This is a genomic window from Nonomuraea sp. NPDC050383 (assembly GCF_044459125.1).
In the GTDB taxonomy this organism is placed as follows: domain Bacteria; phylum Actinomycetota; class Actinomycetes; order Streptosporangiales; family Streptosporangiaceae; genus Nonomuraea.
This window is the reverse complement of record NZ_JBITIP010000001.1, coordinates 429,791-487,461: the sequence shown is the minus strand read 5'-3', so window position 1 is coordinate 487,461 and position 57,671 is coordinate 429,791. Positions and strand designations below refer to the sequence as shown.

Below are 57,671 nucleotides of genomic sequence, written 5' to 3'. Positions count from 1 at the left end.
GCGAGGCCGAAGCGTGCGGCGTACCAGGCGGCGAGCGCGTTCTGCGTCCACCCCTGGCGGCGGCAGACGGTCGCGGCCAGGGCGACGGTGGCGGCCAGCGTCCCGGCGGGCAGGTGCGGCCCGGCGCCCGACACCTCGCGCCGGGACAGCAGAGTGAGCAGGTAGGTGTGGGCGCCCACCGTCAGCGCGGCGGGCAGGGCCGCGGGGAGCGCTCTGTCCGCCCGCCCGCGGGGGGAGGCGCCGAGCAGCACGTCGAGCACCCGGCACAGGGCCATCGCCGCAGGGCCCGCCGGAGTGTCCTTGACCGTGATGTCATAGGCCCACACCGCCGCCGCCAGCGCCGCCGCGACCGCACCCGCTCGCGATCCCGCGATCAGCGCCGCCACCGACACGCCCCCGGCGGTGAGCCCGGCGGCGACGCCCAGCGCCGCGCCGGGGGAGACCCGGCCGGACGGGATGGGGCGCTCCGGGCGTTCGACGGCGTCCACGTGGCGGTCGGCCCAGTCGTTGGCGGCCATGCCCGCCCAGTACAGGCAGACCGACGCACAGGCCAGTCCGGCCGTACGGCGGTCGAGCACGCCGGCTGCCGCAGCACCGGCCACCACGTCGCCGGGCACCGACAGCGCCGCCGGCATCCGCACCAGCTCGACCAGATCGCGTACCGCGGGCCGCCCTGATCGCGGGGCCCGCCCGGCCTGGCGGATCACGGCGCTCACCGTGGCCCGCCGGCGACCGGCCCGGGTCCGGTGCGCAGGCCGTCGGCGAAGTCGCACAGCAGGCGCCACTGGCCGGCCAGGGCGTGGGGGACCGGTCCCAGCGGATCCTTGAAGAAGAACGCCAGCTCGGTCAGGGCGCCGGAGCGGCCGTGCTCGTGCGCGGCGGCGGTCAGCCGGGCCAGGTCGAGGACCAGCGGGGCGGCCAGCGCCGAGTCGCATCCGTGCCAGGTGAAGTCCATGCGCATGCGCCGCCCCAGGAAGCCCTCGAACGTCACCAGATCCCAGGCCGTCTTGAAATCGCCGACATCCTCCAGGTAGTCGATGCGGATCTCGCCCTCGGGGACATAACCGAGCGTCTCCCGCAGAACCTTGCTCTTGCTCGCGGCCTTGGCGGCGTTCGGGCCCGGCTGCGCCAAACTGGCGCCGTCACCGCCGCCGAGCAGGTTGGTGCCCGACCAGGTCCGCACCCGCAGGTTGCGCGTCGCGAACATGGGCGCCAGCACCGACTTCACCAGCGTCTCGCCGGTCTTGCCGTCGTGCCCGCCGTACGGCACGCCCTGCCGGAGCGCCAGCTGGTGGAGCGCGGGCAGCCGGGCGCCGGTGGAGGGGGTGAAGTCGACGAACGGGCAGCCCGCGCGGAACGCGGCGTACGCGGCGAGTGAGCTGGGCGGCAGCACCCCCCGGCCGCCGCCCGGCCGTGCCTCCCGCCCGGCCGTGGGGAGCGGCTCGCGCAGCGCCTCCTCCAGGGCGTCCAGGTCGGCGTGCGCGGGGTGCGGAGCGGGCGCCGGCTCGGTCGTCGCGACGTTGACGACGATGACCCGCCGGAGACGGTGACGCTCCCGGAAGGCCGTCAGGTCGGCCGCCAGCAGCTCCGCCGCCTCGGCCTGGTCGCGCGCCGGGGGCAGCGGCCGCACCTCCCGCTCGACCGCCGCCAGCTCCTCCTCCAGCGCCCGCACCGGTCCGGCCGGGAGCACACCCTCATCGGCCAGCGCCTGTGCCTTCTTCACCAGCGACAGCGAGGAGACGTCGTGCCCGCCGAAGGCCAGCTCGGCCAGAGCGGGCAGGGGCGCTCCGCTCAGCTGGGGAAGTTCGGTGACGCAGCCGGTCGGCTCGGCCAGCCCGGCCCGGATGGCGAGCGCCCCCACGACGCCGGTCACCGCGACCGAGCCGCGGCCTCCGACGAGCCATACTCCTGTGGTCATCCGAATTGAACTGCGATCAAGATCGACGCTGGTCACTACATCCGCTCTCTGCCGGGGACGATGGCGCTGGACCTTCAGCCGTGGGTCCAGCGTTGGTTGGTGCCGCCGTTGCAGGTCCAGATCTGGGCCTTGGTGCCGTTGGCGGTGCCGGCGCCGGCCACGTCCAGGCACTTGTTCGCCCCGACGGCCGTGATGGTGCCGTCCGAGTTGGTGCGCCATTTCTGGTTGTTCTGGCCGTTGCAGTCCCAGATGATCACGGCTGTGCCGTCCGCCGTACCTCCGCCGTTGACGTCCAGGCACTTGGTGCCGTACACGCGCAGCTCACCGGAGCTGGTGGTGGTCCACTGCTGGTTGGGCTGGCCGTTGCAGTCCCAGATCTGCGTCTGCGCGCCGTTGGCCTGGGAGGCGCCGCTGACGTCCAGGCACCGGCCCGAGCCCACGCCCTGGAGCGCCTGCGTCGCCGCTGGAGGGCCGGGGGGCAGGAGGGTGATGGTGAAGGCGTCGTCGGCGTTGAGGTGCGAGAGGTTGACCGTCGTGCCGTTGCCGGACAAGGTGACGTTGGAGTCCTGGACGGTGACCGGGCCGGAGACCGCGCCGCCGCCGTTGTAGGGGATGCGCTCGACGACCACCCGCACCTGGTTGTTCTGCACGACGCCGCTGGTGCTGTCCAGGCGCTGCAGGTCGACGGCGATGTTGCCCGTCGTGCTGCCGCCGCCGACCAGGATCTTGGCGTTCCCGTCGGCCTTGGTGGCGAACGCGTCGTAGGACCTGCTGGGGGTGCTGGAGGCGATCTGACCGGTCTGCGACCCGTAGAAGCGGTAGGCCCACCATTCGCCCCTGGGCTGGTACTGACCCGACGAGTCGCGGACGAGCAGATTGGCGAGATCGTTGTGCAGGTTCGCGCCGCCGGCCCAGTTGGCGCGCAGGCCGTCCGCACCGGCCCGCTCCAGACGCGCGATGTACCAGGATCCGTCACCCGGGTTCTGCTCGTTGGACGCGCCGTACTCGTTGATCTGGTACGGCCGCGGATGGGGGATCGCGCGCGAGCCGAGCGTGGTGTCGGCCGTGGCCGCGTTCGCCACCGGGTCACCGGGCAGGGAGTGCCAGCTGACGATGTCGGGGACCACGTCGCCGGCCTTGACGTAGTCGAGGTACTGGGTCCACCAGCCGCTCGTCGCCGGCACGCAGGCGCAGCTCGGCCCGACGATCAGGTGCGTCGGGAAGGCGGCCCGGATGCGCTGGTAGGCCCGCTTCCACATGGCGAAGTACTGCGACTGCGGACGGTTCCAGAACAGGGTGATGTTGGGCTCGTTCCAGAGGTCCCACTCCACCGGGGCGCCGGTCGCCCGCACGTCGTCGATGAGGCGGGTGAGGAAGGCGTCGTAGTCGGTCCAGTCCCCGTTGTCGCCCGGGAAGCGGGAGATCGGGTAGCCGTCGGCGCCCCACAGGTCGTGGACCAGCAGGACGAACTCGCCGCCCAGCGCCCTCGTGCGCAGCAGCTGGGCGCGGGTGGCGTTCCACCGGCGGTCGTACCTGCCCGACACCCAGCCGCCGGGGCTGTCGAGCTGCGCCCCGCCGGCCCGCATGTACCGGAACTTCACATCCGTGAAGAAGCGGTCCGGGGGACCGGACCCGTTCTCGGTCATCCCGTAGATCCAGCCGGAGGCCCGGTGGGTGGGAGAGCCGCCCGCGACGGAGAAGTTCACGCTGATCGACTCGTCCGCCGCCTGAGCCGGCCCGGCGGACGAGAGGACCGATGCGGCGACGAGCGCACCGATGGACAGCAGCGCTGCCAGACGGCGGCGGCGTCCGCGCCGCCTGCTACCCAGGACGTCCATGCGCATTCCTTCGGCAGGGGGGCGGGCGGCCCGGCTCCGTGGGGGAGCCGGGCGGCCGTGCGCCCCGGGGAGGGTGTCGTGGGTGACGGGGTCAGGTGCGGGTCCACTGCTGGTTGGCGCCGCCGTGGCAGGTCCACAGGACCGCCTTCGTGCCGTTGGCGGTCCCGGCCCCGGAGGCGTCCAGGCACAGCCCGGACTGCACGCCGGTGACGCTGCCGTCGGCGTTGACGCTCCACTGCTGGTTGGCCCCGCCGGTGCAGTCCCAGATGACGACCTGGGTGCCGTTGGCGGTGCCCTGGCCGTAGGCGTCCAGGCACTTGGAGCCGTAGACCCGGAGCTCCTTGGCGGGGGTCGGCGTCCACTGCTGGTTGGCGCCGCCGTTGCAGTCCCACAGCGCCACCTGGGTGCCGTTCGTCTGGGAGAGGGAAGGGACGTCCAGGCACCTGCCGGCGTTGACGTTGCGCAGGACGCCGCTCGCCCCGGGGATCGCCCTGATCGGCCCGTTGAAGGTCAGCTTCACCACGTAGGCCAGAGCGGAGTACGGCTGACTGGGCAGAGTGACGCGCAGGCCGTTGGAGTCCTGGGTGCGCGTCGGCAGGTCGATGTACGTGCCGGCGGTGTTGCCGATCATCTCGGCCCTGCCCAGGTTGGACAGGTCGACCCGGCCGCTCGCCAGGGACGCGAGGTTGAGGGTGGCGCCGTTGCCGGGCCAGCCGAGCACGGTCGCGTACAGGACGGTGTTGTCCTTGCTACGGGTGTACCTGATGTCCTGGGCCGTGCCGGCGCGGGGGGTGGTGAACGAGCCGCCGCCCATCTTGGTGGGGCCTTCGCCGTAGGTGGTCCAGGCGCGGGTGGAGTAGATCGACTCGCCGTTGCGCCTGAGGTAGGTCCCGATGGCGTTCAGGATGCCCTTCTGGTCCTGCGGGACGGTGCCGTCGATCATGGGGGAGACGTTGAGCAGCATGTTGCCGTTCTTGCTCACCCGGTCGATCAGCGAGTGGAGCATCGCGGGCGCGCTGTAGTAGCCGATCCCGTCGGTGTAGGACCAGCTGGAGCTGCTGATGGCGTCGTCGGTCAGCCAGTAGGGGTACTGGATGCCGGCGGGGCCGCCGCGCTCGTAGTCGAAGACCTCGCCCTTGTTGTTGAAGCCGTCCTTGTAGGTGGCCACGACCTCCTTGCCCCACGCGTTGGCCTGGTTGTAGTAGTACGACAGGAAGGCGAGCCGCTTGGCCTCGTCGACGCGGGTGAGGTTGAAGTCCTGCCAGAGGATGTCGGGCTGGGCCTTGTCGACGACCTCCTTCAGCTTGTCGTACCAGAGTTGGTTCTGCGCGGCCGGGCCGAGCTGTCCGTAGAGCTTCTTCAGCGACGTGGTGGGCTGCGCCGGCACGTGGTCGTAGTAGCCGGTGAAGTTGTACGCGTGGTGCATCGCGACCAGCAGCTTCATGTTCCTGCCGCGGATCGCGTCGGCGAACAGCCGCAGCAGGTCCAGCTTGGGTCCTCGGCCGGCCGAGTTCCACTCGTTGACCTGGCTGTCCCACATGGAGAAGCCGTCGTGGTGCTCGGCGACCGGGCCGGCGAACTTGGCCCCGGAGTCGGCGAACAGCTGCGCCCACTCGTTCGGGTCGAAGTTGCCGCCCGCGGACTTGAGCTTGGGCGCGAACTGGACCCAGTTGCCGGCCTTGTCGCGCGAGCCGTCGATGAAGTTGTGGTACGGCCATGCCGAGGGATCGCCGTAGACGCTCTTGTGGTGGTTGTTCTCCGCGGAGCCGCCGACGTACATGTTGCGCGGGTACCACTCGCTGCCGAAGGCGGGCGTGGCGAAGGCTCCCCAGTGGAAGTAGATGCCGAACTTCGCGTCCTGGAACCATTCCGGCGCGGCCGGATGCTGGTCCACGGACGCCCACGTGGGCTCGTAGACGGAGGGGGCGGCCGTGGCGGAGCCGGCGAGAGCGGGCGCCGTGAGGAGGGCTCCGGCGAGCAGGGTGGCGCCGGCGAGGGCGGTGCGCCTGCGGAGTGCCGACAGCTTGGTGGGGGGCACGCTGTCTCCTGGTGTTGACCATCGGATGGAGCGGGGAAGGTCTCGGGCACGCCGAGCTTGAGGGCGTCCGGCGGACGCCCTCGGCCGGCTCGGTCAGGCGCGGGTCCACTTCTGGTTGGTGCCGCCGTGGCAGGTCCAGATCTGGGCCTTGGTGCCGTTGGCGGTGCCGGCACTGGCCACGTCCAGGCACTTGTTCGCCCCGACCGCCGTGATGGTGCCGTCGGTGTTGAGGCGCCACTGCTGGTTGTTCTGGCCGTTGCAGTCCCAGATGATCACGGCTGTGCCGTCCGCCGTACCCGCGCCGTTGACGTCCAGGCACTTGCCGCCGTACACGCGCAGCTCACCCGCGCTCGTGGACGTCCACTGCTGGTTGGGCTGCCCGTTGCAGTCCCAGATCTGCGCCTGCGCGCCGTTCGCCTGGGAGGCGCCGCTGACGTCCAGGCACCGGCCCGACGCCGCACCGCGGATCGCGCTCGTGGGCGGAGGCGTGGGCGAGGTGGTGGGGGTCGGCGAGGGGGAGGGGTCGCTTCCGAACCGGGTGAAGAACGTCCACACCTCCGCGGAGGTCCAGGTCCTCCAGCCGCCACAGGTGCACCCGTCGATCGGGCCGGGATCGTGGCCTCCGTCGAACGCGGCCCAGACCACCGGATATCCGGCCCGGCACCCCGAGTAGGCGGTGACGACGTGCGTCATGCTGCCGGCCGCCGGCTCGGGAGGGTTCTGCGGGGTGCAGCCGTTATTCCTGACGAACGTGTCACGCAGCGAGCGCCCGGATGAGATGGGCAGCACGTTGTCCCTGAGGCCGTGGAGCCCCATGTAGGCGACGGGCTGTGTGCCGCCGCCGCACCCGCTGAGGTTCGCGCCGGAATAGACCGCGACCGCGCGGAAGACCGTCGGGCGGGCACAGGCGAGTGCGTACGTCATCGCCCCGCCGTAGCTGAATCCCGAAGAGAAGATCTGCGTCGTGTCGACGCACAGGCCCGCCTCGATCTGCCGGGTCATGTCGTCGACGAAGGTGACGTCCTGGCCGCCGGAGTTGGCCCAGCCGTTGTTGATGCCCTGGGGAGCGACGAAGATCGTGCTGTTGTTCGCGTTGTCCGCCAGTCGCCGCAGTCCGTAGTACGACCAGTTGTACCCATCGGTTCCGCCCGAGTCGACATCATTGGCGGTGCCGCCCACCCAGTGGAACCCGAAGATCAACCGGTAGGGGTGGTTGCTGTCGTAGTTGGCGGGGACGCGCAGGATGTAGCTGCGGTTCTGGCCGCCGCTCACCAGTGAGTGCGTACCGCTCACCAGCGCCGGGGCCTTGCCGCAGCCGGCGGTCGCCGCAGCCGCGACGGTGCCGCGCGCGGCCGGCGTGGCTCCGCCTAATGCCGTACCCGCGGCTCCCAGGACGATGAGCGCCGCCACGGCGATGGCGGTGACCAAGGATGTGTGCCTCACGTCACGCAGCTTCCTTCCGGGTTCGGCGAGCGTGCTTCTCCATGACATGCGCGGTATTCGCGGGCGGCGCCACGAGGGGCCGATGAGAAGGCCTCCAGAGGCGTGTCGCGGAGACTTTGAACACTCATTACGATCCCGTCATGCAGGACTGTCAAGTGTTAAGCGTGCCTATTCTTGGCCCGTCACATGAGACTTCGCATGCCGGTCGGCCTTGTCGCTCCATTTTCGAGGCCGTCACCTCGGGATTTGCCGGAAATCGCCCGGCTGGATCTCCTCATGCAGGGCCCGCTTGTGACTTCTCGAAGCGGGACGAGGGATGAAAATAAGTCTTACTCTTTCAGGCGATCATGGCCTCCGGAGCGCACCGGAGAGCTCTCGCTGCTAACGCCGCAGCCGCACCGGATCGGCCGGTCCGGTACGGCGGACCAGCCAGGCCTCGGTGATGTGATCGAACATCGCCCCGGCGGCGCCGTCGGGATCGTGGACGGCGATGCGTTCGTAGATGCGGCGGTGGCCCAGGTTCGACGCCACGCACAGAGCTCGCTCGGTCCGGCCCATGTACCGCGCGGTGTTGATGACCTGGCTTTCCAGTGCCCGTACGACGCCACGAGCGATGCGGTTTCCCGACGCCTGCATGATCGTGTCGTGGAAGGCCCGGTCGCTCTCGGCGTAGGTGGCGGGGTCGTCCACGAGCTCGTCCATCCGGTCCACCAGTGCGCGCAGCCGCTCCACGGTGTCCGGGCCGGCCAGGCGGGCGGCGACGTTGGCCATGTCGGACTCCAGCACGCGCCGGGTGACGACGAGGTCGTCGAGGATCGCCAGGCTCTCGTCCTCGGCGATCGTCGCGGCGAGGACGAGCTCGTCCAGCATGTCCCACATCGCCGGCGGGTTGACCATGGTGCCGGCGCCTTGACGGACCTGTACGAGCCCTTTCTCCTGCAGGACCTTCACGGCTTCGCGGACGACGGTGCGGCTCACGGAGAACGCTTCGCACAGCGCGGGCTCGGGGGGCAACGGCGTCCCCGGCGGGTGCACACCGTGGACGATGCGCTCCACCAGCTCGGCCGTCACTGCTCGGGCGAGGGTCGCCGGGCGTCGTACCCATGCCGGTGCCGCCGGGACACCGCCGGCCGTTTCCTGCGATGCCGTCATATCCCCCTCCGGTGGCCTGCGAGGACAGTGCCACCGCGCCAGTATACGTGCCGACTGTTGACGTAAGACGTCATACGAGTTACGTTTCGCCGGTGATGGCGGGTCCCTCGGTAGCTCTCGGAGGGTGAGCAGCTATGAAGCAGCGGATGTGGTGGTCGGTCGTGATGGCCGCCGGACTGGTCCTGGCCGGCTGCGGGAGCGCGGCACGGACGGGATCCCCGTCCGGGGACTCCCAGCAGAAGCAGCAGAAGCTCGTGGTCTGGGACTGGAAGTCCGGTGAAGCGGCGGCCACCACGTACGTCGAGAAGGCGAAGGCCGACTTCGCCAAGCGGCATCCCGGCGTCACCGTCGAGTTCGTCGCCCAGCCGTTCGACCAGTACTACACCTTGCTCGGCACGGCCGCCCAGTCCAGCAAGGGACCCGACGTCATGCTCTTCAACGGGGGCGGGCAGATCCGCGACCGGGCCGACGCGCTCCTTCCGCTGGACCAGTACGTGGCCCAGGACAGGAGCCGGTTGGCGGGCTGGGACGCGTTCACCAAGGACGGCAAGATCTACGCCGTGCCGGTGACCCTGCAGGGGCACCCGATCTACTACAACAAGACGCTCTACGAGAAGGCCGGTCTCGACCCGGCGACCCCGCCCAAGACCTGGGACGAGCTCGTCCGCACCTGCGCCGCCATCAAGAGGGCGACCGGGGCCTCGTGCTTCGCGCTCGGCAACAAGGAAGGCTTCGGCATCCAGTTCTTCATGTCGGGCCTCGGGTCCGGCATCCTGACCCCTCAGGAGTACGACGACTGGATCGCCGGCAGGCGCGACTGGACCTCCCCCCACGTGAAGCGGATCTTCGAGCTGTGGAAGGACGCCAACGACGCAGGGCTGAACAACGACGGTGCCAACTCCACCGCGATGTTCACGGACATCTTCAGAGTCTTCGAGAGCGGTAAGGCCGCTCACATCATCGGCCTGATGTCGGACATCGGGCACTGGAAGGACTTCGGCGAGTTCCTGCCGCCCGGCAAGATCGGCGTCATGCGGGCCCCGGTCGTCGCCGGCGGAGCCACCCCGAGCCTTCCGTACGACGGTGGCATCGGCTACGCGGTCGCCAGGTGGACCAAGGACCCGCTGCTGGCCGCGGATCTGGTGCGATCCCTGACCTCCACCGACGCCTTGACCGCGTTCTCCTCCGACGCCGGCGCGATCGCCTCCGACATGACGATCGACGTCTCGCGGGCCGGCCCGGCCGTCGCCGCGATCATGCCCGAGATCAAGACCGGCAAGCCCGCCCTGCACGTCGCGCTGTCCTCCAAGACCCTGGACCTCATGGGAAGGCTGTCCCAGCAGCTCCTGAGCGGGTCGACCAGCGTGGACAAGGCCGTGAAGCAGCTCGCCGCCTCCGACAGGGCGGGCTGATCGCGTGCCGCTCAGAGGTTCGTCGCCGTCGGTCCGCCCGGTCGGTTCCGGGCGGACCGGTGCCGCGACGGCGGAGCAGGGGGGACCTCGCAGGGACGCCCGTACGGCCACCCGTACGGCCTCCCGCGGGGCGCGCGCCGAACGCCTCGCCCCCTACGTCCTGGTGGCCCCGGCCGTACTGATCCTGGTGACGCTGCGGCTGTGGCCGCTCGTCCTGGGGGTCAACTACTCCTTCACGGGTGACGGCGCCTACAACGGGACCCCGGTCGGTCTGAGCAACTACCTGGAGCTGGCCGGCGACCCCCTGTTCCGCACCTCGCTGCGCAACGTCGGGCTGCTGGTGCTGCTGCTCCCCGTGGCTGTGGCGATCCCGGGCCTGCTCGCGACCTTCATCTACCTGCGCGTGCCGGGTCACCGGGTCTACCGCAGCGTCTACTTCTTCCCTGCCGTGCTCTCACCGGTGATCGTCGGCGCGATCGTCAACCTCATGCTCGGATACGACGGCCCGGTGAACGCCGTCCTCGCGATGGCCGGCGCCGGCCCGGTCGACTGGCTCGGCGATCCGGGCATCGCCATGTTCACGGTTGTCGGCGTGCATGTATGGGCGACGTTCGGGATGGCCCTGGTGGTGTTCCTCGCCGGATTCAGCACCCTGGACGCCTCGCTGCTGGACGCCGCCCGCGTGGACGGCGCGTCGCTGCGCCAGGTCATCCGGCACGTGATCATCCCGGGCCTGACGCGCACCATCCAGTTCGTCTTCGTGACCACGATGATAGGGATGCTGACCTCCATGTTCGGCCTGCTCTTCGTCATGACCAGCGGGGGTCCGGAGGGATCGACCTACCTTCCCGAGTACTACATCTGGCACCAACAGGGACAGATGAACCGGCCGGCGCTCGCCTCGGCCGCGTCGACGGTTCTCTTCGTCGTCATGCTCGTGGTGGGGCTCCTGCAGATCACCCTGCTCCGCCGCTCGGGGAGGCAGGACTGATGCCGGGCAGGCGCATGGCGGGGTGGGTGGCCGCCGTCCCCATGGCCGTTCTCGCGCTGGTGACGATCTATCCTCTCGTGTTCACCGCCAACGTCGCGATGAAGACCCGGCGCGACTACGTCCTCGACCGGTTCTCCCCGGCGGATTCCCTGCGCTGGGACAACCTGGGGCAGGCGTGGGCCGGCGCCGGAATGGCGCGATACTTCGCCAACTCGCTGGTCGTCGTGGCGTTCGCCGTGGTCCTGCTGCTGCTGATGGGCTCGATGGCGGGTTTCGCGCTGAGCCGGCTGCGGTTCCGCGGTTCTTCGGTCATCTTCCTGGGCTGTCTTGCGGGGCTGTTCGTCCCGTTCCAGGTGATCATGGTGCCGCTCACCCGGATCATGGCGGACAGCGGCCTCATCGACACCTACCCGGGACTGATCCTCGCCTACGTCGCGCAGTTCCTCCCGTTCACCGTCTTCCTGATGACGAGTCACTACCGCACCATTCCGTCGGAGATCGTCGACGCGGCCAGGATCGACGGGAACACGGTGTACGGGGTGTACCGGCGGATCATGCTGCCGCTGGGCGTGCCGGCGCTGCTGTCGGTGGGGATCCTCGACACCCTGTTCTGCTGGAACGACGTGCTCATCTCCCTGCTGATGATGCCGTCGCCCGAGCATCGCACCCTCATGATCGGGGTCAACTCGCTGCGCGGACAGTACTCCGACGACATCCCCACCTTCGCCTCGGGAGTCCTGATCGCCGCGATACCCGTGTTGACGATCTATCTTTTCCTCCAGCGCCAGATCGCCGCCGGCGTCACCGCCGGTTCCACAAAGGGCTGACATGCAGATCACGGGGTATCGGACCGCGACGACGGTTCAGCAATGGGGCCGCCCGGTCGGCGACGCCAACGGTGTCTTCCCCGACGGGGCCGTCCCGGTGCCGATCGTCATGGTGGACACCGACGAGGGGATCACCGGCGTCGGCCTCGGGCCGCACGTGGAGATCGACGCCGTGTTCGCCGCGATCGAGGGCGAGGACCCGCGCGGCGTGACGGCGCTCTACGACCGCATGCTGCGGCGGACCTTCAAGGCGGGGCACGCGGGCGCCGTGTTCGGTACGATCGGCGCACTCGACACCGCGCTGTGGGACATCAAGGCACAGGCGGCCGGCGAACCGCTCTGGCGCCTGCTGGGCGGACGCGACAGGAGGGTCCCCGCCTACGCCTCGGGCCTGGACATCGGCCTGACCGACGACGAGCTCGTCGCGGTCTACCAGCTCTACGCCCAGCACGGTCTGCGCGCGGCCAAGATCAAGGGCGGCCTGGACATCGAACGCGACCGGCGCCGCCTGACGCTGGTACGCGACGTCCTGACCGAGGCCGGGCACGGATCACGTCCGGGACTCATGCTCGACGTGAACGAGGCGTGGACGCGCAAGCAGGCGGTCCGGCACGTCTGCGAGCTGGAACGCACCCTGGATCTCACCTGGATCGAGGAGCCGGTCCGGCGGTGGGACGCCGAGGGCCTGGCCACCGTCGGCCGTGGCGTCCGCGCCTCGGTCGCCACCGGGGAGAACCTCACCGGGCTGGAGCAGTTCCGCCCGCTGCTGGCCGCGGGGGCCGTCGACATCGTGCAGACGGCCGTGGTCTGGGGGGTGTCCCACTTCCTCCGGGTCTCCGCACTGGCGCACGCCCATGACCTGCCGGTGAGCCCGATCGGCACCACGCCGGTCGCGCTGCTGCACGCCGCGCCGTCGGTGCCGAACCACTTGGCCAGCGAGCTGCAGGATCTGCACCCGCCACTCGGAATATCGCTCGACCTGCACGTGGAGGACGGCGCCTTCATCCTCGGTGACGCGCCGGGTCTCGGCATCACCCTCGACGAGCACGCGATCAACGAGTACGCCCGGCAGCCGGACGCCAGGGCCGCCGAGGGCCCCCACATCCGGCCGGAACACGCCGGACGACGGCTGCTGGCCGTTGCCGACGGCTTCCGGCCCGAGGCGGGGCGGAAGCTGGGACCGAGTCAGCGGTAGCCGGCGGCCGTGACGTTGGCCTGGACGGCGTTCTCCACGGCGTCGGTGGGGTAGCCGGCGACCATGGCCCCTTCGTAGAAGGTGCCGGCGCTGAGGTTGGCGCCGCCGTCGGGCTTGCAGCAGTCGCCGCCGCTGCCCAGGATGATGGCCCCCTGCTTCTTCATCGGGCTGTAGCCGTTGGGGAGCGAGCCGTCGTACAGGACGGACAGGCTGCCGGACTGGGCGTCGCCGCCCTTGATGGCGAACCGGGTCGTGCCGTTGTTCTTCAGCGTCGCGGTGACGAACTTGTGGGCGAGGCTCCGCTGGTTGGGGTTCCATGACTGGCTGCCGCCGGGGTAGAGCCCCCATTCGAGGTCGGCCTGGACCCAGGGGCCGCTTCCCTGGCAGCCGCCGAACCAGCATTGGGTGCTGAAGTTGATGGCGTCCATGGCGCCGGCGGCGTCGGCCTTCCTGGTGGTCTCGCTGTTGCCGTAGTCGAAGCAGCAGCCGCCGTTGACGTGGGTGCCGCTGGTCACCATGTACATGCCCTCCGGCGCGCTGCCCGTGGGGACGCCGGTCAGGTGGCCGTCCCGCCAGTAGCTGTTGCCGGGGTTGATGTAGAGGGAGTAGGCCTTGCCGCCGCCGACGGTGAGCGACTCGGTGGTCGCGGTCGCGGGCCTGCTCTGGGGGGAGCCGGGGACCACGCTGGAGCCCTGGTACCACAGGTCGTTGCCCCGCCCGGACTGGTCGTAGACGACCGTGATGACGCATGCGGTGCCGGCGCAGAAGGAGTCCTGCGCCGCGGTGTCCGCGATACCGCCCGCGGTCAGGACGCCGACGTTGCGGGTCGCGTTGTCGGAGGAGCGCCTGACCTGGTACAGGTTGCCGCTGTACGAGCCGTAGAGCGCCCGAGTCGTGCTGTGCGCGGCCACGCACGGCGTGCCGCCCGAGCCGTAGATGTCGCACGGGCGCGCGCCGGGCGGCGGTGGGGTCGGCGTCGGGCCGGGCCCGGTTCCGGTGTCCCACTTCTGGTTGGTGCCGCCGTGGCAGGTCCAGATCTGGGCCTTGGTGCCGTTGGCGGTGCCGGCGCCGGCCACGTCCAGGCACTTGTTCGCCCCGACGGCCGTGATGGTGCCGTCGGCGTTGGTGCGCCATTTCTGGTTGTTCTGGCCGTTGCAGTCCCAGATGATCACGGCTGTGCCGTCGGCGGTGCCGGCGCCGTTGACGTCCAGGCACTTGCCGCCGTACACCCGCAGCTCACCCGCGCTCGTGGACGTCCACTGCTGGTTGGGCTGCCCGTTGCAGTCCCAGATCTGCGTCTGCGCGCCGTTGGCCTGGGAGGCGCCGCTGACGTCCAGGCACCGGCCCGACCCCACGCCCACCAGTGGCGTGGTCGCCGCCGAGGCCGGCACCGACCAGGTCAGGGCGGTGGCCAGGAGCGCCGCGAGCACCGTCAGGACCGACGCGACGACGGCCGCCCGATGGCCCCGCCCACGCGGCGCACGGCGTGACAAAGGAACGGAGGGAGGTTGCATGGGCGTACTCCTCGGGAGAGACAGCCGCTGGGAAACGGGTCGACACCATCGATGCGAATCGATTCGACAACGTACGCGCGAAGCACATACGACGGACGGACCGCCTGTCAAGACTCCACCGTGCCCGCCGTCCGCCGGAGGTCCTCCCGGCGGTTCTCAGCGGCGCGGCTCGCACTCCGCCGAGCCGGACCCGATGAAACATTCATCCGTCCCACCCCGCGGACGCCCGCTCCGATCCGTTCGGATGACGGCCGGCGCCGGAGGGGCGGCCGAGGTCAGTGGGACGGGGAGAACAGGCGCTGCTTGATCTCCCGGCGGTAGTCGTCGAGGGTGTTGTCGATGTGCGTGGCGGCGGCCTGGGCGGCCGCTTCGGGGTCGCCGGCGCGGATGGCCTGGTAGATCGCCTCGTGCTCCTCGACGGCCTCGGCGGCGTGCCCGCCCACCGAGCCGCGCAGCCCGATGAGGCTGGACTGCGCCTGCAGCCGCCGGGCCTCCCGCACGGCGATCTGGAGGAACATGTTGTGCGCGGCCGTGGCGATGGCGGTGTGGAAAGTGTCGTCGCCCTCGTTGAACAGGTCCTCGCGTCCGGTCTCGAATCCCTGGCGGCACATGGCGGCCGCGTCCTCGATGGCCCTCAGCTCCGTGGGGGTGGCGCGGCGGGCGGCCAGCCGGCTGGTCTCCATCTCCTGCGCCCGGCGGAACTCGAACAGCATGTAGACGTGGTCCAGGTCGGTGGGGAGGAAGAAGGACGCCCAGCGCCCGGTGCCGAGCATCCCCTCGTCGTCGGCCACGTACAGGCCGCGGCCCTTCTGGGCGCGTACCCGGCCCAGCGCGGAGAGTATCTTGACCGCCTCGCGGACGACGGTGCGGCTGGTGCCCAGTTGCAGGGCCAGCTCGTTCTCGGTCGGCAGGCGGTCTCCCGGGCGCAGGCGCAGCCGGACGATCAACTCCAGCAGCTGCTCCGCGGCCACCTCGTAGCCCGGCCGGTATGCGCTTTCACGCGGGGTGTCGGTCACCGTGCCCCTCCTCGCCATTTCCCCTGCAAGAGTACGACTGATCGGGGTCGCCGGGTCGGGACATGAACGACACCCGATCAGTAGGACACATCTGAATAATTCATGCGGAAAAGCTCGAAGCGGCCCATCAGCGCCGTCCGTATCGTCGCTGTTCAGCGCGGACGGCAGGTTCACCATGGCCCAGATTTCGGTGTGCGGATGACGAAATAAGTAGGCTTAACGACTTGACGGACATCCGCCCCCAGATCGTAATAAGGAGCGAGTCATGACCTGAGCACCCCTCCACCCCCCAGAGGAACCACCGTGCAGTCATCTTCGCCTGTCCCGGCGCTGAGACCGGTCCTGACCGGCGTCATCGCCGCAGTGCTGGCCGCGGCGTCCGCCCTCGTCGCCCCGGTCACCTCGGCCCTCGCGGCCACCACGACCCTGTACGTGTCACCCTCCGGCACCGGCACCGCCTGCACCTCCGCCCAGCCGTGCTCTCTGTCCGCGGCGCAGACGACCGTGCGGTCGCTGAACGGCGCCATGTCCGACGACATCGTCGTCGAGCTGGCCGACGGGGTGTACCGGCTCTCCGCGCCGCTCCGGCTGACCGCGGCCGACTCCGGCAACAACGGCCACACCGTCACCTGGAAGGCCGCGGGGGGCGCACGTCCCGTCGTCAGCGGGGCCCGGGCGGTCACCGGATGGTCGCTGGCCGACTCCGGGAAGAACATCTGGCGCGCCAATGTCGGCGCCGGGATCGACACCCGGCAGCTGTACGTCAACGGCGCCGTCGCCACGCGTGCCCGCACCCAGGTGAACCGGGCCGACTTCACCGCGACCACCGCCGGTCTGAGATTCGGCAACAGCGCGCTGGGCTACCTGAACAACCTGGCCGACCAGAACCGGGTCGAGATGGAGAGCGTCGGCTCCTTCACCGACCGGTACGTGAGGGTGCAGAGCATCAGTGGCAACGTCATGACGATGCAGCAGCCCGGCTGGAACAACAACACCTTCGGGTACGACACCTTCACGCAGCCGCACCGGGCGGGTCCGCTCTACCTGGAGAACGCCTACGAGTTCCTGGACGCGCCGGGTGAGTGGCACATCAACCCCGGGACCGGCGTTCTGTCCTACATCCCGGCGGCCGGTCAGAACATGAGCGACATCAGCGTCGAGCTGCCCGTGCTGCAGTCCCTGGTGAACGTCGGGGGCACCTACGACGCGCCCGCGCACCACATCACCTTCAGCGGGATCACCTTCACCGGCACGAGCTGGCTCGGGCCCAGCAGCGCCCAGGGCTACGCGGACCAGCAGACCGGCGCCTACATCGCGGGCGACTGGAACTGGCCCGCCGACAGGCTGACCTCCTGCCAGGAGGGCTGCCAGCAGTTCGAGGCCGTGCGGCCGAACTGGTTCCAGATGCCCGCCGCCGTGCAGGTCTCCGCCGCCCACCACGTCACCTTCACCGACTCCAGGTTCGTCAACCTGGGGCAGACGGCCGTCGGCATCGGCAACGACGCCAACGCGCACGCCGGCGGGGTCGGGCTGGGCGCGAGCGACATCACGATCACCCGGTCCGAGGTCGCCCGCAGCTCGGCCGGCGGCATCCTGGTCGGCGGCGTGCGCGCCGACGCGCACCACCCCGGCGACCAGCGGATGGTCAACCGGAACATCACCGTCAGCGACAACCGGATCCATGATCTCGGTCTGGACTACCGGGGCGTCGTCTCGGTCCTCGCCACCTATGTCACCAACGCCGACGTGTCGCACAACGAGGTCTACAACATGCCGTACACCGGCATGGCGATCGGCTACGGCTGGGGCGCCAACGAGCCCGGCGGCAACAACCAGTACGCCAACCGCGGTCTGTACAACTACCAGCCGCGGTACACCACGGCCACCACCGCGTCCGGCAACCGGCTCGTCGGCAACTACGTCCACGACGTCATGCAGCAGATGACCGACGGCGGGTGCATCTACACGCTGTCCTGGAACCCGGGCGCCGTGATCAGCGACAACCACTGCCTGCGGACCAACGGCTGGTTCGGCGTCTACTTCGACGAGGGCTCCAAGTACTACACCGTCACCGGCAACGTGCTCTCGAACACCGGCACCTGGGCGACCGCCAACTACTGGGGTGGCGAGAACATGGGCAACTGGACCGTCACCGACAACTGGTCGACGAACGGCAGCACCAACGTGACCAACGGCGACCGGGGCAACGTCGTCCACGGCAACGTCACCGTCAGCAACGGCAACTGGCCGGCAGCCGCGCAGGCCGTGATGGCGTCCGCGGGGCCCCGGACCGGCACGTCACCCCCGCCCACCCCGGGAGGCGCGAGTGCGCTCAAGGGGGCGGGGTCGGGCCGGTGCCTGGACGTCAGCGGCGCCTCCCAGGCGAACGGCGCGCAGACGCAGATCTGGGACTGCAACGGGCAGCCCAACCAGCAGTGGACGTCCACGAGCGCGGGTGAGCTGCGCGTGTACGGCGGCAAGTGCCTGGACGTCAACGGCGCGGGTACGGCGGACGGCACAGCCGTGATCATCTGGGACTGCAACGGCCAGGCCAACCAGCAGTGGCGCCTCAACGCCGACGGCACCATCACGGCGGTCGGGGCGAACAAGTGCCTGGACGTGGCCGGTGCCGGCACCGCCAACGGCACCAAGGCCCAGATCTGGACCTGCCACGGCGGCGCCAACCAGAAGTGGACCCGCGTCTGACACCGCGGCACTCCTCCGTGCCCGCAGCAGAACGCCGGCAACAGCGCGATGGCGCGCCTTGCCCTGACTGATCGTCATATGTCAGGAAGGAACACCCATGTCCCGACGTCCGTGGCTCGCCTTGCTGACCACGATGACGCTGATCACTTCCGGAGCCGTCGCGCTCTCCGCCTCCTCGGCGAACGCCCTGACCATCCCGGCGTCCGACTACCAGCAGGTGTCGCTCGCCGCCGGCGGTGCGGAGCTGGGTGAGGCGATGTCGCTGGCCGTGATGCCGAACCGGTCGGTGGTGCACACGGCGCGCGACGGCACGGTGCGCGTCACCGATGTCAACGGCAGCACGAAGGTGGCCGGCAGGCTCGCGGTCTACACGCACGACGAGGAGGGCCTGCAGGGTGTGGCGGTCGACCCGGACTTCGCGTCGAACCGGTACCTCTGGCTCTACTACTCGCCCCGGCTGAGCACGCCGAACGGTGACGCGCCGAGCAACGGCACGCAGGCGCAGTTCGACCAGTGGAAGGGACACCTGAACCTGTCCCGGTTCACCCTGAAGCCCGACGACACGCTCGACCTGGCCAGTGAGAAGGTCGTGCTGGAGGTGCCGAACGACCGAGGGATGTGCTGCCATGTGGGCGGCGACATCGACTTCGACGCGGCCGGCAACCTGTACCTGACCACCGGCGACGACAGCAACCCGTTCGAGTCGAGTGGCTACTCCCCCCTGGACGAGCGGGCCGACCGCAACCCGCAGTACGACGCCCAGCGCTCCGCCGCCAACACCAACGACCTGCGCGGCAAGGTGCTGCGGATCAAGCCGCAGCCGGACGGCACCTACACGATCCCCAGCGGCAACCTGTTCCCGCCCGGCACGGCGAGGACGAGGCCGGAGATCTACGCGATGGGGTTCCGCAACCCGTTCCGGATGAGCGTGGACAAGGCGACCGGGATCGTCTACCTGGGCGACTACGGGCCGGACGCGGGGGTGACCGACCCCAACCGGGGCCCCAGCGGGCAGGTGGAGTTCGACCGCATCACCGGTCCGGGCAACTACGGCTGGCCGTACTGCACCGGCACGAACACCACCAGCGAGACCTACAACGAGTGGAACTTCGCCTCCAACGGCACGGGCCCGAAGTACGCCTGCGCGGGCGGTCCCACCAACAACTCGTTCCGCAACACCGGACAGACCACGCTCCCACCGGCCAAACCGGCGTGGATCCGATACGCCGGGGACGCCGGATCCCCCCCGGAGTTCGGCAACGGGTCGGAGTCGCCGATGGGCGGCCCGGTCTACCGCTACGACCCCGACCTGAACTCCGCCGTCAAGTTCCCGCAGGTCCTGGACGGGCGTTACTTCGCCGGTGAGTACGGCCGCCGCTGGATCAAGGCCGTCGAGGTCAAGGCCGACGGGAGCTACGGGGAGATCTCCGCGTTCCCCTGGACCGGCACCCAGGTGATGGACATGGCCTTCGGCCCTGACGGGGCCCTCTACGTCCTCGACTACGGCGACGGGAACAACAACCAGGCGCTGTACAGGATCGAACACATCGGCAAGGCCAACCGCAACCCGGTCGCCAAGGCCTCCGCCGACAAGACCTCGGGACCGGCTCCGCTGACGGTGAACTTCTCGTCCGCGGGCAGCTCCGACCCCGAGGGCGGCGCACTGGCGTACTCGTGGAACTTCGGCGACGGCACCACGTCCACGGCGGCGAGCCCGAGCAAGACCTACACCGCGAACGGCACCTACACCGTGACCCTCACCGTCCGCGACCCGCAGGGGCTGACCGGAAGCGCCGGTGTGATCGTGACCGTCGGCAACACCGCCCCGGCGGTGACGCTGGCCACCCCGGCCGACGGGCAGTTGTTCTCCTTCGGGGACACGGTGCCCTTCCAGGTCACCGTCAGCGACCCGGAGGACGGCACGATCGACTGCACCAAGGTCACCGTCGCCTACTTCCTCGGCCACGACAGCCACCGTCACCAGATCACCTCCAAGACCGGCTGCTCGGGCTCCATCCCGGTGCCGGTCGACGGTGAGCACGACGCCGCGGCCAACATCTACGGCATCTTCGAGGCCTCCTACACCGACACGGGCGGCCTGACCTCCACCAGCGCACGTACGCTCCAGCCGCGGCACCGGCAGGCTGAGCACTTCGGCGCCCAGCAGGGCGTCCAGACGGCCGACCACGGCACCGCCGAAGGCGGCAGGACGGTCGGCTTCACCGACGACGGTGACTGGATCTCCTTCCAGCCGTACAGCCTGGGTGACGCGACGAGGATCACCGTTCGGGTGTCCTCCGCGGGCGCGGGCGGCCGGATCGAGGTGCGGGCGGGCTCGGCCACGGGCATGCTGCTGGGAACGGTGAACGTCGCGAGCACCGGCGGCTGGGACACCTTCACCGACGTCTCGGCGAACCTCGGCGGCGCGCCGGCCGGCACCACGACGCTGTACCTGGTCTTCCGCGGCCCGACAGGACAGGGCTACCTGTTCGACGTCGACGCCTTCACCCTTGACACCGGCACGTCGTCCCCGGGGAGCACGAGCGCGGTGAAGGGGGTGGGCTCGGGACGGTGTCTGGACGTCAGCGGGGGTTCCCCGGCGAACGGCGCGCAGGTGCGGATCTGGGACTGCAACGGCCAGGCCGCCCAGCAGTGGACCTCCACGAGCTCCGGTGAGCTGCGCGTGTACGGCACCAAGTGCCTGGACGTCAACGGCGCCGGCACCGCCGACGGCACCGCGGTGATCATCTGGGACTGCAACGGCCAGGCCAACCAGCAGTGGCGCCTCAACGCCGACGGCACGATCACGGCGGTCGGGGCGAACAAGTGCCTGGACGTCAGCGGGGCGGGCACCGCCAACGGCACCAAGGTCCAGATCTGGACGTGCAACGGCGGCGCCAACCAGAAGTGGGGCCGCGTCTGAGGCCACGTCCTTGACCGCACCACGATCACCCACTGATGTGACGGAAGGACACGCATGCTGCGACATCTGACCCCCGGCGCGTTCGGGCGCGGCGCGGAGGGCGACCGGAAGACATCCGTGCTGCGGAGGCTGTCGGCGACCGCGGTGGCGCTCACCGCCGCCGCCGCGACGCTGATCCCCGCCGTCCCCGCCCAGGCCGCCGCCTTCAAGGTGCTGGTGTTCTCCAAGACGGCCGGATTCCGGCACGACTCGATCCCCGGCGGGATCCAGGCCATCCGCGACCTGGGGGCGGCCAACGACTTCGCCGTCGACGCCACCGAGGACGCGAACGCCTTCACCGCGGCCAACCTCGCCCAGTACAAAGCGGTGGTGTTCCTCAGCACCACCGGTGACGTGCTGAACGACACCCAGCAGGCCGCCTTCCAGACGTACGTGGACGGCGGGGGCGGTTACGTGGGGGTGCACTCGGCCGCCGACACCGAGTACGGCTGGCCCTACTACGGGCAGCTGATGGGGGCCTGGTTCAACAACCACCCGGCAATCCAGCAGGCCACCGTACGGAACGAGGACAGGGCGCACGCCGCGACCGCTCATCTGGGGGCGACCTGGTCGCGCACCGACGAGTGGTACAACTACCGCACCAACCCCCGCTCCGGCGTGCGGGTGCTGCAGAGCCTGGACGAGAGCAGCTACAGCGGCGGCGGCATGGGCGACCATCCGATCACCTGGTGCCACCCCCAGTCCTCCGGGCGCTCGTTCTACACCGGCTTGGGGCACACCCAGGAGTCGTACGCCGACCCGAACTTCCGCGCGCTGCTGCTGGGCGGGATCCGGTACGTGGCCAAGGCCACCAACGCCGACTGCCGCCCGGAGACCGGGTACACGACGTTGTACAACGGATCGACGACGGGCTGGTCGCAGGCGGGGCCGGGGTCGTTCGCCGACAGCGACGCCACGCTGACCTCCCAGGGCGGCATGGGCATGCTCTGGTACAGCGCCAAGGAGTTGCATGCCTACTCGCTGAAGCTCGACTGGAAGCTGACCGGCGACTCCAATTCGGGGGTGATCGTGGGGTTCCCGGCCACCAGCGACCCGGACGCGGCGCTCGCCACCGGGTACGAGGTGCAGATCGACGCGACCGACACCCCGGACAGGACGACGGGGGCGATCTACGGATTCAAGGCGGCCGACGTCGCGGCACGGGATGCGGCGCTGAATCCGCCGGGCCAGTGGAACACCTATGAACTGCTGGTGGAGGGGGAGCGGTTGCAGGTCTTCCTGAACGGCACCAGGATCAACGATTTCACCAACACCGATCCGGTCCGCTCGATCCAGCAGGGCTACATCGGCATCCAGAACCACGGGGCCGGCGACGTGGCGTCGTTCCGCAACATCCGCATCAAGGAACTGACCAGCACGCCGGGGAGCACGAGCGCGGTGAAGGGGGTGGGCTCGGGACGGTGTCTGGACGTCAGCGGGGGTTCCCCGGTGAACGGCGCGCAGGTGCGGATCTGGGACTGCAACGGTCAGGCCGGCCAGCAGTGGACGTCCACGAGCGCGGGTGAGTTGCGGGTGTACGGCGGCAAGTGCCTGGACGTGAACGGGGCGGGTACGGCGGACGGCTCCGCGGTGATCATCTGGGACTGCAACGGCCAGAACAACCAGAAATGGCGTGTCAACGCCGACGGCACGATCACGGCGGTCGGGGCGAACAAGTGCCTGGACGTCAGCGGGGCGGGCACCGCCAACGGCACCAAGGTCCAGATCTGGTCGTGCAACGGCGGCGCCAACCAGAAATGGAGCCGCGTCTGAGGCCATTCCGTCCACGCCCTCTGTGGCATGACATGCGGCGCGGCCCTGATCAGTGCCACGCCGCGTGGCCATGCGCGCGCGCCGTCCCACACGAGGACCTGAAAGTTTCATACTTATATTGCTCTCGCTCCATGCATGACGGATCCGACTGATTTCGGCCCGAGTGGAGAGCGGCGGCGGCTCATAACCGGACCAGCATCACTCTTGCAGGGAATTTTCTGGAGAAAGCTCGGTCTGACGGCCGCCGAGTATGCCGGAAAAGCAGTCGGGATTTTCCGGCATAAGCACGCTTGACAGGCAGATGAGTCAGATTTATTTTTGGTGCGAATCGATTCGATTGAATGTTCGCTGGTCAGTGGCCGGCGTCCACGAGCGGCCGGTGAAGCACCTCCCAGGCCCGGCACGACTCCAACCCCCCGTTAGGAGCCCCCCGTGCACGACTCCTCACCTCCCTCTCGCCGGGCGGGCCCCGTGCTGGAGATGACCGGCATCGTCAAGAGCTTCCTGGGCGTCCGGGTCCTCGACGGAGTCGACCTGGAGGCGTCCGCGGGCGAGGTGCACGCGGTGGTGGGGGAGAACGGCGCGGGCAAGTCGACGCTCATGAAGATCCTGGCCGGCGTGCACGCGCCGGACGAGGGGAGAATGAAGATCGACGGCCGCGGCGTGGCTTTCGGGCACCCGATCGAGGCGCAGCGGGCCGGGGTGGCGATCATCCACCAGGAGCTCACCCTGCTGCCGGAGCGAACGGTGGCCGAGAACGTCCACCTCGGGCGGGAACCCGTCCGACGGGGGCTCGTCGACCGCGCCGCAATGGAATCGGCGACCGGAGAGCTGCTGAGCTCTCTCGGGGAGGAGTCGTTCGGCCCCCGCGATCTCGTCCGGCGGCTCTCGGTCGCGCGGCAGCAGGTCGTCGAGATCGCCAAGGCACTGTCGCTGAACGCCCGGATCGTGGTGATGGACGAGCCGACGGCCGCCCTGGCGGACCACGAGGTGGAGTTGCTCCACACGCTGGTGCGGCGGCTCACGGCACGCGGCATCGCGGTCCTGTACATCTCGCACCGGCTCCGTGAGATCTTCGATCTCGCCGACCGGATCACCGTGCTCAAGGACGGTGCCCGGGTCACCACCGCGGATGCCTCCAGCCTGGACATCCCGGCTCTGGTCCGCCTGATGGTCGGCCGGGACCTGGACTCCTACTACCCGCCACGTGCGGCGGAACCGCCCGGAGAGGTGATGCTGAGCGTGCGCGGCGGCGTCAACGCCAGGCTGCACGGCATCGACCTCGACCTGCGCGCGGGGGAGATCGTCGGGGTGGCCGGGTTGCAAGGCTCGGGCCGCACCGAGCTGGCCAGGGCGCTGTTCGGCGCGGAGCCCTTCACCAGCGGCGAGATGACGCCCCGCCGTCCCCGCTCGGCCCGCGAGGGGATCGCCGCGGGGATCGGCCTGGTCACCGAGGACCGCAAGGCCGAAGGGCTCCTGCTGAACCAGCGGGTGCGCGACAACGCCCTGCTCGTCGCCCGGACCATCCGGATGCGCCGGCCCGCGGTCGAGCGGCTGCTGGAGCGGGTACGGCTCAGCCCGTCCCGGCCCGCGCAGGAGGTCCGGCTGCTGTCCGGGGGCAACCAGCAGAAGGTCGTGCTGGCCAAATGGATGGCGGTCGCGCCACGTGTCCTGCTGTTCGACGAGCCCACCCGTGGCGTCGACGTCGGTGCCAAGGCCGCCATCCACGAGCTGGTGCGCGAACTCGCCCGCGACGGGACGGCCGTCCTGATGATCTCCTCCGAGCTGCCCGAGGTCATCGGCATGAGCGATCGCATCGTGGTGCTGCGGGACGGCCGCATCGCCGGAGAGCTGCCCGCCGGCTCGACCGAGGAGGCCGTGATGCGCCTGGCGGCCGCCTCATGACCCAGCAGCTCAAGCTGCGGCGCGTCCCGGCCGAGGGTTCGCTCCTGCGGCGGCTGTCGGCCGACCGCCCCGCGTGTGCCGTCTACGTGGCGCTGGCCCTGCTCGTCGTGCTGGGTTGGCTGCTGTTCGCCCTGGACGGTGGCCGGTTCCTCAGCCAGGAGAACATCGTCGGCATCCAGCAGCGATCGGCGGCGCTGGGCATCGTCGCGATCGGTCAGACCCTGGTGATCCTGGCCGGGAGCCTGGATCTCTCGGTGGCCTACCTGATCAGCATGACCTCGCTGGTCGCGGCCGAGATCATGGGGGGCGCCGACGCGAACGTGCCGGCCGCCGTCGCCACGGTGCTGGCGGTGAGCGCGACGGCCGGACTGGTGAACGGCCTGATCGTCACGAGGCTCCGGGTGCACGCCTTCATCGCCACGCTCGGGGTCGCGCTGATCATCAGAGGGGTGCTGGACGATCGGTACGACGGTCCGGCGGGCAGTGTGCCCGAGTCCTTCCAGCATCTCGGGTACGACCGCGTCGGGCCGGTGCCGGTGTCGGCGCTGCTGTGGGCCGCGGTGGCGGCGGGCGCGTGGCTCCTGCTCGGCCGGACGCGCCTCGGATACCGGATCTACGCGGTGGGCGGGGACGCCGAGGTCGCGCGGCTGTCGGGAGTTCGCACCGAGCGGGTCGTGGTCGCCGCCCACGTCCTCTGCTCGGTCTGCGCCGGGGTCGCCGGGCTTCTGCTCGCCTCCCGGCTCGGAGCGGGCGCGCCGACGGTCGGGACCGACGGCGGATACGACCTGGAGTCGATCGCCGCGGTGGTGATCGGCGGGACAGCTCTGGCCGGAGGCCGCGGCGGGGTCGCGGGGACCGTCGGCGGGGTCCTGCTCCTGGCCGTCCTCGACAGCATCTTCAACCAGATGGAGGTCAACTCCTTCGCCAAGGACGTCGTGCGGGGCGTGGTCCTGGTGGCCGCGTTGGCTGTCTACGCCCGCAGGAGGCGGACCGCATGAGACGCGCGCTGCCGATCTTCGTGGTGCTGGCCGGACTGCTGGCGGCCATCGCGGTCGCCCACCCGTATTTCCTGGAGCCGCCCGCCCTCCTCGCCTTCGTCAAGAGGGCCGCGCCGCTGGTGATCCTCGCGGCCGGGCAGTACTTCGTCGTCGTGTCCGGAGAGTTCGACCTGTCGGTCGGCTCGCTCGTCACCGCCGAGGTGGTGATCGCCGCGCGGCTCCTCGACGGCTCCGCGGAGGCGACCTGGCCCGTGCTGGCCCTGCTGATCGCTTTCGGGCTGCTCATCGGGCTGGTCAACGGGATCGTCACCACCCTGCTCCGGGTGCCGTCGTTCATCACGACACTCGGCATGCTGCTGATCCTGTCCGGAGCGATCTTCCTGTGGACGGGTGGCGCGCCCCGGGGCGCCCTGTCCCCGCAGTTCCGGGAGCTGGGCCGGGGGAGTCTCGGCCCGGTGCCCTGGTCGGTCCTGGTCGTCGTCGCGGTGGCGGCCTGCGCGATCTGCGCGATGCGTGCCGGCTTCGGCCACACGCTGATCGCGGCCGGTGACAACGATCGTGCCGCGGCTCTGTCCGGCGTCCGCGTCGCCCGGGTGCGGACGGTGGCGTTCATGGTCTCCGGGCTGTCGGCGGCGGTCGCCGCGATCCTGCTGGGCGGCTTCGCCGGGGTGTCCGCGCAGGTCGGCCAGGGCCTGGAATTCCAGGCCATCACCGCTGTCGTGGTGGGCGGTGTGGTCCTCGGGGGCGGCCGCGGCTCCGTCGTCGCCGCGATGGCGGGCGCCTTCACCTTGGAGGCGTTGTTCACCCTGCTCAACCTGTACGGCATCTCCGGGGCGCTGGAGCCGGCCATACAGGGCGTGATCATCATCGCCGCGGTGGCGCTGGGAGGCGTGAGCATCCCGCGCAGAAGAGCCGTGGCGGCCTCGTGATGGAAGGAAGACCATGCGTTCATCTTCGCGGCGGCTCCTCGCCTCCGCCGCGCTGGCCGTGCTGACACTGCCGGCGGCCGCGTGCACCAGCGACAGACCCCCGCCCTCCGCCTCCGCCGCGCCGGCCGGGTCCAGCGGTCCGCGGGACAAGGGCACCGGAGCGCAGTCGAAGTTCTTCGTGCAGACCGACTACGACGCCCAGATGGCGATGCGCCGGGCGCAGCCGACCGGCTCGCCGGCCCGACCATGGGAGCAGAGCATCGACCCGCAGCTCGTCGACACCGCCACGTACAAGAAGGCCGCTCCGTACCACCTGTGCTTCTCCAACGCCGCGGTCGACAACCCCTGGCGGCAGGTCGGCTGGAAGACCATGCAGGCGGAGGCCGCCCTGCACAAGGAGATCACGCGCTTCACCGCGCTGGACGCCGAAGGCAAGGATGACAAGCAGATCTCCGACATCGCCGAGCTCCAGGGCAAGGGCTGCGACGTGCTGATCGTCTCGCCCAACACGACCGCGACGCTGACTCCCGCGGTGTCCGGGGCGTGCGCGAAGGTGCCCGTCATCGTGTTCGACCGTGGGGTCCGGACCGATTGCCCGGTCACCTTCATCAAGCCGATCGGCGGCTACGCCTTCGGCTCCGAGGCGGCCGAGTTCCTCATCGACAAGGTCCGGCCCGGCGGCAAGATCCTCGCGCTGCGCATCCTGCCCGGCGTGGACGTCCTGGAGACCCGGTGGTCGGCGGCGAAGGTCGCGTTCGACAAGAGCGATCTCGAGGTCGTCGGTGTGGAGTTCACCGACGGCGACGCCGCCAAGACCAAGAGCATCGTCAGCGACTACATCCAGCGGCACGGCGAGATCGACGGGGTCTGGATGGACTCGGGCGCCACCGCCGTCGCGGCCGTCGAGGCGTTCGAGGACGCGGGCCGGCCGGTACCGCCGATCAACGGCGAGGACCAGCAGGACTTCCTGAAGAAGTGGAGCGACGCGAAGCTGACCGCGATCGCCCCGACCTATCCGACGTACCAGTGGCGCACCCCCGTCATCGCGGCGCTCAAGATCCTCAAGGGCGAGCAGGTGCCCAAGGTCTGGAACCTTCCGCAACCGACGATCACCCAGGACAACCTCGCCACCTACCTCAAGCCCGGCATGCCGCCGCTGCACTACGCGCTGTGCGGCTGTGAGGATCTGCCCGGCTACCCCGGGACGTGGGGTGGCACGCCGTGATCGGCGTCAACACCTGGGTCTGGGTCTCGCCGCTCACCGACGAGTCCCTGGCCGCCCTCGCGCCGCGGATCGCGGCATGGGGATTCGACGTCGTGGAGCTGCCGGTCGAGCACCCCGGCGACTGGGACCCGGGCAGGGCGGCGGCCCTCCTGGGCGGGCTCGGACTCGGCGCGTCGGTCGTGCTCACGATGCCACCGGGACGCGAGCTCGTCGGTGCCTCGCCCCGGTGCGTCCAGGAGACCCAGGACTACCTGCGGCACTGCGTGGACGTGGCGGTGACCGTCGGCGCGCCGGCGGTCAGCGGACCCGCCTACGCCTCCGTCGGCCGGGCCTGGCGGATGAGCCCGGACGAGCGGCGCGCGCTCTACGCCGAGCTGAGGGTGAGCCTCGAACCGGTCGTCGCCTACGCCGCCGAACGCGGGGTCCAGATCGCTGTCGAACCGCTCAACCGGTACGAGACCAGCCTCATCAACACCGTCGAGCAGGCACTCGAAGCCCTTCCGGAGGAATGCGGACTCGCCCTCGACACCTATCACATGAACATCGAGGAGAAGGACCCCCTTGGGGCCGTCCGGCTGGCGGGCGCCAGGATCGAGCACCTCCAGGTGTGCGGAACCGACCGCGGCGCCCCCGGCGGCGACCACTTCGACTGGCCGGGCCTCGCCGCGGCCCTCCGTGACGTGGGTTACAGCGGCCCGCTCGTGATCGAGTCCTTCACCGCCGACAACACGACCATCGCCACCGCCGCATCCGTCTGGCGTCCCCTCGCGCCGAGCCAGGACGCCCTCGCCACCGAAGGCCTCGCCTTCCTTCGCACCCTCACCACCTGACCGACCGATTCTCCCGGAGCCGAGACGGCTCACGCCTTCGCACCTCGACTCCCGACCGTTCACCGGTAACCCCCCAGGAGACCCTCCATGCGAAGATCACGCCTGCTCCCCGCCCTGGCCGCGGCCCTGTTAGGGCTGTTGTGGCTCGCGGTGCCGCCGGCGGCGCACGCGGCCGCTCCGCAGTTCAAGGTGCTGCTGTTCACCAAGACCGCGAGTGGCGCCTACCGGCACGACTCCATCGCCGCCGGTGTCGCGATGTTCCAGCAGATGGCGGCCGACAACAACTTCCAGCTCGACCACAGCGAGGACTCCGCCGTCTTCACCACGGCGACGCTGAACACCTACGACGCGGTGATCATGCTCCAGACCAGCGGCATGGTGTGGGACAACGACGCCCAGCGCCAGGCCGTCCAGGCCTATGTGCGTGGCGGTCACGGCGTCGTCGCCGTCCACAACGCCACCGACATGAACATCGAGGCGCAGTTCCCCTGGTGGGACCAGGTCGTGCTGGCCGGCGCGCACATGACCGCGCATTCGGCGACCCTGCCGGGCACCGCCAAGGTGGCCGACAAGGTGCACCCCTCCACGAAGGGGCTGCCGGACCGGTGGGCGCGTACGGAGGAGTGGTACAACTTCGACAAGAACTCGCGCGGCTCGGTGCACGTGCTGGTGACCGCGGACGAGACCACTTATGACGCGGGGCCGAACAAGATGGGCGCCGACCACCCGATCTCCTGGTGTCACAACCCGGAGGGCGGCCGCGTGTGGGCCACCGCGATGGGCCACCAGGCATCCTCCTACTCGGAGCCGCTGTTCAAGCAGCACCTGCTGGGCGCGGTGACGTGGGCGGCGGGCGCGGCGCCGGGCGACTGCGGCGGCACGGTCGCGGCCCGGTTCCAGAAGGTGACGCTCGACGGCGCGCCGGACCAGCCGATGGAGCTGGACGTGGCCGCCGACGGCAGGGTCTTCTTCGTCTCGCGGTCGGGCAAGGTGAACATGATCCCCGCCAACGGCGGGGGCACGCGCGTCATCGGCACACTGCCGGTCTACGACGGCGGCGAGGACGGCGCCGTCGGGCTGGCCCTGGATCCCGGCTTCGCCACCAACGGCTGGATCTACGTCAACCACTCGCCGTCCAACGGCGGTGAGGTGAACCGGGTGTCGCGGTTCACCTTCAACGGAACCAGCCTCGACCTGGCGAGCGAGAAGAAGATCATCGAGGTTCCGGCGTACCGCAACGTCGACGAGCCCGGCCACACCGGCGGCTACCTGGCGTTCGGCCCGGGCGGCAATCTGTACATCGGGCCCGGCGACGACACCAACCCCAACGGCTCCAGCGGGTACGCGCCGATCGACGAACGGCCCGGCCGCGAGCACTACGACGCCCAGCGCTCCGCGGCCAACACCAACGACCTGCGCGGCAAGATCCTGCGCATCCACCCCGAAGCCGACGGCACCTACACGGTCCCGTCCGGCAACCTCTTCTCTCCCGGCACCGCCAAGACGCGTCCCGAGATCTACGCGATGGGCTTTCGGAACCCGTTCCGCTTCGCGGTCGACAAGGACACCGGCTGGATCTCGGTGGGTGACTACGGTCCCGACGCGGGCAGCGCGAACCCCAACCGCGGTCCTGAAGGCACCGTGGAGTGGAACCTGATCAAGCAGCCGGGCTTCTACGGCTGGCCGTACTGCGTCGGCGACAACATCCCGTTCAACGACTTCAACTTCGCCACCAACACCTCCGGCGCGAAGTTCACCTGCTCGGCGCCGGTCAACGACTCGCCCAACAACACCGGCCTGACCAGCCTGCCCGCTGCCAAGCCCGCCACGGTCTCGTACAACTACCACGCCTCCGCCGAGTTCCCGGAGATCGACTGCTGCGGCGGCGCGGCCCCGATGGGCGGCCCGTTCTACCACTACGACCGGGCGAGCGCCTCGGACCGCAAGTTCCCGGAGTACTTCGACAAGACCCCGTTCTTCTACGAGTGGAGCCGCAACTTCGTCAAGGAGTTCCGCCTCGACTCCTCCGGCAACCTCCTGAAGATCAATCCGTTCGTCGCCCAGCTCGCACCGCACGCGCCCATCGACATGAAGTTCGGCCCCGACGGCGCCCTGTACTACGCCGACTGGGGCAACGGCTTCGGCCACGACAACACCGACGACGGCGTCTACCGGGTCGACTACGTGGCCGGGAACCGCGCCCCCGTCGCCAGGGCGAGCGCCGACCCCGACTCGGGCAACGCGCCGCTGGCGGTGGCGTTGTCCTCGGCGGGCTCGTCCGACCCGGACGGCGACGCGATCACCTACGCGTGGGACTTCGGCGACGGCGCCACCTCCACCAGCGCCAACCCGTCCCACACCTACACCGCCAACGGCACCTACACCGTCAAGCTGACCGTACGGGACCCCGGTGGGAAGACGGGCAGCACCACCCTGACCGTCAGCGTCGGCAACACCCGTCCCAAGGTCGTCTTCTCGGCTCCGCCCGACGGCGGGTTCATCGACTTCGGCGACCAGGTGGCCTACACGGTGAACGTCACCGACCCCGAGGACGGCGCCGTCGACTGCACCAAGGTCAACGTGATCACCGCGCTGGGCCATGACCAGCACGCCCATGACACCGGTCAGTACACCGGTTGCTCAGGGACGGTCGCCACCACCGCCTCCGGCCATGACGAGGCCTCCAACGTCTACTATGTCCTGTCCGCGGACTACACCGACAAGGGCGGCCTGAAGGGCAGCACCGGCATCACCCTGCAGCCCAAGCACAAGCAGGCGGAGCACTTCACCGGCTCGTCCGGGATCCGGATCGTCGATGAGCCCGGAGCCGAGGGCGGCAGGCGGATCGGCGACATCTCCAACAACGACTGGATCTCCTTCACCCCGGTCAACCTGTCCGGAATCGACACGGTGTCCTTCCGTGTCTCGGCGCCGTCCGGCACCGGGGCGTCCATCGAGCTGCGCGCCGACTCGCCGACCGGGACACTCATCGCCTCCAGCCCCGTGCCGGCGACGGGGGGATGGAACACCTACGTGTCCCTGCCCGCGGTGCGGGTCAGCCGCCCCGGTGGCACCCACAACGTCTTCGTCGTCTTCAAGGCGCCGTCGGCGAACGCGTTCGACGTCGACTCCTTCACCTTCGCCGGTGAGGGCGTCGGGCAGGGCGGCGCCTCGGGCAGCACGAGTGCGCTGCGAGGCGCCGGGTCGAACCGGTGCCTGGACGTCAACGGCGCCTCGCAGCCCAACGGCGCGCAGGCGCAGATCTGGGACTGCAACGGGCAGGCCGGCCAGCAGTGGACGTCCACGAGCGCGGGTGAGCTGCGGGCGTCCGGCGGCAAGTGCCTGGACGTCAACGGCGCGGGTACGGCGGACGGCACAGCCGTGATCATCTGGGACTGCAACGGGCAGCCCAACCAGAGGTGGCGTCTCAACGCCGACGGCACCATCACGGCGGTCGGGGCGAACAAGTGCCTGGACGTGGCAGGTGCCGGCACCGCCAACGGCACCAAGGTCCAGATCTGGACCTGCAACGGCCAGAACAACCAGAAGTGGAACCGCGTCTGACGCCGACGTGACACCTGGACCTGGAGCCGGCCCGCCCTCCGCGGACCGGCTCCAGCCCCCGGGCTCCGCCGCCGCCTCGGCCATGGGGCTGGGGTCCGCCTCCTCCGGCTCGGTCCGTGACCTCGTGCGTGGCCTCGTACGTGACCTCGTGCGTGACGAGGCGTCGTAGGCAGGCGTGGGCTTTCCTCGTCAGGGGGTATTCGACGTGGGGCCGCGGGGAACGGTGGCGTCATGGAGCTGTTTCCGGCGATGCCGCTGGCCGAGTGGCAGGACACCAAAGCCACGGTGCATCGGTTCTGCCAGGTGGTGGGCAAGGTCAGGCTCGCGTGCGGAGTCCGGCGCAACCACTGGTGGAACGCGCCGTTCCACCTCACCGGGCGGGGGCTCACCACCCGGCCGATGGGGCAGTCCGACGGCAACCCGATCTTCACGATCGACTTCGACTTCGTCGCCCACCGGCTGATCGTCACCACCCTGGACGGCCGGACGGTGTCGTTCGCCCTGTACGGCCGGTCGGTGGCGTCGTTCTACCACGAGACCATGGGCGCGCTCGCGGCCCTGGACGTGCGGGTGGACCTGCCCGTGCCGCACCCGTTCGACCTGCCCGACGCCGACCGGCCGTTCGCCGACGACACCGAGCACGCCGCCTACGACCCCGCCATGGTCACCCGCTACTGGCAGGTCCTCAGCCAGGTGAACCTCGTGCTGGAGGAGTTCGCCGCGGGCTACTCGGGCAAGATCAGCCCGGTGCACCACTTCTGGCACACCTTCGACATCGCCTGCACCCGCTTCTCCGACCGGCTGATCGAGCAGCCGCCGGAGGCCGACCCCGTGACCCGGGAGGCGTACTCCCGTGAGGTGATCAGCTCCGGCTTCTGGTTCGGTGACGACGCCTTTCCCGAGGCCGCCTTCTACTCCTACACCGCTCCGGAACCCGCCGGCCTCGTCGAGGAGCCCCTGCGGCCCGGCGCCGCGCGGTGGATCGAGCAGCGGGGCGGCCATCTGGCCGTGCTCCCGTACGCCGCCGCCCGCTCCGAGGCCGATCCACGCGCCGCCGTCCTCGACTTCTACGAGAGCGCGTACCAGGCCGGAGCACGACGGGCCGGCTGGGACATCGGCCGCCTGGCCTGCCCGGGCGGCGTCACCGACCCGCTGCTCGACGCCGGGACGTGACACCGGTCCGGTGCGCCGCGGCGCCGGCTGCCCGAGGGCGGGAGAACCGGCGTCACCGCAGCAGCGCCGCCATCCAGGTCTCGACCTCGTCCGACCGGCGGGGCAGGGCGCCGGACATGAGACGGGCGCCGTCCGCCGTGATCACCAGATCGTCCTCGATCCGGACACCGAGCCCCCGGAACTCCTCCGGCAGCGTGAGGTCGTCCGGCTGCAGGTACAGGCCCGGCTCGACGGTCAGGACCTGCCCCTCCTCCAGCACCCCGTCCAGGTACGTCTCGGCCCGCGCCCGCGCGCAGTCGTGGACGTCCAGGCCCAGCATGTGACCGCTGCTGCACAGCGTGTACCGCCGGTACAGGCCCGACTCCATGAGCGCGTCCACCGGGTCCTTCAGCAGCCCCCACTCCCGCAGGCCCTCGCAGACGACCCGCATCGCGGCCAGGTGGAAGTCGCGGAAGCGGGCCCCGGGCCGCAGCGCCGCGATCCCGGCCTCCTGCGCCTCGTACACCAGGTCGTACACCTGCCGCTGCACCGCGCCGAAGCGGCCCGACAGCGGCAGCGTCCGCGTGACGTCGGCCGTGTACAGCGAGTCCGTCTCGACGCCCGCGTCGAGCAGCAGCAGGTCGCCGTCGCGCAGCCGCCCGTCGTTGCGGGTCCAGTGGAGCACGCAGGCGTGCGCGCCTGAGGCGACGATGCTCTCGTAGCCGACGGCGTTGCCCTCCAGCCGCGACCGCAGCCCGAACACGCCCTCCAGGTAGCGCTCCCCGCGCGGGTGCCCGAGCGCCGCCGGCAGGGCGCGCACCACGTCCTCGAAGCCGCGCGCCGTGGCGTCGACGGCCGACTGCAGCTCGCCGACCTCCCACTCGTCCTTGACCAGCCGCATCTCCGCCAGGAACGACTCCAGCTCCGCGTCGCCCTCGCCGGGCGGCACCAGCCCGTCCACCCGGGGGTCCACACCGCGCAGCACCCTGGCCGGCCCGCTGAGGACGAGGTCTCTCATGTGCGCGCACTCCACCTGGTACAGCAGCGCCGCCTCCGCCAGGTCCGGCCGCCGTCCCACCCAGAACTCGCCGTAGCGCCGGTCGCGGTAGAACTCCTCGCCCTCCTCGCGCGGCGAACGCGGCCGCACGTACAGGGTGGCCTCGCCGGACGGCTCGACGACGAGCACGTCGTCCGGCTCGCCGGCGCCCGTCAGATACGCGTACGCGCTGTGCGGGCGGAACCGGTGGTCGCTGTCGTTGCTGCGCGTCTTCAACGTCCCGGACGGCACGACCAGCCGCTCGCCGGGGAACCGGGCGGCCAGCGCGGCGCGGCGCTTGGCGGCCCAGGGCGCCACCGGCAGCGGCTCGACGTCGGCGCGCCGGGTGTCGGCCCACCCCGTCCGCATGAACGCCGCCAGCTCCTCTGTGACGGGCAGGTCGTGGCTTCCGGTGTTGAGCTGTTCGGTCATCGGCGCGGGTCCTGACGGCTGGTGCGGGCGGGCCCCCGGCGGGGAGGGCCTCTGGTACGGCACGCAGCCTACGACAACCCTTGACGGTCTCCCCACCGGGTTGCTTGCCTGGTAAGACATCCCGTCCCGGCGATTGGCCGCCGCGCGCGACGGGTAACTTGAGAGCCGAGGTGGTGCAGATGCTCATCAGGACGATCCTGCGCAACAAGGGCAACAAGGTGACCACCGTGCCGCCTGATGCGACGGTGCGCGAGCTGCTGGCGGCGCTGGCCGAGCACAACATCGGAGCCGTGGTGGTCTCCTCCGACGGCGTGACGATCACCGGGATCGTGTCCGAACGGGACGTGGTGCGTCACCTGCACGACCTGGGCGCCGACATCCTGGAACGCCCCGTGTCCGCGATCATGACGTCGGAGGTGCGGACCGTCGGCCTGGGCGACAACGTCGACGAGCTGCGCAGGACGATGACGACCCACCGGTTCCGGCACGCGCCCGTCCTCGACGAGGGGCGGCTCGCGGGCATCGTGAGCATCGGCGACGTGGTCAAGAGCTCCATCGAGGAGCTGGAGACCGAGAAGGCGTCGCTGGTCGACTACCTTCACCGGTGACGGAGCTCCCACCCGTTGACACGGGTGGGACGCTTGTCCGGTGATGTACGGACCTGACCACCCGGGCGACCATCCACGGGCGTCGAGCAGTCCGGTGGTCATCCTGCTGGTGTCGGGCCTGACCGGGTTGGTGGGGTTCGTCATCGGGTTCCTGGCGGGGTTCGGCGCGACGGGGACGGCGGCCGAGCCGGCGCCGCGCATGACGGTGCGGTTCGAGGAGCCGTCGGAGACGCCGTCCACGGCCGCCCCGGAGGCGTCCGAGCAGGCCCGGGAGGCGCCCCGGGCGGGTGGCACTCCGGAGACGGGCGCCATGAGCCCGGGGATGGCCGGCGCGGGGCGCACGCTCGTCGTGGGCGTGGACATCCAGCCCGGCACGTACAGGACGGCGGGCCCCGCCGAGGGGCAGCCCATGTGTTACTGGGCGCGGCTGCGCAGCACCGTGGCGCAGCCCTCCGACGTCATCGCGGCCGACATGCCGCGCGGCCCGGCCACCGTCGTCATCGCCCCGACGGACAAAGCCTTCCAGACCGGTGGCTGCGCCGACTGGACCCCCGCCTGACGTCGGTCTTCGAGCAAAGTGGTTGCGGCCTCTGGGGCGAGCCACGAGTCTTACTCGCCATGCGCAAGAATTCGATCTTCGTAACGGCCGCTCTGGCCGGTGCGCTCGCCACCACCGGCCTCACCGGTGGCATAGCTCAGGCCGCGACCGGCCAGACCCCCGGGCCGGCGGCCGTCAAGGCCACCCGCACCCAGAAGCCCACCCGGACGGCGACGCCGAAGCCGATCGTGACCCGGACGGTGGCTCCCAGGCCGAGCCGGACGGCGACGCCGAAGCCTACCCGGACGGCGACTCCCAGGCCGAGCCGGACGGCGACGCCGAAGCCGACCGTGACCCGGACGGCGACCGCGACCCCGAAGCCGACCGTCACCTCCAAGGCGACGTCCCCGGCCGCCTCGCTGCCCGCGCCCGTGGCGTGCGCCGGCTGCTGGAAGCCCGCCGTCGAGACCAGCTGGCAGTGGCAGCTCTCCTCCCTGCCGACCAAGCCCTTCCTCGACGTGCAGATGTACGACATCGACGGTTTCGAGGCCAGGAGCGGCGCCATCGTCAAGGAGCTCAAGGCCGACAAGCCCGGCCGGGGCGTGGTCTGCTACATCAGCGCCGGCTCGCGGGAGGACTGGCGTCCCGACGCCGCGAAGTTCCCCGCGTCCGTCCTCGGCAAGGAGGTCGACGGCTGGAAGGGCGAGCGCTGGCTGGACATCCGCCAGTACGACGGCCCGCTCGGCGACATCATGAAGGCCCGCCTGGACATGTGCAAGGCGGCCGGGTTCGACGCGGTCGAGCCCGACCTCGTCGACGGCTTCGAGAGCGACACCGGCTTCCCGCTCAAGGCCTCCGACCAGCTCGCCTACAACACCTGGTTCGCCAACGAGACGCACAAGCGCGGCATGTCGGTCGCGCTCAAGAACGACATCGAGCAGATCCCGCAGCTCCTGCCGTACTTCGACTTCGCGGTGAACGAGGAGTGCTGGTCCAACAACGAGTGCACCACCGCCCAGAACGGCGGCGACCACGGCTACGACCAGTTCGTCAAGGCCGGCAAGGCCGTCTTCCAGGTCGAGTACGACCTGGCCACGAGCAAGTTCTGCGCCCGGTCGAACGCCCAGAACTTCAACTCCCTGCTCAAGGACCTGGACCTCACCGCCAAGCGCACCGCCTGCCGCGGCAGGTAGCGCTCCGGACCCGACCGGCCCTGGCTGCTCGACCCGGGCGTGGCCCGCGTAGGAGGATGCAGCCAGGCCACCTCGAGGAGGACGACATGCCGGTGCTGCGGAGTCTCATGGAGAGCGTGCGCGACGGGAGGATCGAGGTCGTCGACCTGACCGCGCCCCTGTCCGAGGACACGCCGATCCTCCGGTTGCCGGAGCCGTTCGGCAACACGATCCCGTTCCGGCTGGAGGAGATCAGCCGCTACGACGACCGCGGCCCGGCCTGGTACTGGAACGACATCCACACCGGCGAGCACTCCGGAACGCACTTCGACGCGCCGATCCACTGGGTGACCGCCCGCGACGGCCAGGACGTCTCCCAGGTGCCGCCGCGCAGCCTGCTCGCCCCGGCGGTCGTGCTGGATCTCTCCGCCGAGGCGGGCAAGGACGCCGACTTCCTGCTCCAGATCGGCCACGTCAAGGAGTGGGAGCGGGCCAACGGGCCGCTGCCCGACGGCGGCTGGCTGCTCTACCGCACCGGCTGGGACGCGCGGTCGGGCGAGCAGGGCGCGTTCCTCAACGCCGACGAGACCGGGCCGCACACGCCGGGCATCTCGGTGGAGTGCGCGCGCTGGCTCGCCGAGGAGACGCCCATCCTCGGGCTGGGCGTCGAGACCGTCGGCACGGACGCGGGCGCGGCCCACTCCTTCGACCCGGCGTTCCCGTGCCACGCGTTCCTGCTGGGCGCCGGCAAGTACGGCCTGACCCAGCTCCGCAACCTCGACCGGCTGCCGGTCACCGGCGCCGTGGTGATCGCCCCGCCGCTGCCCATCGTCGGCGGCTCGGGCAGCCCGGTCCGCGTCCTCGCCCTCGTCGAGCACGAGGCGGGACAGGACGAGCGGGCGGGACAGGACGAGCGGCCGGGGCAGGCGGGGTGATCGTCGCCGAGGCGGTGGGGCGGACGCTCGCCTCGCTGGGCGCCGAGGCCGTCTTCGGCGTCGTCGGGAGCGGCAACTTCCACGTCACCAACGCCCTCGTGGAGCACGGCGCCCGCTTCGTCGCCGCGCGGCACGAGGGCGGCGCGGCGACGGCCGCCGACGCCTACGCCCGCACCAGCGGCAAGGTCGGGATCCTGTCGGTCCACCAGGGGCCGGGCCTGACCAACGCCATGACGGGCGTCGCCGAGGCCGCCAAGAGCCGCACCCCGCTGGTCGTGCTGGCGGGCGAGGCCACGGACGCCCGTTCCAACTTCCACATCGACCAGGACGCCCTGGTCCGGGCCGTCGGCGCCGTGCCGATGCGGGTCTCCTCCGGCACCGACGCCGTCGAGCAGACCGTCAACGCCTTCCGCACCGCCCGGGAGGACCGGCGCACCGTCCTGCTCAACCTGCCGCTCGGCGCGCAGACGGGCGTCGTGCCGTGGCGGGGGCCGCTGGGGGAGTTCCTCGACCAGATCGTCTCCGCCGGGCGGGCCGCCGCGTCCGTCCCGCTCCTGCAGCACGCCGTGCCGGCCGCCGGTGACGTCGAGGAGCTGGCCGGGCTGCTCGCGGCGGCGCGGCGGCCGGTGTTCGTCGCCGGCCGCGGCGCCCGGCACGCCCGGCGCGAGCTGGAGGAGCTGGCCGGCCTCACCGGCGCGCTGCTGGCCACCTCCGCGGTCGCGCGCGGCCTGTTCCGCGGCAACCCCTGGGAGCTGGACGTGAGCGGCGGGTTCGCCACGCCGCTGGCCGCCGAGCTGATCCGCGGCGCCGACCTCGTCGTCGGCTGGGGCTGCGCGCTGAACATGTGGACCACCCGCCACGGCACTCTCATCGGCCCGGACACGGTGCTCGTGCAGGTGGACCTCGACGACGCCGCCATCGGCCTGCACCGGCCCGTACGGCTCGGCCTGACCGGCGACACGGCCGCCACGGCCCGCGCCGTGATCGCCGCCGCCACCGTCTCCGGGAAAGTCGCCTTCTCCGGGAAAGTCGCCTTCTCCGGGGAAGGCACCTTGTCCGGGGAAGGCGGCGACGAGGGGTACGGGTACCGTTCGCCGGAGCTGGCCCGGCGCATCGCCGCCCAGGGCCGCTGGCGCGACGTGCCGTACACCGACGAGGGCGGCGGCGGCCGGATCGACCCGCGCACACTGACCATCGCCCTGGACGACCTGCTGCCCGCCGAGCGGACCGTGGCCGTCGACTCGGGCAACTTCATGGGCTACCCGTCGATGTTCCTGGATGTGCCCGACGAGCGGGCCTTCTGCTTCACGCAGGCGTTCCAGTCGGTCGGACTCGGGCTCGCCACCGCCATCGGGGCTGCCGTCGCCCGGCCCGACCGGCTGACCGTCGCCGCCCTCGGCGACGGCGGCGCGCTGATGAGCGCGGCCGAGCTGGAGACCGTCGTGCGGCTCGGGCTGCCCATGGTGGTCGTGGTGTACGACGACGAGGCGTACGGGGCGGAGGTGCACCACTTCGGGCCGCACGGCTACCCGCTCGACCTGGTGACCTTCCCGCCGGCCGACCTGGCGGCGATCGGCAGGGGGTACGGGTTCGAGACCGTCACGGTGACCGGGCGGGCGGACCTGTCAGGCGTCGCACGATGGCTGGAGGGGACCCGGGAGCGCCCGCTGCTGGTCCACGCCCGGGTGACCCGGGATCGGGCGTCGTGGTGGCTGGAGGAGGCGTTCAAGGGCCATTAGCGCGCGGCCGCCCTCAGCGCAGCTTCCTGAAGCCGCGGGCCTCCTCGGCCGCCTCCAGCACCGCGTCCAGCGGCAGGCCGGCGCTCGCGGCCACCGCGGCCGCGATCGCGCCCTCCACGAACGGCACGTCGGCCAGCACCGCCCGGCCCGGCTCCTCCACCAGGCGCGCCGTCAGCACCGAGCTGCCCAGGTCGGCGATCAGCACCAGACCGTCGCCCTGGTCGGCGGCGCGCATCGCCCGCTCCACCAGGTCCACGCTGGTGCCCAGGCCGCCGTCCTCGGTGCCGCCCGCCGCCGCGACGGGCGTCGAGGCCCCGGCGATGCCGCGTGCCAGCGCGGCCGTCTCCTCCGCCAGCCCGGCGCTGTGCGCGACCAGAACCAGCCCGACCATCACGCGCCCTCCCGTCTCGCCGCCACGGCGGCCAGCGCGCCCATGATCAGCGCCGACGACGCCGCGCCCGGGTCCTCGTGCCCGACGCTGCGCTCGCCGAGGTAGCTCGCCCGTCCCTTGCGTGCCGTCATCGGCACCGTCGCCCGCGCCCCCTCCGCCGCGGCGGCCGCCGCCCGCGCCAGCGCCTCCGGCGTCTCCACCGCGTCCCGTACGGCCTCCGACAGCGCGCGGGCCGCGGGACCCAGCGCGTCGATCATCGTCTTGTCGCCCTCGGCCGCCTTGCCCAGCCGCTCCACCGCCATGACGCCCGTCCCGAACGCCTCGGCGAACCCGGCCGGCGTCACCGGGTCCGCCAGGGCCTTGCCGATCTGCCGGAGCGCCGAGCCGTACAGGGGGCCGGAGGCGCCGCCGACGCGGCGGATCAGCGTCGAGCCGGCCGTCATGAGCGCCTGCGCGGGCGAGTCGGGCGGCGACTCCCGCAGCGCCCGGAGGACCTCGGTGAAGCCGCGGTCGAGGTTGGTGCCGTGGTCGGCGTCGCCGATGGCGGCGTCCAGCTCGGTCAGCCGCTCCCGGTTCCGGGCGATCTCGCCGGCCGTCTCCTCCAGCCAGGCCACGAAGAACGCGGTGTCCAGCCCCGTGCCCGCCCCGGCGCTCATTCAGCGGCCCCAGCGCAGGGCCGGCGTCTCGACCGGGGCGTCCCACAGCCGCGTCAGCTCGTCGTCCAGCCGGCACACGGTGACCGAGAAGCCCTGCATGTCCAGGCTCGTCACGTAGTTGCCGACCAGCGACCGCGCCACCCGGGCCCCCTTGCCCCGCGCGTACGCCTCCACCTCCGCGAACACCACGTACAGCTCCAGCAGCGGCGTCCCGCCCATGCCGTTCACCATGACGAGCAGGTCGCCCTCCAGCGGCAGGTCGCCGTGGACGGCGTCCATCGCCACGGCCGCCAGCTCCCTGGCCGGCGCGAGCGGCACCCGGCTGCGGCCCGGCTCGCCGTGGATGCCGATGCCGAGCTCGACCTCGTCCGCCGGCAGGTCGAACGTCGGCCTGCCGGCCGCGGGCGTCGTGCAGGAGGTGAGCGCGATGCCGAACGAGCGGCTGCGCCGCCCGACCTCCTCCGCCACGCGCGCCACGTCGGCCAGCGGCGCGCCCTCCTCGGCCAGCGCCCCGGCGATCTTCTCCACGAACAGCGTCGCGCCCGTCCCGCGCCGCCCGGCCGTGTAGAGCGAGTCCTGGACGGCCACGTCGTCCTCGACGAGCACGCCGGTGACCTCGATGTCCTCGCACAGCTCGGCGGCCATCTCGAAGTTCAGCACGTCGCCGGTGTAGTTCTTGACGATGTGGAGCACGCCCGCGCCGCCGTCGGCCGCCCGGGTCGCCTCGATGATCTGGTCGGGCACGGGGGAGGTGAACACCTCGCCCGGGCATGCCGCGTCGAGCATGCCGTACCCGACGAAACCGGCGTGCAGCGGCTCGTGCCCCGAACCGCCGCCGGAGACCAGCCCGACCTTGCCCGCGCGCGGGCCCTCGGCGCGGCAGACCACGTGGTCGCGCACGCGCAGCCCCGGGTGCGCCGCGGCCATCCCGGCCAGGGCGTCGTCGACCAGCGACCCGGCTGAGTTGATGAGCTTCTTCATGGTGTCGAGATGTGCCCGTTTTCACCCCCCGGCAAGCGTCGTGGGGTGGTGCGGAGCACACGGTCCGGCTGCCCATCACGGGGGAACCTAGGCTACCTTCGGCACATGGCTGAGATCGTGTACCCGCCGGTGATCGCCGCCGCGCGGACCCTCTTTCGCGTGCTCGACTACCGCTTCCACCTCGAAGGGACCGAGCACGTGCCGCGCACCGGGGGAGCGGTGCTGGTGAGCAACCACATCAGCTACCTCGACTTCATCTTCGCGGGGTTCGCCGCGGTGCCGTCCAGGCGGCTGGTGCGCTTCATGGCCAAGCAGGACGTGTTCGAGCACCGGATCTCGGGGCCGCTGATGCGCGGCATGCACCACATCCCCGTCGACCGGGGCGCCGGGGCCGGCTCGTACGCGACCGCGCTGCGCAAGCTCAAGGCGGGCGAGGTGGTCGGCGTCTTCGCCGAGGCCACGATCAGCCGGTCGTTCACGGTCAAGGAGATCAAGAACGGGGCCATCCGCATGGCCCAGGCCACGAACGTGCCGCTCATCCCGGTGGCGCTGTGGGGCAGCCAGCGGCTGTGGACCAAGGGCCGGCCCAAGGCGCTGACGCAGCGGCACGTGCCCATCACGATCATCGTGGGGGAGCCGATGCACCCCAAGCGCGGGGAGGACGTCAACGCGCACACGACCGACCTGCACGGCCGGCTGACGGCTCTGGTGGACCGGGCGCAGCGCACGTACCCGGAGATCCCGCAGGGCGTGTGGTGGCAGCCCGCCCATCTGGGCGGCACGGCGCCGACGCCGGAGGAGGCCGCCGCCATGGACGCCGCCGAGGCGGAGGCCCGCGCCAAGCAGGACCAGGACTAGCCGGCCGTACCCGGGGGCGTTAGATCGCGGCCTGGTAGCTGCTGGCGCGCATGCCCGCCAGCAGCCCCGCCGTCTGCTCCGGCGTGAAGCGGCGCACCGGGTCCGGGTGCAGCAGCCCCTCGATGAGCGGCCGCAGCACCCCGGCGCGGCGCGGCGGCGGGTAGCCGCCGCTGCGGGCCATGCCGAGCACCGTCGCCGCGTCCTGGCCCGGGTAGGGCGGCTGCCCCTCCACGGCGCTGTAGAGCGTGGCGCCGAACGACCACATGTCGGCCTCCTTGCTGGCCGGCCCGCCGTGCAGCCTCTCGGGCGCCATGAACGCCGGAGTGCCCCGCAGCCTGCGGGAGGTCGTCATCCGGATGTCGCCCTCGGCCGTGGCGATGCCGAAGTCGGTCAGCACCACGCGGTCGCCCGTCAGCATGACGTTGGCCGGCTTCACGTCGCGGTGCAGCACCCCGGCCTGGTGCGCGGTGCGTAACGCGGCGAGCAGGTGCTGCCCGATCGCGGCCACGGACTGGGCGGGCAGCGTGCCCACCTGTGAGAGCAGTTGGTGGAGGGAGAGCCCGTCGAGGTACTCCATGACGATCCAGAGCTTGCCGCCCTCTTCGATGAGGTCGTGGACCGTGATGATGTTCGGGTGCGTGAGGCGGGCGGCCATCCTGGCCTCCCGGAGGACACGACGGCGCACCATCTCGGCCTCGCCGGTCAGCGTCAGCTCCTTGAGCGCGACCTCACGATGGAGTAGCTGGTCGAATGCCCGCCAGACGACTCCCATACCGCCACGACCGGCCTCCTCGGTCAGGAGGTACCGTCCGCCGATCTCCCGCATGCCATCCCCTCGTTGCCCGAGGTAATCATGTCATCTCACCACAGGTCATAGTGTGCCGAAAGCTAGGCGGATGTGCGGTGAACTGAATGATCGCTGGTCAGCGGCATGGAAAATGGTTCACGCGCGACACGCCACACGAGCCCGACGCCGGCCAGGCAGACGCCCGCGGACCCCAGGAACACCGCAGGCAGCCCCGCGATCTCCCCCAGGAGCCCGCCGAGCGCGGCCCCCACGGGCATCCCGCCCATCCCGACCAACCGGTACGCCGAGTTGACGCGGCCGAGCAGGGCGGCCGGGATGAGCCGCTGCCGGGTGGACACCACGAGCACGTTCGCGGCGCCGCCGGTGACCCCCCACACGACGGCGACCGGGTACAGCAGCCACCCGACGGGCACCAGCACGGGCACCAGGTACAGCAGGGCGGAGACCAGCCACACGGTCAGCAGGGTCCTGCCCTCGCCCAGCAGCCGGGTCAGCCGCTCGGCCACCAGCGACCCGGCCACGGACCCGGCGGCCAGCGCGGTCATCATGAGGCCGTAGCCCTGCGGCGTCAGCCCCACCCGCGACCCTTCGCCGACGAGCCACAGCACGAGGACGCCGAAGTAGGCGGCGCTGGCGGTGTTCATCAGGCCGGCGGAGACGGCCAGGGTCCGCAGGAAGCGGTGCCCCCAGAGGTAGCGCAGGGCCTCCGCGATGTCCCGCCCCACACCGCCCTGGCGCCGTGCCTCCCCGGTCGTGCCGGAGGCGGCCGCGACCGGGGAGTAGCGGCCGCGCATGCCCAGCAGCAGCAGCCCCGCCGCGCCGTACAGCGCCGCCGGGGCGCCGAAGACGGCCGCCGGCACGAGCGCCACCAGGAAGCCGGCCAGCGGCGCGCCCAGGAAGTCGTTGCCGATCATCTGCGCGCTCACCACGCGGCCGTTGGCGGCCGTGAGCCGGTCCTGGGGCACCGTCATCGGCAGGATCGTCTGGGCGGAGGTGTCCGCGAAGACCTCCGACACCCCGGCGACCAGCAGAAGCCCCAGCATGAGCCACAGGTTCAGCAGGCCCGACACGGCCAGCGCCCCGCCCGCCGCCAGCACCGCGGCGCGGGCGCCGTTGGCGAGCACCATGACGCGCCGCCGGTCCGTACGGTCGGCGATCGCCCCGGCGTGCAGCGCGAACAGCAACCAGGGCAGCGTGACGGCGGCCCCCACGAGCGAGACCTGCGTCGGCGACCGGGTCAGCGAGACCGCCAGCAGTGGCGCCCCCACCTTCAGCACGCCGTCCGCCAGGTTGGACGACGCCGTCGAGGACCACAGGAACGTGAACGCGCGCCCGAGACGCGGCATGGGGGCCTCCGCTAGTGTGTAAGAGAAAGTGTGCATAGGTTTCTTTGCAAAGATAGGTGTGCACAGCTGTGCAAAGCAAGAGCTTTTCCGCGCGGACCCTCGACGCCAAGGCGCTGAAGTCGTTCGCCCATCCACTGCGCCTGCGCCTGTACGAGCTGCTCGACGAGCACGGCCCCTCCACCGCCACCCGCCTGGCCGCGCTCCTCGGGCTGAACACCGGCGCCACCAGCTACCACCTCAGGGAGCTGGCCCGGCACGGCATGATCGAGACGGTCCCGGAGCTGGGGAAGGGCAAGGAGAAGTACTGGCGGATCGTGCCGGGCGGCTTCTCGTACGGCACTTCGCCCCAGGACGACCCGGAGACGGCGAGCGCGCTCGAGTTCCTGCTGGACGACCTCATCCGGCAGCGCGGCGAGGAGCTGACGCGCTGGCGCGACGAGGAGGCGACGACCCCCGAGGAATGGGTGCAGGCCGGCGGCCTGGCCCGCCGATCGCTCCGGCTGACGCGGGAGGAGACGGTGGAGATGCGCGACGAGGTCATGGAGGTCCTGGATCGGTACCGCGTCATGGCGGACCGGCGGCTGGCGGGCTCCCCGGGTGAGCCGGACCCGTCGCTGGAGCATGTGGTGGTGCACTTCGACGTGCTCCCGGTGGGAGTGGGCCCCGCTTCCGGCGACGCGGACCCGCCGGGCGACGGTGTGGAGGGACCGTGACGGCCCGGTGTCCGCCGGAATGCTTGATCGACTTTGTGGAGGCGGCCCTCTAGGGTGGTGCGTTCGGTCCCCCCACCCCCCAGGACGTGCCGCATGCCCCGCCGTCACCTGTTGAGCACTCCCGCCCTGCTGGTCGCGGGCGGGTACCTCGTCGCGCTGGCGGTCGCCACCGTGATCGCGTTGACCGCCGGTGACCTCGGCGTGTTGTCGCGGGTCACCCTGTCCGTGGCAGCGGGCGAGGGCGTCGCGGCGACGTGGCCGAACGTGCTCGCCCTGGTGCCGGCCGGCATGGCGGTGGCCTGGGCGCTGTGGCAGGGCCTGCGCGGGCCGCTGGCCGGTCCACCGCCCGAGCTGGACCGGGACACGCGCCGGCTGCGGGTGACGCTGTACGCCGCGGCGGCCTCCTGGCTGCTCTTCCCGCTCATGGCGTCCTGGCCCTGGTGGGCGGCGGTGCTCGACACCGTGGTGATGTCGGTGCTCGTGCTGCGGTTCCACCCGGTGCTGGCACGCGACCTGGCGCATGCCGATCGCGTGCGGGCCGTGGGCGTGGTGGGGTACGGAGGTAGCGCCGCCGCCGCGCTCCTTGAGGTCCTGGACTGGCCCGTGCCGGGCCTGCTGCCCGTGATCTGCGGCCTGGCCGCTCTGATCTGGACCGTGCTGGTCCTGCGGGCACAGCGGCGGGACGGCCGCTGGCAGCCCGCCACCGTCCGGTACGGCATCGTCTCTCTGGTCCTGGCGCTGGCTGCCCCACTGATCGGCCTGCTGCCCTTCGGCCCGGACACCCTCTTGGACGCCGCCGCGGCGGTCGGCGGCGCCCTGGGGATGGTCTGGCTGGCCCGCTCCTCCCACGACCTCGCCGATCCGCGCCACCAGCCGGCCCCGCACCCGTCCACCGCGATATGACGGCGAGGGCCGCGGGCCAGAACGCGTAGCGTGCTCATGTCACCACGCTGGGTATGGGCAACGTAAAGTGTTTGCTACAGTACGGTGAGTGTCCGAGCCCTCTCCGTAGGAGCCCGCGTGCCCGACGCCCCCGCCGTTCTCGACCCGGACCTGGACCTCGCGCTCCGGCTGGACCTCGACGTCGTCCAGTCCGGTGACGTCGCGGCCGCCGTCAGGGCTCAGGAGTGCGCGCTGCCCGATCCGATGGTCGCCGATCCGTACGCGCACCTCTTCGTCGACGAGACCGTCCAGAGGAGGACCCGGGCCCTCGACCTGATCGGCATGACGCGGGGCGCCGTGGCCATCCGGGGGCGGCTCGGCGACGAGGTGATGGCCGGGGCCGTGGCGCGCGGGGTGCGCCAGGTGGTCGTGCTCGGCGCCGGGTGCGACACCCGTGCGTGGCGCTGCGGCCTGCCCGCCGACCTCGTGCTGTTCGAGGTGGACGGCGATCCCCGGCGGCAGCGCGCCAAGGTGCGCATGCTGGCCGCCGCGGGCGCCCGCGCGCACCGCCATCACCGGCTGGTCACCGCCGACCTGTCCCGGCCGTGGTGCGGACACCTGCTGGAGGCCGGGTTCGACCCCGGGGCGCCCACCCTCTGGCTGGCCGAGGGGCTGACCTACTTCTTCGGCGACACGGCTCTCGAGCGGCTGGCCTCCGACGTCTCGGCCCTGTCGGTGCCGGGCTCCGTGCTGGTGGCCGACGTGACGGGGCCCGGCTACTACACCGCCGGTTACGGCGACCGGTTCGTCGCCTACATGCGGACCCTCGGCGCGTTCAACGGGCCCGTCGATCCGTACCGCTGGCTGAGCCCGCACGGGTGGCACGTCGACACCTACGACAGCGGGATGCTCGCGAGCGGTCTGTGCCCGTGGCTGCCCGGCCCCGTGCCGGACCGGCTGCTGCGCTCCCAGTACGGCTTCCTGTACGTCCACGCGCGGCTGGATTCCTAGCCCGGAGGCCGGACCGGCGGGGGCTCCGGCGTCACGCCTCCCCGGCGACCGCGCTCCCCGACACGCCTGGCCCGGTGCGACGTCCCTGCTCAGCGGTGTTCGTAGGGTGCTGGTATGGGGTTCTTCGTCGTCACGTTCCTGGGCCTGGTGGTCGGCGCGCTGGTTCACACGCTGCTCGACCGGGCCCCCGGGCGGCGCACCCGGCCCCGCGTGATCGAGCTGTGGCTGCTGTGGTTCGTGGCCGGCGGCGGCGTGCTGTCCATGATCGGCGGGCTCGGGCACATCGGCCCCTACGCGCCGCAGGTCGCCGCCAGCATCGGGTGGGCGCACAGCCCCTTCCAGTGGGAGGTGGGGTGGGCCGACATCGCCGTCGGGCTCATCGGGTTCCTGAGCATCTGGAACCGGGGGTCGTTCATGACCGCCGCCGTGATCGCCATGGCCGTCCTCTACTGGGGTGACGCCATCGGCCACGTCATGCAGTGGGCCGCCCACGGCAACACGGCGCCGAACAATGTCTGGACCATCCCGACGGACGCGCTGCAGCCGCTGATCAGCGTCGCCCTGCTGATCCTGTACCGGCGCTCAGGCCGGGCGGCCGCCGTTCAGTGACGCGCGCAGGCACTCGGCGGTCAGCGAGTTCCGGGCCTCCAGCAGCCCGAGCGGCGTCCCCTCGAACATGACCTCCCCGCCGGCGCTGCCCCCGCGCGGGCCCAGGTCGATGATCCAGTCCGCCTTCTTCACGACGTCGAGGTTGTGCTCGATGACGATGACGGTGTTGCCGGTGTCCACGAGGTGGTCGATGACGGCCATGAGGCTGTCGATGTCTGACATGTGCAGGCCGGTGGTCGGCTCGTCCATGACGTAGACGGTGCCCTTCTTGCCCAGCTCCGTGGCCAGCTTGATGCGCTGGCACTCGCCGCCCGACAGCGTGTTGAGCGGCTGGCCGAGCTGGAGATAGCCGAGCCCGACGTCCACGATCGACCGGAGCGTCTCGGCGATCCGCGGCTCCCGGAAGAAGTCGGCCGCCTCGGCCGCACTGAGCGCCAGCACCTCGCTGATGTCGCGCCCGCGCAGCTTGTGGCGCAGGACCTCCTCGGTGAACCGCTTGCCGGAGCACACCTCGCACAGGGTGATCATGGGGTCCATGAACGCCAGGTCGGTGTAGATGACGCCCTCGCCCTGGCAGGCCGGGCAGGCGCCGGAGGAGTTGAAGCTGAACAGGGAGGCGCTGACCCGGTTGGCCTTGGCGAACAGCCGCCGGATCTCGTCCATGATGCCGGTGTAGGTCGCCGGGTTGGAGCGCCGGTTGGTGGTCACGGCCGACTGGTCGATCATGACCGCCGAGGGGTGCTGATCGCGGAAGACCTTGTGGATCAGCGTGCTCTTGCCGGAGCCCGCGACGCCGGTGACGACGGTGAGCACGCCGGTGGGGATCTCGACGGTGATGTTCTTGAGGTTGTGCAGCGAGGCGTTCTTCACGGCCAGGTGCCCGGTGGGCCGGCGGAACTCCTCCTTGATCGGGAGCTGCTTGCGCATGCAGGCGCCGGTGAGCGTGTCGGCGCGGTGGAGTCCCTCGATGTCGCCCTGGTAGACGATCTCGCCGCCGTGGCGCCCCGCCTTGGGGCCGAGGTCGATGACGTGGTCGGCGATCTCGATGACGTCGCGGTCGTGCTCGACCACCAGCACGGTGTTGCCCTTGTCGCGGAGCTGCCGCATCAGGGTGGTGAGCTTGTTGACGTCGTGCGGGTGCAGGCCGATCGTCGGCTCGTCGAAGATGTAGGCGACCTCGACCAGGGAGCTGTTGAGGTGGCGGATCATCTTGATCCGCTGGGACTCGCCGCCCGACAGGGTCGAGGTCTCGCGGCTGAGGGTGAGGTAGTCGAGCCCGAGGTCCACCATGTGGCCGAGCCGTTCGAGCAGGTTGTCGCGCAGCGTCGTCACCCGGGTGGAGCTGATCTCCCTGACGGCCTCCATCAGGTCGCCGATCTCCAGCGCGGAGAACTCGGCGATGTTGCGGCCGTTGATCCGGCAGCTCAGCACCTCCTTGTTGAGCCGCCGGCCGTCGCAGGTGCGGCAGGGCGACACCGACACCACGCGTTCGAGCGCGGCGCGGTTCTTGGCGCTCATCTCCTCGGGGCTCTTGCGGATGTAGAGCCGGTCGAACTTGGGGACGAGGCCCTCGTACTTGGAATTGATCTGCCCGCCCTGCCATTCGAGCGGGACGGACCCCTCGGCGCCGTGGAGCAGGGCGTCCCATTCTTTGTCGGTGTAGTCGCGGAGTTTCTTGTCGACGTCGAAGAGGCCGGAATTGGCGTACAGCTTCCAGAACCAGCCGCCGACCGCGAACGCCGGATGGTCGATGGCGCCCTCGCCGAGCGAGCGGGACCTGTCGAGGAGCTTGTCGAGGTCGAGCTGGACGCGCCTGCCCAGCCCCTCGCAGTCCATGCACATGCCGGCGGGGTCGTTGAAGGAGAAGGAGTTGGAGTAGCCCACGTAGGGCTCGCCCGCGCGGGAGAACAGCAGCCGGAGCAGCGCGTACAGGTCGGTGATGGTGCCGACCGTGGAGCGGGAGTTCCCGCCGATCCGCTTCTGGTTGATGATGATCGCGGTGGACAGGCCCTCGATGGTGTCCGCGTCCGGCTGCCCGTACTTGGGCAGCCGGTTGCGGACGAACGCGGTGAACGTCTCGTTGAGCTGACGCTGGGATTCGGCCGCGATGGTGTCGAACACCAGCGACGATTTTCCTGAACCGGACACGCCGGTGAAAACGGTTATCTCATGTTTGGGCACCTCGACCGAGATGTCCTTGAGGTTGTTCTCCCGCGCCCCATGAATGGTGATGTACTTCGGCTGCATACAGGTCCCCGCCTCCGGTGAAATGGCCTCCTGTTCACGCTAGAGGAGAACCCGGTCACATCCTGACCGCATATTTCAGCGCGGCCGTAACCAGGCGGGCAGCTCGGTGAGCCGGGCGGTCTGCGATCCCTTCCGCCCCCAGCGCAGGTCCTCGAACGGCACGGCGAGCCGCGCGCCGGGGAAGTCCTCCCGCAGGACGCTGATCATGACCCGAGACTCCAGCTGCGCGAGCTGCTCGCCGATGCAGTAGTGGGCGCCGTCGCCGAACGTCAGCCGCCGGCTCGCCGGGTCCGCCCGGTCGGCGTTGATGCCCTCGATGTCGATCAGGACCGGCGCGCCCGGAGGCAGCAGCGTCCCGCCGAGCACCACCTCCTGCGCGGCGAAGCGCCACAGCGTGTACGGCACGGGCGGGTGCTCGCGCAGCATCTCCTCCACGAAGGTCCCCGGGTCGGCGTCGGGGGCGAGGTGCCCGGCCAGGGTCTCGGCGAGCAGGAACCCGAGGAAGGACCCGGTCGTGTCGTGCCCCGCGAAGATCAGCCCCATGATCATGTAGATGAGCTTGTCGGGCGGCACCTCGCCGAACTCGGCCACGGCCCGCTCGTACAGGACCCTGGTCATCGTGTCGGCCGTGCCCTCGATCGCCGAGCCGACGGCCTGGGACAGCAGGTCCTCCAGGGCCGAGGTGTCGTACTCGGCGTCGCTCGCGGTGCCCAGCGCGAGCGCCTTCATCGCGCCGACGGCCTTCCTGGCCATGGCCGGGTCGGTCACCGGCACGCCCAGCAGGTCTGAGATGACCAGCAGGGGGAAGTTGTAGGCGAACCCGTCGATCAGCTCGGCCGGCGTACCCGAGGCGTCGGAGGCGTCGGCCAGGTCGGTGAACAGGTTGCGGGCGATCGTCGTGACGCGGTCCGCCGAGGCGGCCAGCCGGCGCGGGTTGAAGGCGGGGGCGTGCACGCGGCGCAGCCGCCGGTGGTCCTCGCCGTCCACCGCGATCAGGGTGAACGGCCGGTACTCGGGGGCGGGGCTGTCGAGCCCGTCCTCGATCCCGTGCCACGCCTCCGGCGCCAGCCCCGGATCCTTGACGAACCGGGGGTCGGCCAGCACCGACTTGGCCAGCGTGTAGTCCGTGACCACCCACACCGGGCCGCCCGCGGGAGCCTGCGCCCGCACCAGCGGGCCGCCGGCCCGCAGCTGGTCGTGCACCTGCGGCTTCTCGCGCATCGACTGCATCGGGCACTCGAACGGATTGACCTCGACCACGGGCTCGGCGCTCACGACAGCACCGAGAACCCGGCGCCGTGCGGGTCGAGCAGGTCGGCCCGGCGTCCCAGCGGCGTGTCGGTGGGCGGGTTCTCCACGGAGCCGCCCAGCTCGACGGCCCGCCGCGCCGTCTCGTCGCAGTCGGCGACGCCGAACGTGACCGCCCAGTACGGCCGGACCGCCCCGGTCTCGCCCAGCTTCCGCACGCCGCCCACGGTCCTGCCCTCCACCTGCCAGACCGTGCCGCCCGCGCCGGGGGCGGTGGTCAGGCCGAGCGTGTCGCGGTAGAACGACGCGGCGCCCTCCGCGTCCGTGGTGACCAGCTCCACCCAGCGCACCGAGCCGGGCCGCCCCATCACGTCGGCCCCCTGCATCGCCATCGGCTCCCACACGGCGAACGCGGCGCCCGCCGGGTCGGCGTAGACGGCCATCCGGCCCAGTCCCATGACCTCCATCGGCGTCATGATGGTCTCCCCGGCGGCCTTCGGCACCCGCTCGTCCAGCGCCTCGGCGTCGTCGGTGGTGAAGTAGACGGTCCAGATGGCCGGCATGCCCTGCTGCTGGTCGGGGCCGTAGGGGCGGTGGTACGGGGTGTCGATCTGGTGGTAGGCCACCGCCGCGACCAGCTTGCCGTCGTGGTGGAAGGTCGTGTAGCCGCCCGCCTCGGGCTCGCTGATCTCGGTCGCCGTCCAGCCCAGCAGCCCGGTGTAGAAGGCCACCGAGGCCGCCACGTCCGGCGAGCCCAGGTCGAACCAGGACGGCGAGCCGGGAGCGTATGTGGTCACAATGATTCCCTTTCACTGATGGCGGCGGCGCTGGCGTCCCAGAGCCGCGCGGCGAGGTCGGCGCCGGCCGTCGGGCCCTTCACCGGGTGCGGCCGGCGGTCCATGTAGTAGCCGCCGGGCGCGATCCCGTCGGCGGGGGCCGTGGCCAGCCACAGAAGCGTGTCCGCGGCCCGGTCGGGCGTGCGCAGCAGCGGGTTGAAGCGGAAGTACCAGGACGCGATCGTGCCCCGGCCGATGAGCGTGCGGACCTCGCCGGGATGGAAGCTGACCGCGAGCACGTCGGGCCAGCGCCTGGCGGCCTCCGCGGCGAACAGGATGCCGGCCTGCTTGGACGCGCCGTACGCCCGGCCCGCGCCGTAGCGGGCCTGCTCGGCGTTGAGGTCGTCCGGGTCCAGCCGGCCGGTGGTGTACGCGTCGGAGGAGGTGACGATCAGCCGCCCGCCGGCCAGCCGGTCGCGCAGCAGGTGCGCCAGCAGGAAGCCGGACAGGTGGTTGACCTGGATCGTGCTCTCGAAGCCGTCGGCGGTGAGCGTGCGCGTCCGGAACATGCCGCCCGCGTTGCTCGCCAGCACGTCGATGTGCTCGTAGCGGCCGCGCAGGTCCTCGCCGGCCGCGCGGACGTCGTCGAGCCGGGCGAAGTCGGCCCCCAGCCCGTACGCCCGGACCCGGCCGACCTCGGTCAGCTCGCTGACGACGGACCTGAGCCTGGCCGGGTCCCGCCCGACGGCGACCACGTGGGCCCCGCGCCGGGCGAAGCCGACGGCGGCGGCGCGCCCGATCCCCGAGGTGGCGCCGGTGACCACCACCGTGCGGCCGGCCAGCTCCCGGGCCGTCACGCCCGTCCCAGCTCGCCGACGAACTCCACGAGCTCCTTGGGGGTGGTGATGTCCCCGAGCTCGCTGTCCGGCAGCTTGCGCCCGCACGCGCGCTCCACGTGGTGGACGATCTCCAGGAGCGCCAGCGAGTCGTAGCCGAGATCCTCGAAGGTCCTGGTCTCGAACCCGTCGACCAGCTCGATCGTGTCGTCGTCGCCCGCGACCTGCCGCATGATCTGCTTCAGCTCGCCGAGACTGAACTGGGTCATCTTCCCGCCTCTTCGTCGTCGGCTGTTTCCGGGGGGCGGCGGTCCGCCCGCGATCAGCTTGGCGACGCTCCGTGCAGTCGCGCTGGAACGGCGATGGACTATCGCTTGTCAGGCGCCCCTCCAGCCGCGGACGGGATCGTGAGGCCGCACGACCGACTCGCGGAGGGCAGGCCGAGATGAACGCGGTGAACGCTGTGAACGCACAGCAGAACGAGGCTCAGTACGTCGAGGCGCAGCACTTCTACGCACGCCAGATGCAGCTCCTGGACGCGGGATCGACCGACGAGTGGGCCGCCACGTTCACCGAGGACGGCGTCTTCGAGGTCGGCGGCACCGCGGTCCACGGCTCCGGGGAGATCGCCAAGGCGGCCCGCAAGGTCGCGGACGAGTTCGCCGCGGCGAAGATCGTCCGCAGGCACTGGATCGGGATGCTGACCGTGACCCCCGACGGGGAGGAACTGACGGCCCGCAGCTACGCCCTGGTGCTGGAGATCCCCGACGGCGGCGACGTCGTGGTGAGGCGCAGCACCGTGTGCACCGACCGGCTGGTCCGGTCGGACGGCGGCTGGCGGGTCAGGCACCGCCGGGTGAGCCGGGACGGGCTGGACCCCGCATGAGCGGCGTCCCGCCCACCTACGCGATCCGGTCCCGGCCCAACGGGCGGCTGACGGCCCGCATCGCCCGGTCCATGCTGGCCGGCGACGGGCTGGAGACGTTCTGGTCCTGGTACACCGAGCGGGCCGCGCGCAGCACCCACCGCGTCACGCGCGTCCCCCTGGACGAGCTGGCCGGATGGACCCGCGACCCGGAGACGGGCGACCTCGGCCACGACAGCGGCAAGTTCTACAGCGTCACCGGCATCGACGTGCACATCCCGGGCGCCCCGGTGCCGCGCTGGAGCCAGCCCATCATCGTCCAGCCCGAGGTCGGCATCCTGGGCATCCTGGTCAAGGAGTTCGACGGGGTGCTGCACTGCCTGATGCAGGCCAAGTTCGAGCCCGGCAACGCCAACGGGCTGCAGCTGTCGCCCACGGTCCAGGCCACGAAGAGCAACTTCCAGCGGGTGCACCGCGGCAAGGCGGTGCCGTACCTGGAGTTCTTCCGCGACAGCGCGCGGCACGGGGTGCTCGCCGACGTGCTCCAGTCGGAGCAGGGCGCGTGGTTCTACCAGAAGCGCAACCGCAACATGATCGTCGAGGTGGACGGCGACGTCCCGGTGGGCGAGAACTTCATCTGGCTCACCCTGGGGCAGCTCCACCGGCTCCTGAGCGTGGAGAACCTGGTCAACATGGACACCCGCACGGTGCTGTCCTGCCTGCCCTTCACCAGCCAGGACAGCCATCCCCTGATCGTCGTCCCGGAGGACGACTTCCACCAGGCGCTGGTGCGCTCGTGCAGCGCCGTGGAGGGCAGCCTGCACTCCATGCCGGAGATCCTCAGCTGGATCACCGGCATCAGGGCGCAGTCGGAGGTGGTCACCCGGGTCACGCACCTGACGCGCGTGCCCCGATGGCACCGGGCGGACGGGGTCATCGCGCACGAGAGCGGCCTGTTCTTCCGGGTGATCGGCGTGGACGTGGCCGGCGGCTCGCGGGAGGTCGCCTCGTGGAGCCAGCCGATGATCGAGCCGTCGGGCAACGGCATCGTGGCGTTCGTCGTCCGCCGGATCGACGGGGTGCTGCACGTCCTCGTGCACGCCCGCGTCGAGCCCGGCTACGTCAACGTGATGGAGCTGGCGCCCACCGTGCAGTGCACCCCGGGCAACCTGGGGGCGCTGCCGCCCGAGGCCCGCCCCCGGTTCCTGGACGTCGTGCTGAACGCCCCGCCCGAGCTGGTGAGGTACTCGGTGGCGCTGTCGGAGGAGGGCGGCCGCTTCTACAACGCCGTCAACACGTACGTCGTGGTCGAGGCGGACGTGGACGTGGTGGACGGCGCCGACTACCGCTGGATGACCCTGCACCAGCTCGCCGAGCTGCTCCGGCACAGCAACTACCTCAACGTGCAGGCGCGCAGCCTGGTGGCCTGCCTGCACAGCCTCTCCTCGCCGTCCGTCGCCGCCCAGGTCCGAAGGTGAGATGCCGATGCGTGTCCTGTTCACCACGTTCGCCGCGCCGTCCCACTTCTACGCCCAGGTCACCGTGGCCTCGGCGCTGCGCACCGCCGGCCACGAGGTCGTCGTCGCCAGCCAGCCGGACCTGGCCGACACCATCGCGGCCGCGGGCCTGCCCGCGGTCTCCGTCGGCCCGTGGCTGGAGCTGGAGCCGGAGACGCAGAAGGCCACCTCCAGCTTCTCCGACGACCGCAACCTCGGCGGGCTGGCCATGAGCAACTCCCGCCACGACCCGTTCCCCTGGGAGCACGCCATCGGCATGTTCAGCGCGATGACGGCGTTCGTGTTCCAGAACGTGTGCGCCGAGCCCATGGTGGACGACCTCGTGGCGCTGGCCCGTGACTGGCGGCCGGACCTGGTGATCTGGGACCCGCTGACGCTGGCGGGGCCCGTGGCGGCCCGGGTCGTCGGCGCCGCCCACGCCCGGCTGCTGTTCGGGCCCGACCAGATGGGGCGCAACCGTATCCGCTTCCGCGAGATGCTCGACCGGCGGCCGCCGGAGCTGAGGGACGACCCGCTGGCCGAGTGGCTCGACTGGACGCTCGGCCGGCACGGCGAGCGGGTCCGCGAGCACGACGAGGAGCTGGTGCTCGGCCAGTGGACCATCGACCCGACCCCGGCCTCCCTGCGCATCCCGCTCGACCTGCACTATGTGGGCGTGCGCTACGTGCCCTACAACGGGCGCTCCGTCCTGCCCGGCTGGCTGCGGGAGCCGCCGCCGTACCCGCGGCGGATCTGCCTGACGCTGGGCGTGTCGCTGGGCGAGGTCGAGGACGGCGGCACGGTCGCCGCCGCCGACCTGCTCGCCGCGGTGGACGGGCTGGACGTCGAGGTGGTCGCCCTGCTGCCCGCCGACCTGCGCGAGCGGCTGGGCACCCTGCCGGCGAACGTGCGGGCCGTCGACTTCGTGCCGCTCAACGCGCTGCTGCCGTCGTGCGACGCGATCGTGCACCACGGCGGCTCCGGCACGTTCATGACGGCGCTCGCCCACGGCGTCCCGCAGCTCATCGTCCCCGACATGATGTGGGACTCCATGGAGAAGGCCACGGGGCTGGCCGCCTGCGGGGCCGGCACGTACATCGAGGACCAGGACAAGCTGTCGCCCGAGCGGCTGCGCGAGCGGATCCTCGGGCTGCTCGACGACCCGTCCTACGCCGCCGCGGCGGCGCGGATGCGGGCCGAGGTGGTCGGCACGCCGAGCCCCAACGACATCGTTCCGGTCCTGGAACGGCTCACGCTGCTGCACAGGGAGGGGAAGGCCGGATGAGCGGGACGGCGATCGTCACCGGGGGCGGGTCGGGCATCGGGCGGGCCACCGCGCACGCCTACGCCGAACGGGGCTGGGGCGTGCTCGTCGTCGGCCGCGACGCCGGCGCGCTCAAGGAGACTGCGGCGGGCCACGACCGCGTGCAGCCGTTCAGCGCCGACCTGACGGACAGCGGCGCGCCCGAGGCCGTGGCCGAGGCCGCCAGACAGCGCTTCGGCCGCGTCGACGTGCTGGTCAACAACGCGGGCGCGGGCGTCTTCGGCGCGCTGGGCGGCCTCGACCGGGCCCAGGTGGAGGCGCAGGTCGCGGTCAACCTCGTCGCGCCGGTCATGCTCACCCAGGCCGTCCTCGACGATCTCGCCGCCACCGGGGGAGTGGTGGTCAACGTCAGCTCGGCCGGCTCCCTCGGGCTGCGCTCCTGGCCGCACAACGCGGTGTACGGGGCCACGAAGGCGGGCCTGGACGTGCTGACCCGGTCCTGGGCCGTCGAGCTGGGGCCGCGCGGGATCCGGGTGGTCGGCCTGGCCCCCGGGATCGTGAACACGGCCGCCGGGGTCCGGGCGGGGATGTCCGAGGAGGACTACGCCGCGTTCCTGGAGGGGATGCGCGGGCGGATCCCGGCCGGGCGGGTCGGGCGGCCGGAGGAGATCGCCTGGTGGATCGTCCAGATCACCTCCCCGGAGGCCGCCTACGCCAGCGGCACGGTGTTCGCCGTCGACGGAGCCCTCTCGGTGACCTGAGGCCGGAGCACCACGGCGGGCCGCGTCCCCGGAGGGACGCGGCCCCCCCCGCGGCCCCGCCGGCGCCCCCGCCCC

Annotated in this window: 48 protein-coding genes (1 of these 48 cut by a window edge); 28 read left to right on the top strand and 20 right to left on the bottom strand. The window is 71.2% G+C overall.

The features are described 5' to 3' along the window. The 6 genes from ACIBG4_RS02170 to ACIBG4_RS02145 all read right to left on the bottom strand — a co-directional run. Window positions 1–707, bottom strand: the 5' portion of a protein-coding gene (locus ACIBG4_RS02170) for an SCO3242 family prenyltransferase (RefSeq protein ID WP_397200290.1). The gene continues 187 nt to the left of window position 1, outside the view; only the first 707 of its 894 coding nucleotides appear in the window; the start codon lies at window positions 705–707; its stop codon lies off the left edge, out of view. Between the two features lie 5 nt (window positions 708–712). Beyond that, window positions 713–1,918 carry an inositol-3-phosphate synthase gene (locus tag ACIBG4_RS02165; protein WP_397200289.1) on the bottom strand — a complete coding sequence of 402 codons (1,206 nt, stop codon included), beginning with the start codon at window positions 1,916–1,918 and terminating at the stop codon, window positions 713–715. A gap of 74 nt (window positions 1,919–1,992) precedes the next feature. Next, window positions 1,993–3,756, bottom strand: a complete 1,764-nt coding sequence (locus tag ACIBG4_RS02160) for a lectin (protein ID WP_397200288.1) — start codon at window positions 3,754–3,756, stop codon at window positions 1,993–1,995. 91 nt (window positions 3,757–3,847) lie between these two features. Next, window positions 3,848–5,794, bottom strand: coding sequence for an alpha-L-fucosidase (locus ACIBG4_RS02155; protein ID WP_397200287.1), 1,947 nt, complete (start codon window positions 5,792–5,794; stop codon window positions 3,848–3,850). 93 nt (window positions 5,795–5,887) lie between these two features. Beyond that, window positions 5,888–7,237, bottom strand: a complete 1,350-nt coding sequence (locus ACIBG4_RS02150; RefSeq protein WP_397200286.1) for a lectin — start codon at window positions 7,235–7,237, stop codon at window positions 5,888–5,890. 381 nt (window positions 7,238–7,618) lie between these two features. Then, on the bottom strand, window positions 7,619–8,389 hold the full coding sequence (locus tag ACIBG4_RS02145; RefSeq protein WP_397200285.1) for a FadR/GntR family transcriptional regulator: 771 nt from the start codon (window positions 8,387–8,389) through the stop codon (window positions 7,619–7,621). Between the two features lie 134 nt (window positions 8,390–8,523). Between ACIBG4_RS02145 and ACIBG4_RS02140 the strand changes: the two genes are divergently transcribed. From ACIBG4_RS02140 to ACIBG4_RS02125, 4 genes are read left to right on the top strand one after another with little or no spacing between them, the layout of a single operon-like run. Next, window positions 8,524–9,801, top strand: coding sequence for an ABC transporter substrate-binding protein (locus tag ACIBG4_RS02140; protein ID WP_397200284.1), 1,278 nt, complete (start codon window positions 8,524–8,526; stop codon window positions 9,799–9,801). 4 nt (window positions 9,802–9,805) lie between these two features. Beyond that, window positions 9,806–10,792 (top strand): carbohydrate ABC transporter permease, encoded by a 987-nt coding sequence (locus tag ACIBG4_RS02135; RefSeq protein ID WP_397200283.1) that lies wholly within the window; start codon window positions 9,806–9,808, stop codon window positions 10,790–10,792. Next, a complete protein-coding gene (locus ACIBG4_RS02130) occupies window positions 10,792–11,619 on the top strand; it encodes a carbohydrate ABC transporter permease (RefSeq protein ID WP_397200282.1) in 828 nt (275 codons plus the stop codon). The genes ACIBG4_RS02135 and ACIBG4_RS02130 overlap by 1 nt, the downstream gene beginning before the upstream one ends. 1 nt (window position 11,620) lies before the next feature. Then, window positions 11,621–12,814, top strand: a complete 1,194-nt coding sequence (locus ACIBG4_RS02125) for a mandelate racemase/muconate lactonizing enzyme family protein (protein ID WP_397200281.1) — start codon at window positions 11,621–11,623, stop codon at window positions 12,812–12,814. On the opposite strand, the gene ACIBG4_RS02120 is transcribed toward ACIBG4_RS02125, so the two are convergent. Continuing rightward, a complete protein-coding gene (locus tag ACIBG4_RS02120; RefSeq protein WP_310711925.1) occupies window positions 12,805–14,244 on the bottom strand; it encodes an arabinofuranosidase catalytic domain-containing protein in 1,440 nt (479 codons plus the stop codon). The genes ACIBG4_RS02125 and ACIBG4_RS02120 overlap by 10 nt on opposite strands. 359 nt (window positions 14,245–14,603) lie before the next feature. After that, on the bottom strand, window positions 14,604–15,344 hold the full coding sequence (locus tag ACIBG4_RS02115; RefSeq protein WP_397200280.1) for a FadR/GntR family transcriptional regulator: 741 nt from the start codon (window positions 15,342–15,344) through the stop codon (window positions 14,604–14,606). Between the two features lie 303 nt (window positions 15,345–15,647). On the opposite strand from ACIBG4_RS02115, the gene ACIBG4_RS02110 reads away from it, so the two are divergent. The 10 genes from ACIBG4_RS02110 (at window position 15,648) to ACIBG4_RS02065 (ending at window position 33,409) form a co-directional block, all read left to right on the top strand. Next, window positions 15,648–18,050 carry a ricin-type beta-trefoil lectin domain protein gene (locus ACIBG4_RS02110; RefSeq protein WP_397200279.1) on the top strand — a complete coding sequence of 801 codons (2,403 nt, stop codon included), beginning with the start codon at window positions 15,648–15,650 and terminating at the stop codon, window positions 18,048–18,050. 97 nt (window positions 18,051–18,147) lie between these two features. Continuing rightward, on the top strand, window positions 18,148–20,973 hold the full coding sequence (locus ACIBG4_RS02105; RefSeq protein WP_397200278.1) for an RICIN domain-containing protein: 2,826 nt from the start codon (window positions 18,148–18,150) through the stop codon (window positions 20,971–20,973). Window positions 20,974–21,027: 54 nt separating this feature from the next. Further along, window positions 21,028–22,785, top strand: coding sequence for a ThuA domain-containing protein (locus ACIBG4_RS02100; RefSeq protein WP_397200277.1), 1,758 nt, complete (start codon window positions 21,028–21,030; stop codon window positions 22,783–22,785). Window positions 22,786–23,217: 432 nt separating this feature from the next. Beyond that, on the top strand, window positions 23,218–24,690 hold the full coding sequence (locus tag ACIBG4_RS02095; protein ID WP_397200276.1) for a sugar ABC transporter ATP-binding protein: 1,473 nt from the start codon (window positions 23,218–23,220) through the stop codon (window positions 24,688–24,690). Continuing rightward, the gene (locus ACIBG4_RS02090) at window positions 24,687–25,688 is read left to right on the top strand and encodes an ABC transporter permease (protein ID WP_397200275.1); all 1,002 of its coding nucleotides are present in this window, start codon (window positions 24,687–24,689) and stop codon (window positions 25,686–25,688) included. The genes ACIBG4_RS02095 and ACIBG4_RS02090 overlap by 4 nt, the downstream gene beginning before the upstream one ends. Continuing rightward, window positions 25,685–26,617 (top strand): ABC transporter permease, encoded by a 933-nt coding sequence (locus ACIBG4_RS02085; RefSeq protein WP_397200274.1) that lies wholly within the window; start codon window positions 25,685–25,687, stop codon window positions 26,615–26,617. The genes ACIBG4_RS02090 and ACIBG4_RS02085 overlap by 4 nt, the downstream gene beginning before the upstream one ends. Window positions 26,618–26,630: 13 nt before the next feature. Next, the gene (locus ACIBG4_RS02080) at window positions 26,631–27,842 is read left to right on the top strand and encodes a substrate-binding domain-containing protein (RefSeq protein WP_397200273.1); all 1,212 of its coding nucleotides are present in this window, start codon (window positions 26,631–26,633) and stop codon (window positions 27,840–27,842) included. Next, complete coding sequence (locus ACIBG4_RS02075; protein WP_397200272.1) at window positions 27,839–28,672, top strand: sugar phosphate isomerase/epimerase family protein; 834 nt, start codon at window positions 27,839–27,841, stop codon at window positions 28,670–28,672. The genes ACIBG4_RS02080 and ACIBG4_RS02075 overlap by 4 nt, the downstream gene beginning before the upstream one ends. An 87-nt stretch (window positions 28,673–28,759) precedes the next feature. After that, window positions 28,760–32,236 carry a ThuA domain-containing protein gene (locus tag ACIBG4_RS02070; RefSeq protein ID WP_397200271.1) on the top strand — a complete coding sequence of 1,159 codons (3,477 nt, stop codon included), beginning with the start codon at window positions 28,760–28,762 and terminating at the stop codon, window positions 32,234–32,236. Between the two features lie 231 nt (window positions 32,237–32,467). Beyond that, the gene (locus ACIBG4_RS02065) at window positions 32,468–33,409 is read left to right on the top strand and encodes a DUF5996 family protein (RefSeq protein ID WP_397200270.1); all 942 of its coding nucleotides are present in this window, start codon (window positions 32,468–32,470) and stop codon (window positions 33,407–33,409) included. A gap of 52 nt (window positions 33,410–33,461) precedes the next feature. On the opposite strand, the gene ACIBG4_RS02060 is transcribed toward ACIBG4_RS02065, so the two are convergent. Further along, on the bottom strand, window positions 33,462–34,856 hold the full coding sequence (locus tag ACIBG4_RS02060) for an aminopeptidase P family protein (protein ID WP_397200269.1): 1,395 nt from the start codon (window positions 34,854–34,856) through the stop codon (window positions 33,462–33,464). A gap of 179 nt (window positions 34,857–35,035) precedes the next feature. Here ACIBG4_RS02060 and ACIBG4_RS02055 point away from each other — a divergent pair, with 179 nt between their 5' ends. After that, window positions 35,036–35,464, top strand: a complete 429-nt coding sequence (locus ACIBG4_RS02055; RefSeq protein ID WP_397200268.1) for a CBS domain-containing protein — start codon at window positions 35,036–35,038, stop codon at window positions 35,462–35,464. A gap of 40 nt (window positions 35,465–35,504) precedes the next feature. Continuing rightward, entirely contained in the window at window positions 35,505–36,023 is a 519-nt protein-coding gene (locus tag ACIBG4_RS02050) for a hypothetical protein (protein WP_397200267.1), read from the top strand. 136 nt (window positions 36,024–36,159) lie between these two features. Here ACIBG4_RS02050 and ACIBG4_RS02045 read toward each other — a convergent pair whose 3' ends face one another. Next, entirely contained in the window at window positions 36,160–36,507 is a 348-nt protein-coding gene (locus ACIBG4_RS02045) for a hypothetical protein (RefSeq protein WP_397200266.1), read from the bottom strand. Between the two features lie 19 nt (window positions 36,508–36,526). Between ACIBG4_RS02045 and ACIBG4_RS02040 the strand changes: the two genes are divergently transcribed. The 3 genes from ACIBG4_RS02040 to ACIBG4_RS02030 all read left to right on the top strand — a co-directional run bounded on the left by ACIBG4_RS02040 (window position 36,527) and on the right by ACIBG4_RS02030 (window position 39,848). Continuing rightward, window positions 36,527–37,195, top strand: a complete 669-nt coding sequence (locus tag ACIBG4_RS02040; RefSeq protein ID WP_397200687.1) for an endo alpha-1,4 polygalactosaminidase — start codon at window positions 36,527–36,529, stop codon at window positions 37,193–37,195. A gap of 86 nt (window positions 37,196–37,281) precedes the next feature. Next, complete coding sequence (locus ACIBG4_RS02035; protein ID WP_397200265.1) at window positions 37,282–38,109, top strand: cyclase family protein; 828 nt, start codon at window positions 37,282–37,284, stop codon at window positions 38,107–38,109. After that, complete coding sequence (locus ACIBG4_RS02030) at window positions 38,106–39,848, top strand: thiamine pyrophosphate-binding protein (protein ID WP_397200264.1); 1,743 nt, start codon at window positions 38,106–38,108, stop codon at window positions 39,846–39,848. Before ACIBG4_RS02035 ends, ACIBG4_RS02030 begins: the two co-directional genes overlap by 4 nt. 13 nt (window positions 39,849–39,861) lie before the next feature. On the opposite strand, the gene ACIBG4_RS02025 is transcribed toward ACIBG4_RS02030, so the two are convergent. From ACIBG4_RS02025 to dhaK, 3 genes are read right to left on the bottom strand one after another with little or no spacing between them, the layout of a single operon-like run. Further along, a complete protein-coding gene (locus ACIBG4_RS02025) occupies window positions 39,862–40,239 on the bottom strand; it encodes a phosphoenolpyruvate--protein phosphotransferase (RefSeq protein ID WP_355446298.1) in 378 nt (125 codons plus the stop codon). Next, window positions 40,239–40,895, bottom strand: coding sequence for a dihydroxyacetone kinase subunit DhaL (gene dhaL / locus ACIBG4_RS02020; protein ID WP_355446256.1), 657 nt, complete (start codon window positions 40,893–40,895; stop codon window positions 40,239–40,241). Before dhaL ends, ACIBG4_RS02025 begins: the two co-directional genes overlap by 1 nt. Further along, window positions 40,896–41,876, bottom strand: a complete 981-nt coding sequence (dhaK, locus tag ACIBG4_RS02015; protein ID WP_355446259.1) for a dihydroxyacetone kinase subunit DhaK — start codon at window positions 41,874–41,876, stop codon at window positions 40,896–40,898. It lies immediately after the preceding gene. 105 nt (window positions 41,877–41,981) lie between these two features. Here dhaK and ACIBG4_RS02010 point away from each other — a divergent pair, with 105 nt between their 5' ends. After that, window positions 41,982–42,734 (top strand): lysophospholipid acyltransferase family protein, encoded by a 753-nt coding sequence (locus ACIBG4_RS02010; RefSeq protein ID WP_310711905.1) that lies wholly within the window; start codon window positions 41,982–41,984, stop codon window positions 42,732–42,734. A gap of 19 nt (window positions 42,735–42,753) precedes the next feature. Here the strand turns inward: ACIBG4_RS02010 and ACIBG4_RS02005 are convergent, their stop codons facing one another. Next, complete coding sequence (locus tag ACIBG4_RS02005; RefSeq protein WP_175599181.1) at window positions 42,754–43,560, bottom strand: serine/threonine-protein kinase; 807 nt, start codon at window positions 43,558–43,560, stop codon at window positions 42,754–42,756. Between the two features lie 62 nt (window positions 43,561–43,622). Further along, complete coding sequence (locus ACIBG4_RS02000) at window positions 43,623–44,888, bottom strand: MFS transporter (protein WP_397200263.1); 1,266 nt, start codon at window positions 44,886–44,888, stop codon at window positions 43,623–43,625. A gap of 68 nt (window positions 44,889–44,956) precedes the next feature. Here ACIBG4_RS02000 and ACIBG4_RS01995 point away from each other — a divergent pair, with 68 nt between their 5' ends. The 4 genes from ACIBG4_RS01995 (at window position 44,957) to ACIBG4_RS01980 (ending at window position 48,103) form a co-directional block, all read left to right on the top strand. Then, window positions 44,957–45,601 (top strand): ArsR/SmtB family transcription factor, encoded by a 645-nt coding sequence (locus ACIBG4_RS01995; protein WP_397200262.1) that lies wholly within the window; start codon window positions 44,957–44,959, stop codon window positions 45,599–45,601. Window positions 45,602–45,694: 93 nt separating this feature from the next. After that, entirely contained in the window at window positions 45,695–46,504 is an 810-nt protein-coding gene (locus ACIBG4_RS01990; protein WP_397200261.1) for a hypothetical protein, read from the top strand. A 117-nt stretch (window positions 46,505–46,621) separates the two neighbouring features. Then, window positions 46,622–47,494 (top strand): SAM-dependent methyltransferase, encoded by an 873-nt coding sequence (locus tag ACIBG4_RS01985; RefSeq protein ID WP_397200260.1) that lies wholly within the window; start codon window positions 46,622–46,624, stop codon window positions 47,492–47,494. 114 nt (window positions 47,495–47,608) lie between these two features. Then, the gene (locus ACIBG4_RS01980) at window positions 47,609–48,103 is read left to right on the top strand and encodes a DUF6790 family protein (protein WP_397200259.1); all 495 of its coding nucleotides are present in this window, start codon (window positions 47,609–47,611) and stop codon (window positions 48,101–48,103) included. Here ACIBG4_RS01980 and ACIBG4_RS01975 read toward each other — a convergent pair. From ACIBG4_RS01975 to ACIBG4_RS01955, 5 genes are all read right to left on the bottom strand, one after another. After that, on the bottom strand, window positions 48,077–50,350 hold the full coding sequence (locus tag ACIBG4_RS01975; RefSeq protein WP_397200258.1) for an ATP-binding cassette domain-containing protein: 2,274 nt from the start codon (window positions 50,348–50,350) through the stop codon (window positions 48,077–48,079). The genes ACIBG4_RS01980 and ACIBG4_RS01975 overlap by 27 nt on opposite strands. A 75-nt stretch (window positions 50,351–50,425) precedes the next feature. Next, window positions 50,426–51,625 (bottom strand): cytochrome P450, encoded by a 1,200-nt coding sequence (locus ACIBG4_RS01970; protein ID WP_310711897.1) that lies wholly within the window; start codon window positions 51,623–51,625, stop codon window positions 50,426–50,428. Continuing rightward, the gene (locus tag ACIBG4_RS01965; RefSeq protein WP_397200257.1) at window positions 51,622–52,395 is read right to left on the bottom strand and encodes a VOC family protein; all 774 of its coding nucleotides are present in this window, start codon (window positions 52,393–52,395) and stop codon (window positions 51,622–51,624) included. The genes ACIBG4_RS01970 and ACIBG4_RS01965 overlap by 4 nt, the downstream gene beginning before the upstream one ends. After that, entirely contained in the window at window positions 52,392–53,231 is an 840-nt protein-coding gene (locus ACIBG4_RS01960; protein ID WP_397200256.1) for an SDR family NAD(P)-dependent oxidoreductase, read from the bottom strand. The genes ACIBG4_RS01965 and ACIBG4_RS01960 overlap by 4 nt, the downstream gene beginning before the upstream one ends. Further along, a complete protein-coding gene (locus tag ACIBG4_RS01955; protein WP_310711892.1) occupies window positions 53,228–53,479 on the bottom strand; it encodes an acyl carrier protein in 252 nt (83 codons plus the stop codon). Before ACIBG4_RS01955 ends, ACIBG4_RS01960 begins: the two co-directional genes overlap by 4 nt. A gap of 185 nt (window positions 53,480–53,664) precedes the next feature. Here ACIBG4_RS01955 and ACIBG4_RS01950 point away from each other — a divergent pair, with 185 nt between their 5' ends. From ACIBG4_RS01950 to ACIBG4_RS01935, 4 genes are read left to right on the top strand one after another with little or no spacing between them, the layout of a single operon-like run. Beyond that, on the top strand, window positions 53,665–54,096 hold the full coding sequence (locus tag ACIBG4_RS01950; protein WP_397200255.1) for a nuclear transport factor 2 family protein: 432 nt from the start codon (window positions 53,665–53,667) through the stop codon (window positions 54,094–54,096). After that, window positions 54,093–55,553: an NDP-hexose 2,3-dehydratase family protein gene (locus tag ACIBG4_RS01945; RefSeq protein ID WP_397200254.1), complete on the top strand. Its 1,461-nt coding sequence runs from the start codon at window positions 54,093–54,095 to the stop codon at window positions 55,551–55,553. The genes ACIBG4_RS01950 and ACIBG4_RS01945 overlap by 4 nt, the downstream gene beginning before the upstream one ends. Window positions 55,554–55,560: 7 nt before the next feature. After that, window positions 55,561–56,856 (top strand): activator-dependent family glycosyltransferase, encoded by a 1,296-nt coding sequence (locus ACIBG4_RS01940; protein ID WP_355446292.1) that lies wholly within the window; start codon window positions 55,561–55,563, stop codon window positions 56,854–56,856. Next, entirely contained in the window at window positions 56,853–57,596 is a 744-nt protein-coding gene (locus ACIBG4_RS01935) for an SDR family NAD(P)-dependent oxidoreductase (protein ID WP_397200253.1), read from the top strand. The genes ACIBG4_RS01940 and ACIBG4_RS01935 overlap by 4 nt, the downstream gene beginning before the upstream one ends. Window positions 57,597–57,671 lie beyond the last annotated feature (75 nt).

Excerpts from the sequence above, each read along its gene's own strand:
- ACIBG4_RS02165 (WP_397200289.1), bottom strand. The coding sequence starts at position 1,918 with ATGACCACAGGAGTATGGCTCGTCGGAGGCCGCGGCTCGGTCGCGGTG.
- ACIBG4_RS02160 (WP_397200288.1), bottom strand. The coding sequence starts at position 3,756 with ATGGACGTCCTGGGTAGCAGGCGGCGCGGACGCCGCCGCCGTCTGGCA.
- ACIBG4_RS02145 (WP_397200285.1), bottom strand. The coding sequence starts at position 8,389 with ATGACGGCATCGCAGGAAACGGCCGGCGGTGTCCCGGCGGCACCGGCA.
- ACIBG4_RS02140 (WP_397200284.1), top strand. The coding sequence starts at position 8,524 with ATGAAGCAGCGGATGTGGTGGTCGGTCGTGATGGCCGCCGGACTGGTC.
- ACIBG4_RS02130 (WP_397200282.1), top strand. The coding sequence starts at position 10,792 with ATGCCGGGCAGGCGCATGGCGGGGTGGGTGGCCGCCGTCCCCATGGCC.
- ACIBG4_RS02125 (WP_397200281.1), top strand. The coding sequence starts at position 11,621 with ATGCAGATCACGGGGTATCGGACCGCGACGACGGTTCAGCAATGGGGC.
- ACIBG4_RS02105 (WP_397200278.1), top strand. The coding sequence starts at position 18,148 with ATGTCCCGACGTCCGTGGCTCGCCTTGCTGACCACGATGACGCTGATC.
- ACIBG4_RS02100 (WP_397200277.1), top strand. The coding sequence starts at position 21,028 with ATGCTGCGACATCTGACCCCCGGCGCGTTCGGGCGCGGCGCGGAGGGC.
- ACIBG4_RS02090 (WP_397200275.1), top strand. The coding sequence starts at position 24,687 with ATGACCCAGCAGCTCAAGCTGCGGCGCGTCCCGGCCGAGGGTTCGCTC.
- ACIBG4_RS02085 (WP_397200274.1), top strand. The coding sequence starts at position 25,685 with ATGAGACGCGCGCTGCCGATCTTCGTGGTGCTGGCCGGACTGCTGGCG.
- ACIBG4_RS02080 (WP_397200273.1), top strand. The coding sequence starts at position 26,631 with ATGCGTTCATCTTCGCGGCGGCTCCTCGCCTCCGCCGCGCTGGCCGTG.
- ACIBG4_RS02070 (WP_397200271.1), top strand. The coding sequence starts at position 28,760 with ATGCGAAGATCACGCCTGCTCCCCGCCCTGGCCGCGGCCCTGTTAGGG.
- ACIBG4_RS02065 (WP_397200270.1), top strand. The coding sequence starts at position 32,468 with ATGGAGCTGTTTCCGGCGATGCCGCTGGCCGAGTGGCAGGACACCAAA.
- ACIBG4_RS02060 (WP_397200269.1), bottom strand. The coding sequence starts at position 34,856 with ATGACCGAACAGCTCAACACCGGAAGCCACGACCTGCCCGTCACAGAG.
- ACIBG4_RS02055 (WP_397200268.1), top strand. The coding sequence starts at position 35,036 with ATGCTCATCAGGACGATCCTGCGCAACAAGGGCAACAAGGTGACCACC.
- ACIBG4_RS02040 (WP_397200687.1), top strand. The coding sequence starts at position 36,527 with ATGTACGACATCGACGGTTTCGAGGCCAGGAGCGGCGCCATCGTCAAG.
- ACIBG4_RS02035 (WP_397200265.1), top strand. The coding sequence starts at position 37,282 with ATGCCGGTGCTGCGGAGTCTCATGGAGAGCGTGCGCGACGGGAGGATC.
- ACIBG4_RS02025 (WP_355446298.1), bottom strand. The coding sequence starts at position 40,239 with ATGGTCGGGCTGGTTCTGGTCGCGCACAGCGCCGGGCTGGCGGAGGAG.
- dhaL (WP_355446256.1), bottom strand. The coding sequence starts at position 40,895 with ATGAGCGCCGGGGCGGGCACGGGGCTGGACACCGCGTTCTTCGTGGCC.
- dhaK (WP_355446259.1), bottom strand. The coding sequence starts at position 41,876 with ATGAAGAAGCTCATCAACTCAGCCGGGTCGCTGGTCGACGACGCCCTG.
- ACIBG4_RS02010 (WP_310711905.1), top strand. The coding sequence starts at position 41,982 with ATGGCTGAGATCGTGTACCCGCCGGTGATCGCCGCCGCGCGGACCCTC.
- ACIBG4_RS02005 (WP_175599181.1), bottom strand. The coding sequence starts at position 43,560 with ATGCGGGAGATCGGCGGACGGTACCTCCTGACCGAGGAGGCCGGTCGT.
- ACIBG4_RS02000 (WP_397200263.1), bottom strand. The coding sequence starts at position 44,888 with ATGCCGCGTCTCGGGCGCGCGTTCACGTTCCTGTGGTCCTCGACGGCG.
- ACIBG4_RS01990 (WP_397200261.1), top strand. The coding sequence starts at position 45,695 with ATGCCCCGCCGTCACCTGTTGAGCACTCCCGCCCTGCTGGTCGCGGGC.
- ACIBG4_RS01980 (WP_397200259.1), top strand. The coding sequence starts at position 47,609 with ATGGGGTTCTTCGTCGTCACGTTCCTGGGCCTGGTGGTCGGCGCGCTG.
- ACIBG4_RS01975 (WP_397200258.1), bottom strand. The coding sequence starts at position 50,350 with ATGCAGCCGAAGTACATCACCATTCATGGGGCGCGGGAGAACAACCTC.
- ACIBG4_RS01955 (WP_310711892.1), bottom strand. The coding sequence starts at position 53,479 with ATGACCCAGTTCAGTCTCGGCGAGCTGAAGCAGATCATGCGGCAGGTC.
- ACIBG4_RS01945 (WP_397200254.1), top strand. The coding sequence starts at position 54,093 with ATGAGCGGCGTCCCGCCCACCTACGCGATCCGGTCCCGGCCCAACGGG.
- ACIBG4_RS01940 (WP_355446292.1), top strand. The coding sequence starts at position 55,561 with ATGCGTGTCCTGTTCACCACGTTCGCCGCGCCGTCCCACTTCTACGCC.
- ACIBG4_RS01935 (WP_397200253.1), top strand. The coding sequence starts at position 56,853 with ATGAGCGGGACGGCGATCGTCACCGGGGGCGGGTCGGGCATCGGGCGG.